At 68.0% G+C, this 55,310-nt stretch carries 52 protein-coding genes and 1 tRNA gene (1 of these 53 only partly in view); 38 read left to right on the forward strand and 15 right to left on the reverse strand.

The window, feature by feature from the left end; all coding sequences use genetic code 11:
• On the reverse strand, positions 1-249 hold the start of the coding sequence (locus ACZ5M6_RS06835; protein WP_464159986.1) for an inositol-3-phosphate synthase. The gene continues 867 nt to the left of window position 1, outside the view; only the first 249 of its 1,116 coding nucleotides appear in the window; its start codon is at positions 247-249; the stop codon falls past the left edge of the window.
• Between the two features lie 265 nt (positions 250-514).
• On the opposite strand from ACZ5M6_RS06835, the gene ACZ5M6_RS06840 reads away from it, so the two are divergent.
• The 10 genes from ACZ5M6_RS06840 to ACZ5M6_RS06885 are packed head-to-tail and all read left to right on the forward strand — an operon-like array spanning position 515 to position 10,864.
• On the forward strand, positions 515-784 hold the full coding sequence (locus ACZ5M6_RS06840; protein WP_464159987.1) for a hypothetical protein: 270 nt from the start codon (positions 515-517) through the stop codon (positions 782-784).
• A 13-nt stretch (positions 785-797) separates the two neighbouring features.
• On the forward strand, positions 798-1,910 hold the full coding sequence (locus tag ACZ5M6_RS06845; RefSeq protein WP_348684503.1) for an NAD-dependent epimerase/dehydratase family protein: 1,113 nt from the start codon (positions 798-800) through the stop codon (positions 1,908-1,910).
• Positions 1,907-2,950: an SDR family NAD(P)-dependent oxidoreductase gene (locus ACZ5M6_RS06850; RefSeq protein WP_464159988.1), complete on the forward strand. Its 1,044-nt coding sequence runs from the start codon at positions 1,907-1,909 to the stop codon at positions 2,948-2,950. The genes ACZ5M6_RS06845 and ACZ5M6_RS06850 overlap by 4 nt, the downstream gene beginning before the upstream one ends.
• Entirely contained in the window at positions 2,947-4,053 is a 1,107-nt protein-coding gene (locus ACZ5M6_RS06855; protein WP_464159989.1) for a glycosyltransferase family 4 protein, read from the forward strand. The genes ACZ5M6_RS06850 and ACZ5M6_RS06855 overlap by 4 nt, the downstream gene beginning before the upstream one ends.
• Positions 4,050-5,186: a CgeB family protein gene (locus ACZ5M6_RS06860; RefSeq protein WP_464159990.1), complete on the forward strand. Its 1,137-nt coding sequence runs from the start codon at positions 4,050-4,052 to the stop codon at positions 5,184-5,186. The genes ACZ5M6_RS06855 and ACZ5M6_RS06860 overlap by 4 nt, the downstream gene beginning before the upstream one ends.
• Positions 5,183-6,274: a CgeB family protein gene (locus ACZ5M6_RS06865; protein WP_054765038.1), complete on the forward strand. Its 1,092-nt coding sequence runs from the start codon at positions 5,183-5,185 to the stop codon at positions 6,272-6,274. Before ACZ5M6_RS06860 ends, ACZ5M6_RS06865 begins: the two co-directional genes overlap by 4 nt.
• The gene (locus ACZ5M6_RS06870; RefSeq protein WP_464159991.1) at positions 6,271-8,346 is read left to right on the forward strand and encodes an NAD-dependent epimerase/dehydratase family protein; all 2,076 of its coding nucleotides are present in this window, start codon (positions 6,271-6,273) and stop codon (positions 8,344-8,346) included. Before ACZ5M6_RS06865 ends, ACZ5M6_RS06870 begins: the two co-directional genes overlap by 4 nt.
• Before the next feature lie 19 nt (positions 8,347-8,365).
• Positions 8,366-8,872: a DUF1003 domain-containing protein gene (locus ACZ5M6_RS06875; protein WP_464159992.1), complete on the forward strand. Its 507-nt coding sequence runs from the start codon at positions 8,366-8,368 to the stop codon at positions 8,870-8,872.
• Positions 8,856-9,842: an MDR/zinc-dependent alcohol dehydrogenase-like family protein gene (locus ACZ5M6_RS06880; RefSeq protein ID WP_464159993.1), complete on the forward strand. Its 987-nt coding sequence runs from the start codon at positions 8,856-8,858 to the stop codon at positions 9,840-9,842. The genes ACZ5M6_RS06875 and ACZ5M6_RS06880 overlap by 17 nt, the downstream gene beginning before the upstream one ends.
• Positions 9,839-10,864 carry a Gfo/Idh/MocA family protein gene (locus ACZ5M6_RS06885; protein ID WP_464159994.1) on the forward strand — a complete coding sequence of 342 codons (1,026 nt, stop codon included), beginning with the start codon at positions 9,839-9,841 and terminating at the stop codon, positions 10,862-10,864. Before ACZ5M6_RS06880 ends, ACZ5M6_RS06885 begins: the two co-directional genes overlap by 4 nt.
• 7 nt (positions 10,865-10,871) lie before the next feature.
• Here the strand turns inward: ACZ5M6_RS06885 and ACZ5M6_RS06890 are convergent, their stop codons facing one another.
• Positions 10,872-12,281, reverse strand: a complete 1,410-nt coding sequence (locus tag ACZ5M6_RS06890) for an SLC13 family permease (RefSeq protein ID WP_464159995.1) — start codon at positions 12,279-12,281, stop codon at positions 10,872-10,874.
• Between the two features lie 88 nt (positions 12,282-12,369).
• Between ACZ5M6_RS06890 and ACZ5M6_RS06895 the strand changes: the two genes are divergently transcribed.
• Entirely contained in the window at positions 12,370-13,224 is an 855-nt protein-coding gene (locus ACZ5M6_RS06895; RefSeq protein ID WP_464159996.1) for a hypothetical protein, read from the forward strand.
• 12 nt (positions 13,225-13,236) lie between these two features.
• Here ACZ5M6_RS06895 and ACZ5M6_RS06900 read toward each other — a convergent pair whose 3' ends face one another.
• Positions 13,237-13,734: a MarR family winged helix-turn-helix transcriptional regulator gene (locus tag ACZ5M6_RS06900; RefSeq protein WP_464159997.1), complete on the reverse strand. Its 498-nt coding sequence runs from the start codon at positions 13,732-13,734 to the stop codon at positions 13,237-13,239.
• A 64-nt stretch (positions 13,735-13,798) separates the two neighbouring features.
• Here ACZ5M6_RS06900 and ACZ5M6_RS06905 point away from each other — a divergent pair, with 64 nt between their 5' ends.
• The 3 genes from ACZ5M6_RS06905 to ACZ5M6_RS06915 are packed head-to-tail and all read left to right on the forward strand — an operon-like array spanning position 13,799 to position 18,459.
• Positions 13,799-15,574: an N-acetylglutaminylglutamine amidotransferase gene (locus ACZ5M6_RS06905; protein WP_464159998.1), complete on the forward strand. Its 1,776-nt coding sequence runs from the start codon at positions 13,799-13,801 to the stop codon at positions 15,572-15,574.
• Entirely contained in the window at positions 15,564-17,333 is a 1,770-nt protein-coding gene (gene ngg, locus ACZ5M6_RS06910; protein WP_054765044.1) for an N-acetylglutaminylglutamine synthetase, read from the forward strand. Before ACZ5M6_RS06905 ends, ngg begins: the two co-directional genes overlap by 11 nt.
• Before the next feature lie 10 nt (positions 17,334-17,343).
• Positions 17,344-18,459, forward strand: coding sequence for an osmoprotectant NAGGN system M42 family peptidase (locus ACZ5M6_RS06915; protein ID WP_054765045.1), 1,116 nt, complete (start codon positions 17,344-17,346; stop codon positions 18,457-18,459).
• A gap of 24 nt (positions 18,460-18,483) precedes the next feature.
• Here ACZ5M6_RS06915 and ACZ5M6_RS06920 read toward each other — a convergent pair whose 3' ends face one another.
• From ACZ5M6_RS06920 to ACZ5M6_RS06940, 5 genes are read right to left on the reverse strand one after another with little or no spacing between them, the layout of a single operon-like run.
• The gene (locus tag ACZ5M6_RS06920; RefSeq protein ID WP_201463825.1) at positions 18,484-18,888 is read right to left on the reverse strand and encodes a DUF1622 domain-containing protein; all 405 of its coding nucleotides are present in this window, start codon (positions 18,886-18,888) and stop codon (positions 18,484-18,486) included.
• A gap of 47 nt (positions 18,889-18,935) precedes the next feature.
• The gene (locus ACZ5M6_RS06925) at positions 18,936-20,882 is read right to left on the reverse strand and encodes a BCCT family transporter (RefSeq protein ID WP_224762209.1); all 1,947 of its coding nucleotides are present in this window, start codon (positions 20,880-20,882) and stop codon (positions 18,936-18,938) included.
• Positions 20,883-20,918: 36 nt separating this feature from the next.
• A complete protein-coding gene (locus ACZ5M6_RS06930; RefSeq protein WP_464159999.1) occupies positions 20,919-21,956 on the reverse strand; it encodes an oxidoreductase in 1,038 nt (345 codons plus the stop codon).
• Between the two features lie 7 nt (positions 21,957-21,963).
• Positions 21,964-23,400, reverse strand: a complete 1,437-nt coding sequence (locus ACZ5M6_RS06935) for a helix-turn-helix domain-containing protein (protein WP_464160000.1) — start codon at positions 23,398-23,400, stop codon at positions 21,964-21,966.
• The gene (locus ACZ5M6_RS06940) at positions 23,393-23,533 is read right to left on the reverse strand and encodes a hypothetical protein (protein ID WP_464160001.1); all 141 of its coding nucleotides are present in this window, start codon (positions 23,531-23,533) and stop codon (positions 23,393-23,395) included. Before ACZ5M6_RS06940 ends, ACZ5M6_RS06935 begins: the two co-directional genes overlap by 8 nt.
• Here ACZ5M6_RS06940 and ACZ5M6_RS06945 point away from each other — a divergent pair.
• From ACZ5M6_RS06945 to tdh, 9 genes are all read left to right on the forward strand, one after another.
• A complete protein-coding gene (locus ACZ5M6_RS06945; protein WP_336970657.1) occupies positions 23,532-25,067 on the forward strand; it encodes an acyl-CoA carboxylase subunit beta in 1,536 nt (511 codons plus the stop codon). The two genes, ACZ5M6_RS06940 and ACZ5M6_RS06945, sit on opposite strands and share 2 nt — an antisense overlap.
• Positions 25,068-25,069: 2 nt before the next feature.
• Positions 25,070-25,957, forward strand: a complete 888-nt coding sequence (locus tag ACZ5M6_RS06950) for an SIR2 family protein (protein ID WP_464160002.1) — start codon at positions 25,070-25,072, stop codon at positions 25,955-25,957.
• 97 nt (positions 25,958-26,054) lie between these two features.
• Positions 26,055-28,034: an acetyl-CoA carboxylase biotin carboxylase subunit gene (locus ACZ5M6_RS06955; RefSeq protein WP_464160003.1), complete on the forward strand. Its 1,980-nt coding sequence runs from the start codon at positions 26,055-26,057 to the stop codon at positions 28,032-28,034.
• 145 nt (positions 28,035-28,179) lie between these two features.
• Entirely contained in the window at positions 28,180-29,559 is a 1,380-nt protein-coding gene (locus ACZ5M6_RS06960) for a methylmalonyl-CoA mutase family protein (RefSeq protein WP_464160004.1), read from the forward strand.
• Positions 29,556-31,712, forward strand: coding sequence for a methylmalonyl-CoA mutase (scpA, locus tag ACZ5M6_RS06965; RefSeq protein ID WP_464160005.1), 2,157 nt, complete (start codon positions 29,556-29,558; stop codon positions 31,710-31,712). Before ACZ5M6_RS06960 ends, scpA begins: the two co-directional genes overlap by 4 nt.
• Entirely contained in the window at positions 31,709-32,131 is a 423-nt protein-coding gene (gene mce / locus ACZ5M6_RS06970; protein ID WP_333895955.1) for a methylmalonyl-CoA epimerase, read from the forward strand. The genes scpA and mce overlap by 4 nt, the downstream gene beginning before the upstream one ends.
• A 69-nt stretch (positions 32,132-32,200) precedes the next feature.
• Positions 32,201-33,109, forward strand: a complete 909-nt coding sequence (locus ACZ5M6_RS06975; RefSeq protein WP_464160006.1) for a DUF4232 domain-containing protein — start codon at positions 32,201-32,203, stop codon at positions 33,107-33,109.
• Between the two features lie 52 nt (positions 33,110-33,161).
• Positions 33,162-34,352, forward strand: a complete 1,191-nt coding sequence (locus ACZ5M6_RS06980) for a glycine C-acetyltransferase (protein ID WP_464160007.1) — start codon at positions 33,162-33,164, stop codon at positions 34,350-34,352.
• 165 nt (positions 34,353-34,517) lie between these two features.
• Positions 34,518-35,570: an L-threonine 3-dehydrogenase gene (gene tdh / locus ACZ5M6_RS06985; protein ID WP_182714706.1), complete on the forward strand. Its 1,053-nt coding sequence runs from the start codon at positions 34,518-34,520 to the stop codon at positions 35,568-35,570.
• A gap of 229 nt (positions 35,571-35,799) precedes the next feature.
• On the opposite strand, the gene ACZ5M6_RS06990 is transcribed toward tdh, so the two are convergent.
• A complete protein-coding gene (locus ACZ5M6_RS06990; protein ID WP_054765056.1) occupies positions 35,800-37,077 on the reverse strand; it encodes a lytic murein transglycosylase in 1,278 nt (425 codons plus the stop codon).
• 182 nt (positions 37,078-37,259) lie between these two features.
• Between ACZ5M6_RS06990 and ACZ5M6_RS06995 the strand changes: the two genes are divergently transcribed.
• From ACZ5M6_RS06995 to ACZ5M6_RS07010, 4 genes are all read left to right on the forward strand, one after another.
• Positions 37,260-37,336: transfer RNA gene (locus ACZ5M6_RS06995), tRNA-OTHER, on the forward strand.
• Between the two features lie 191 nt (positions 37,337-37,527).
• On the forward strand, positions 37,528-37,653 hold the full coding sequence (ykgO, locus tag ACZ5M6_RS07000) for a type B 50S ribosomal protein L36 (RefSeq protein ID WP_031448545.1): 126 nt from the start codon (positions 37,528-37,530) through the stop codon (positions 37,651-37,653).
• Positions 37,654-37,845: 192 nt separating this feature from the next.
• Positions 37,846-38,121 (forward strand): nucleoid-associated protein GapR, encoded by a 276-nt coding sequence (gapR, locus tag ACZ5M6_RS07005; RefSeq protein ID WP_054765057.1) that lies wholly within the window; start codon positions 37,846-37,848, stop codon positions 38,119-38,121.
• A 96-nt stretch (positions 38,122-38,217) separates the two neighbouring features.
• The gene (locus ACZ5M6_RS07010) at positions 38,218-38,520 is read left to right on the forward strand and encodes a hypothetical protein (protein WP_464160107.1); all 303 of its coding nucleotides are present in this window, start codon (positions 38,218-38,220) and stop codon (positions 38,518-38,520) included.
• Between the two features lie 443 nt (positions 38,521-38,963).
• On the opposite strand, the gene ACZ5M6_RS07015 is transcribed toward ACZ5M6_RS07010, so the two are convergent.
• Together ACZ5M6_RS07015 and ACZ5M6_RS07020 are read right to left on the reverse strand one after the other, a co-directional pair.
• Positions 38,964-40,412, reverse strand: coding sequence for a sigma-54-dependent transcriptional regulator (locus ACZ5M6_RS07015; protein WP_464160008.1), 1,449 nt, complete (start codon positions 40,410-40,412; stop codon positions 38,964-38,966).
• 114 nt (positions 40,413-40,526) lie between these two features.
• Positions 40,527-42,296, reverse strand: coding sequence for an FG-GAP repeat domain-containing protein (locus ACZ5M6_RS07020; protein WP_348683492.1), 1,770 nt, complete (start codon positions 42,294-42,296; stop codon positions 40,527-40,529).
• Between the two features lie 100 nt (positions 42,297-42,396).
• On the opposite strand from ACZ5M6_RS07020, the gene ACZ5M6_RS07025 reads away from it, so the two are divergent.
• From ACZ5M6_RS07025 to ACZ5M6_RS07060, 8 genes are all read left to right on the forward strand, one after another.
• Complete coding sequence (locus ACZ5M6_RS07025; RefSeq protein WP_464160009.1) at positions 42,397-44,193, forward strand: M3 family oligoendopeptidase; 1,797 nt, start codon at positions 42,397-42,399, stop codon at positions 44,191-44,193.
• Between the two features lie 134 nt (positions 44,194-44,327).
• A complete protein-coding gene (locus tag ACZ5M6_RS07030) occupies positions 44,328-44,600 on the forward strand; it encodes an aa3-type cytochrome c oxidase subunit IV (RefSeq protein ID WP_054765063.1) in 273 nt (90 codons plus the stop codon).
• Between the two features lie 83 nt (positions 44,601-44,683).
• On the forward strand, positions 44,684-45,817 hold the full coding sequence (locus ACZ5M6_RS07035) for a Re/Si-specific NAD(P)(+) transhydrogenase subunit alpha (protein WP_464160010.1): 1,134 nt from the start codon (positions 44,684-44,686) through the stop codon (positions 45,815-45,817).
• Entirely contained in the window at positions 45,814-46,053 is a 240-nt protein-coding gene (locus tag ACZ5M6_RS07040) for a hypothetical protein (RefSeq protein WP_182714698.1), read from the forward strand. The genes ACZ5M6_RS07035 and ACZ5M6_RS07040 overlap by 4 nt, the downstream gene beginning before the upstream one ends.
• Positions 46,053-46,388, forward strand: coding sequence for an NAD(P) transhydrogenase subunit alpha part 2 (locus ACZ5M6_RS07045; RefSeq protein WP_035307110.1), 336 nt, complete (start codon positions 46,053-46,055; stop codon positions 46,386-46,388). Before ACZ5M6_RS07040 ends, ACZ5M6_RS07045 begins: the two co-directional genes overlap by 1 nt.
• Entirely contained in the window at positions 46,385-46,651 is a 267-nt protein-coding gene (locus ACZ5M6_RS07050; RefSeq protein ID WP_054765066.1) for a hypothetical protein, read from the forward strand. Before ACZ5M6_RS07045 ends, ACZ5M6_RS07050 begins: the two co-directional genes overlap by 4 nt.
• A gap of 13 nt (positions 46,652-46,664) precedes the next feature.
• Positions 46,665-48,086, forward strand: a complete 1,422-nt coding sequence (locus tag ACZ5M6_RS07055) for an NAD(P)(+) transhydrogenase (Re/Si-specific) subunit beta (protein ID WP_228186299.1) — start codon at positions 46,665-46,667, stop codon at positions 48,084-48,086.
• Positions 48,087-48,318: 232 nt separating this feature from the next.
• Positions 48,319-49,428, forward strand: coding sequence for an acyltransferase family protein (locus ACZ5M6_RS07060; protein WP_464160011.1), 1,110 nt, complete (start codon positions 48,319-48,321; stop codon positions 49,426-49,428).
• A gap of 16 nt (positions 49,429-49,444) precedes the next feature.
• Here the strand turns inward: ACZ5M6_RS07060 and ACZ5M6_RS07065 are convergent, their stop codons facing one another.
• Positions 49,445-49,684, reverse strand: a complete 240-nt coding sequence (locus tag ACZ5M6_RS07065; RefSeq protein ID WP_054765069.1) for a hypothetical protein — start codon at positions 49,682-49,684, stop codon at positions 49,445-49,447.
• 92 nt (positions 49,685-49,776) lie between these two features.
• Here ACZ5M6_RS07065 and ACZ5M6_RS07070 point away from each other — a divergent pair, with 92 nt between their 5' ends.
• From ACZ5M6_RS07070 to ACZ5M6_RS07080, 3 genes are all read left to right on the forward strand, one after another.
• A complete protein-coding gene (locus tag ACZ5M6_RS07070; protein WP_464160012.1) occupies positions 49,777-50,766 on the forward strand; it encodes a helix-turn-helix transcriptional regulator in 990 nt (329 codons plus the stop codon).
• 65 nt (positions 50,767-50,831) lie between these two features.
• Entirely contained in the window at positions 50,832-52,280 is a 1,449-nt protein-coding gene (locus ACZ5M6_RS07075) for a hypothetical protein (RefSeq protein ID WP_464160013.1), read from the forward strand.
• A gap of 71 nt (positions 52,281-52,351) precedes the next feature.
• Positions 52,352-53,182, forward strand: coding sequence for a universal stress protein (locus tag ACZ5M6_RS07080; protein ID WP_182714692.1), 831 nt, complete (start codon positions 52,352-52,354; stop codon positions 53,180-53,182).
• Positions 53,183-53,186: 4 nt separating this feature from the next.
• On the opposite strand, the gene ACZ5M6_RS07085 is transcribed toward ACZ5M6_RS07080, so the two are convergent.
• From ACZ5M6_RS07085 to ACZ5M6_RS07095, 3 genes are read right to left on the reverse strand one after another with little or no spacing between them, the layout of a single operon-like run.
• Positions 53,187-53,459 carry a type II toxin-antitoxin system RelE/ParE family toxin gene (locus ACZ5M6_RS07085; RefSeq protein ID WP_182714691.1) on the reverse strand — a complete coding sequence of 91 codons (273 nt, stop codon included), beginning with the start codon at positions 53,457-53,459 and terminating at the stop codon, positions 53,187-53,189.
• Complete coding sequence (locus ACZ5M6_RS07090; protein ID WP_464160014.1) at positions 53,456-53,803, reverse strand: hypothetical protein; 348 nt, start codon at positions 53,801-53,803, stop codon at positions 53,456-53,458. Before ACZ5M6_RS07090 ends, ACZ5M6_RS07085 begins: the two co-directional genes overlap by 4 nt.
• Positions 53,804-53,839: 36 nt before the next feature.
• A complete protein-coding gene (locus ACZ5M6_RS07095) occupies positions 53,840-55,270 on the reverse strand; it encodes a helix-turn-helix domain-containing protein (RefSeq protein WP_464160015.1) in 1,431 nt (476 codons plus the stop codon).
• Positions 55,271-55,310 lie beyond the last annotated feature (40 nt).

Consider the following 55,310-nt stretch of genomic DNA (forward strand, 5'->3'; position numbering starts at 1 on the left):
GAAGCGGAAGGTGTTGTTCGGCGGGGCGAAGATGGCGTCCGACAGGTCGCGGCCGACCTTGGCCGCATGGATGTCGAAGGCGCTGACCATCTCCATGTCTTCGATGCGATAACCGCCGAGTTCGACGTTCATCAGCCCGGGCGGAGGGGCGTTGCTGGGGGCCGCCGCGTAATGGGCCAGGCCCTGCACGAAGGACGAAGCGCAGTTGCCCACGCCCACGACGCCGATCCGAACGGATTTTCGTTGCATTGGCTGGTCCCTTCGCCGTTCCGCGGCCCGATCGGCCGCAGCAGGAGGAAGGATCTACAAAGCTCCCGGTTCCGTGAAATGGCCAAGTATCCGTCAGATCAAGGATCGAAGCGGAAGATAGGTGTTCTTGTGTCGGATTTTAAACATTGAAATAAACGGCGAAAAGGAAAGTGGTCGCGCAGTATGTTCAAAATTGAACGCTCCAAATATCGGAACAGATCGGTAGAAGAAGCTGTTGCTCGGGTGAACCTGCCGGAGCTGCACCATGTCCGAAGCGAACCGCCTGACTGATCATGACGATATCCGCGCCTGGGCCGAGGCCCTCGGCGCCAGGCCTTCTCGCGTAGCCAGCACGGCCGACGCCGACGGCGGCGGTGTGCTGAGGTTCGACTTCGGCGACAAGGAAGAGGCGCTGGAGGAGATCTCCTGGGACGAGTTCTTTCGCATCTTCGAAGACAGCGATCTGGCCTTGCTTGCGCAGGACCAGACGAGCGGCGGCGAGACGAGCCGTTTCTCCAAGTTCGTGCAGCGCTGAGCCGGAGATCCCCATGGCGAACACTGTCCTGATCACCGGCGGCGCGGGCTTCGTCGGCCGTCATCTCGCCCGATCCCTGCTTGAACAAGGCCACAGGGTGAGGGCGCTGGACAGCCTGATCGAGCAGGTTCACCCCACTGGCGCGCGGCCCGACGAACTGGACCCCGAGGTCGAACTGGTGGTCGGCGACATTCGCGACGAGGACCGGGTCCGGGCGGCGCTTCAGGGGGTGGACAAGGTCGTTCACCTCGCCGCGGAGGTCGGCGTCGGCCAGAGCATGTATGCGATCGACCGCTATACCTCGGTCAACGATTACGGCACGGCGGTGCTGTTCCAGCAGTTGATCGACCAGCCGGTGCAGCGGGTGGTCGTCGCCTCCTCAATGAGCATCTACGGCGAGGGCCTGTACCGCACTGAAGACGGCGATCTGCGTCAGGAGGTGGTGCGCGGCGCCCGCAACCCGGACGGCTCATGGGACCCCACGGACGACCAAGGGCGTGCGCTGATCCCCGTGCCGACGCCAGAGACCAAGTCGCCGGCGCTGAAGAGCGTCTATGCGATCAACAAGTTCGTTCAGGAACGGCTCACCCTGACCCTGACGGCCCAATACGGGATGGAAAGCTGCGCCCTGCGGCTCTGGAACATCTACGGGCCGGGGCAGGCCCTTTCCAATCCCTACACCGGCGTCCTGGCCATCTTCGCCTCCCGCATCGCCAACGGTCAGGCGCCGATGGTGTTTGAGGACGGCCGTCAGAGGCGCGACTTCGTGCATGTCTCGGACGTGGCGCGCGCCTTCCTTCTGGCGCTGGAGAAGCCGGAGGCGAATGGGCAGGTCTTCAACATCGGCTCTGGGGAGGACCGCACCGTCGAGGACGTGGCGCGGCTGCAGGCGGCCTCGATGGGGCGGCCGGATATCGAACCCCTGATCACCAACAAGGCCAGGGCAGGCGACATCCGCCACAATATTCCCGATCTGACGAAGGCCCGGGAGGAACTCGGCTATGAGTCGCGTCAGGACTTCGCGGCAGGTCTTGAGGAACTGGCCGAATGGGTGGCGCGCCAGGAAGCCCAGGACCGGGTTGATCAGGCGCGCGGTGAGCTGGAACGTCGGGGGCTGGTCGCATGAGCCGCGTCCTGATCACGGGCGGCGCCGGTTTCATCGGCTCCAACCTGGCCGACCGACTGGCCGGCCAGGGTCATGAGATCGTGGTGCTGGACACCCTGGCGCGGCGGGGGGTGGAGGGAAACCTCAAATGGCTGCTGCTGCGCCACGGGGCACAGGTCCGGCACCTGACCGCTGACGTCCGCCAGGCCGAGGCGGTCGAGACGGCGGTCGCCCAGGCGGACGTGGTCTTCCACCTGGCCGCCCAGGTGGCGGTGACGACCAGCTTGGTCGATCCCCGCACCGACTTCGACGTCAATCTGATCGGGACGCTCAACGTCCTGGAGGCGGCGCGCCGTCGATGCACTCCGGTCGTCTTCGCCAGCACGAACAAGGTCTACGGCGATCTTGGCGACATCGAACTGGCCGTTCAGAACGAGGCCTGGCTGCCGACGGAGCCCGCGCTGCGGACTCGGGGCGTGGACGAACGGCGGCCGCTGGACTTCCACACGCCCTACGGATGCTCCAAAGGCGCGGCCGATCAGTATGTGCTGGACTATGCCCGCAGCTACGACGTGCCGACCTGCGTGCTGCGGATGAGCTGCATCTACGGTTCCCGTCAGATGGGTACGGAGGACCAGGGCTGGGTCGCCCATTTCCTGATCCGGGCGCTGGAAGGCGCCCCGATAACCCTTTACGGCGACGGCCGGCAGGTGCGCGATATTCTGGACGTGTCCGACGCGGTCGACGCCTATGTCGCGGCCTGGGAGCGGATCGAGGCCGTGTCGGGCCGCGCCTTCAACCTGGGCGGCGGGCCTGAGAACGCCGTCAGCCTGAGGGGATTGATCGCTCATATCGACCGGCTGATCGGCCGCGCGACCGAACTGCAGTTTGAGGACTGGCGGGCCGGGGATCAGCGCTACTTCGTCGCCGACGCCTCGGCGGCCCATCGCGCCTTGGGGCTGGGCGCGGTCAAGCCCTGGCGGCCGGGCGTGTCGGACCTGGCGGGCTGGCTGCGGGCGGAACGGCGACTGGACGCCCGCATCGGCTCGGCGGCGGCATGAGTCTGGTCCCCCTTCACGTGCTGATGACCACCGACGCCGTGGGCGGCGTCTGGACCTATGCGCTGGATCTGGCGGAAGGCCTGTCGGCGCGCGGCGTCCGCATCACCCTGGCCGTGTCGGGCCCTGCGCCCCGTCCCGCCCAGCGACGAGCCGCCGAACAGATTGGGGGGCTCACGCTGGTCGAGGCGGGGGGGACGCTCGATTGGCTGGCGGACGGTCCCCGCCCGCTGGACCAGACGGCGCGGGCCCTGCGCGGTTTGGCGGCCCAGAACGGCGTGGATCTGGTGCACCTCAACAGCCCCGCCTTGCGGGGGGACGAGGACTGGGGCGCGCCCGTGGTCGGGGTTTGCCACTCCTGCGTGGCGACCTGGTGGGACGCGGTGCGTGGAACGGCCTTGCCGGAGGATTTCGTCTGGCGGACCGAGCGGCTCGTCCAGGGCTACCGGCGTTGTGACCGTCTGATCGCCCCCAGTTTCGCCTTTATGCAGACGACGGCGGCGCGCTACGGCGTCCTGCCCGCTGCGGTTCGAAACGGCCGCCGTCCCATTGGAACCCGCCCGGTTCCCCGGCGCCGGCAGGTTCTGACCTCGGGCCGGCTGTGGGACGAGGGCAAGAATATCGCGACCCTCGAACGGGCCGCGCGACGGATGCGGGGCCGGGTGGAGGCCGCCGGTCCGCTTGAAGGACCGAACGGTCAATCGGTTCATCTGGACCGGATCCAGGCGCTGGGCGCGCTGGGCCCCACCGACTTGCAGCAAAGGCTTCGACTGGCGTCAATCTTCTGCGCCCCGTCGCTTTACGAGCCCTTCGGCCTGGGCGTACTGGAGGCGGCCCAGGCGGGATGCGCCCTGGTCTTGGCCGATATTCCGACCTTCCGCGAGCTTTGGGAGGGGGCGGCGCTGTTCGTCTCCCCGCAAGACGACGCCGCCCTGGCGGTCGTTCTGGACGAACTGCTGGAAGACGTCGACCGGGCGCGCCGTCTGGGAAGGCTGGCCGCCGATCGCGCCGAACAGTTCAGCCTCGACGCCATGGTCGAGGGAACCCTGGCCGTCTACGCCGAGGCCTTGGCCCAGCGCACCCCCTTCGGGGAGGCGGCGGCGTGAAGATCGTCTATTTCACTCATTCGCTGGAGTCATGCTGGAACCACGGCAATGCGCATTTCCTGCGTGGGGTGCTGCGTGAACTGAGCGCCCGCGGCCATCAGGTCGAGGCGTGGGAGCCGCACGACGCGTGGAGCCGCGCCAATCTGGTCGCGGACCATGGCGAAGACGGACTGGCGCCCTATCGACAAGCCTATCCCGAACTGGTCAGCCGCCGCTTCCATCCGCCCCTTGATGTGGATCGGGCGCTGGACGGGGCGGATGTGGTCATCGTGCATGAATGGAACGATCCGGCGCTGGTGGCGGCCGTCGGTCGCGCGCGGCGGCGGGGCGGCTTTACTCTGCTGTTTCACGACACCCACCACCGGGCCGTCAGCGAGCCGGAGGCCATGCAGGCTTTCGACCTGTCGGAATATGACGGGGTGCTCGCCTTCGGTGAGACCCTGGCGGCGGTGTATCGCCGATGGGGCTGGGGCGATCGCGTCTTCGTCTGGCATGAGGCGGCCGACGTCCGCCTGTTCCATCCTCCGCTTGAGCAGCAGCGCCGGGAAGGACTGGTCTGGGTCGGCAACTGGGGCGACGGGGAGCGGACCGCGGAACTGGAGCGATTTCTGTTCGCCCCGGCGGCGGCGAGCGGCCTTGAACTTGATCTCTACGGCGTCCGCTATCCCGAGGCGGCGCGGCGGCTGCTGGACCGCTACGACGTCCGCTATCACGGCTGGCTGCCCAACGCGGCGGCGCCGAAAGTGTTCGCGCGGCGCCTGGCGACCGTTCACGTCCCGCGCCGTTTCTACGTCGAGACGCTTCCGGGCATTCCGACCATTCGCGTGTTCGAAGCCCTGGCCTGTGGAATCCCCCTGATCAGCGCGCCGTGGACGGACAGCGAGGGCCTGTTCGAGGTCGGTCGTGACTTCCTGATGGTGCGGTCTGGCAGCGAAATGGCCTCGGCGCTCCGGGCGGTCAAGTCGGACGCCGGCCTGCGCGCGGAACTGACCGACCACGGACTGGCGGCAATCCGCGCCCGCCACACCTGCGCACACCGGGTCGATGAACTGATGGCGGTGCTGGGGCGGCTCGGCGCGCCCGCCGCCGATCCCGCTCCAACCTTCCACCCCGTCATGGAGATTGCGGAATGAAGATCGCCTTTTACGGCTCCAGCCTGCTGTCGTCCTACTGGAACGGCGCGGCCACCTACTATCGCGGCCTGCTGGGCGCCTTGGCCGAACGCGGATGGGACATCCTGTTTCTGGAGCCCGACGCCTTCGACCGGCAGCAGCATCGCGACATTGATGCGCCGGACTGGGCTGAGGTGGTGGTGTGGGACAACACCGTCGAAGGCTGCAAGACAGCCATGGCGCGCGCCGTGGAGGCCGACGTAGTGGTCAAGGCTTCCGGCGTCGGCGTGTTCGACGACGTCCTGCTGGGCGTGTTCGACCTGGCGCGCCCCGACGCCCTGACCGTCTACTGGGACGTGGACGCCCCCGCCACCCTGGCGGAGGTGAAGGCCGCGCCCGATCATCCGCTGCGGCGGGTCCTGCCGCAGATTGATCACGTCCTGACCTATGGCGGCGGCGCTCCGGTCGTGCAGGCGTTCCAAGCGCTCGGCGCCCGCGACTGCCGTCCGATCTATAATGCGCTCGATCCCGCCACCCATCATCCCGTCCAGCCGGACCCCGGCTTCTCCGCCGACCTCGCGCTCCTGGCCAATCGACTGCCGGATCGGGAACGCCGGATCGAGACCTTCTTTCTGGAGCCCGCCGCCGCCCTGCCGCAACGCCGGTTTCTGCTGGGCGGCAACGGCTGGGCCGACAAGGCCATGTCGGCGAACGTCCAGACCATCGGTCATGTGGGCACGGCCCAGCACAACGCCTTCAACTGTACGCCCCTGGCGGTGCTGAACGTCGCCCGCGACAGCATGGCCGAGGTCGGCTTCTCGCCCGCCACGCGGGTGTTCGAGGCCACCGGCGCCGGGGCCTGCCTGATCACCGACTATTGGGAAGGCGTCGAACAGTTTCTGAAGCCGGACGTCGAAGTGCTGGTGGCGCGCGACGGCCAGGACGTGGCGGCGCATCTGGCCGCCCTGACGCCGGAACGGGCGCAGGCCATCGGCCGGGCGGCGCGCGACCGCGTCCTGGCGGACCATACCTACGCCCAGCGGGCCGAGGCGGTGGACGCCCTGTTCCGCGAACGGCTCGCGGCGCGCCGCGAAAGGAGCGCGGCATGAAGCTGGTCGTGCTGGGGCTCAGCCTGTCGTCCGCCTGGGGCAATGGCCACGCCGTGACCTTCCGCGCCCTGCTGTCCGCCTTCGCGGACCGGGGACACGAGGTGGTGTTCCTGGAGCGGGAAACCCCTTGGTATGCGGCGCACCGCGATGTGTCGGACCCGCCCTATTGCCGCCTCGACTTCTATTCGGATCTGCAGGATCTGGAGCGTTTCGCCGACGAGGTGCGCAGCGCAGACGCCGTCCTGGTCGGCTCATATGTGCCCCAGGGGATCGAGGTCGGCCGGTGGGCGCGTCGCACGGCGACGGGCGTGGTCGCCTTCTACGACATCGACACCCCTGTGACCCTGGCCCGGCTGGCGCAAGACGACTGCGACTATCTGCGAGCCGACCAGATTGCGAACTACGACATCTATTTCTCCTTCACCGGCGGGGCGATGCTCGAGCGTCTGGAGCGCGACCACGGCGCGCCGGCGGCCCGCGCCCTCTATTGTTCGGCGGACCCCGAGGCCTATCGACCGCAAGCCGCCGCTCCGCGGTGGGATCTGTCCTACCTCGGCACCTACAGCCCGGATCGTCAGCCGACATTGGAGCGTCTGCTGCTGGAGCCGGCCCGGCGTATGCCGGATCGTCGCTTCGTGGTGGCGGGCCCTCAGTATCCCGATGACATCGACTGGCCCGAGAATGTCGAGCGGATCGACCATCTGCCCCCGGCCGACCATCCCGCCTTCTACGCCGCCAGTCGCTTCACCCTGAACGTCACTCGCGCGGACATGCGGGCGGCCGGGCACAGCCCCTCGATCCGGCTGTTCGAGGCCGGCTCTTGCGGCTGCCCGATCATTTCAGACGCCTGGCCTGGCATCGAGACGCTCTTCACCCCGGGCGAGGAGATCCTGCTGGCCGACGCCGCCGAGACGGTGATCGAGGCGCTGTCCGCGCCTGTGGATCAGGCTCGGGCGATGGGCGAGGCCGCGCGCCGTCGCATCCTGTCCGAACACACCCCCTCCCACCGCGCCCACACTCTGGAGCGTGAGTTGATCGCGGCTCCACGGGCCAAGACGAAGGACCGACCTATGAAGTCCATATCCGACACCCGCACCGTCCTGGTCGCCGGCGGCGCCGGTTTCCTCGGTTCGCACCTGTGCGACCGTTTGTTGGCGGAAGGTCGCCACGTCGTCTGCCTCGACAATCTGCAGACGGGCGACCTGGCGAACCTCAAGGACGCGATGAAACAGCCGCGGTTCGAGTTCGTGCGCCACGACATCGTCGACCCCCTGCCGGAGCGGATCGCCGCCCGTGGGTTCGACCGCATCTACGACCTGGCCTGCGCTGCTTCGCCGCCGCAGTATCAGCAGGATCCGGAGCATACGATGCTGACCTGCATCCTCGGGGTTCGTAACCTGCTGCAACTGGCCGAGAAGACCGGCGCGCGTCTGTTGCTGACCTCCACCAGCGAGGTCTACGGCGATCCGGAGGTCCATCCCCAGCCGGAAACCTATCGCGGCAACGTCAATCCGATCGGCCCGCGCGCCTGCTATGACGAGGGCAAGCGGGCGGCCGAGACCCTGGTGTTCGACTATGATCGGGCGGGGCGAGCCGAGGTTCGCGTGGCGCGGATCTTCAACACCTATGGGCCGCGCCTGTCGGCGGCCGACGGTCGGGTCGTCTCCAACCTGATCACCCAGGCCCTGTCGGACGCGCCGATCACCATCTATGGCGACGGCAGCCAGAGCCGGTCCTTCTGCTATGTGGACGACATGATCGGCGGCCTGATCGCCCTGATGGAGCATGAGGGACCGCAGCCGGGACCGATCAACCTCGGCAATCCGGTCGAGCTGACGGTGTCCGAACTGGTCGAGGTCATTCTTGATCTGACCGGCTCCGGCTCCGGAATCGTCCACCGACCGCTGCCCGCCGACGACCCGCGGCGTCGCCGTCCGGATATCGCCAAGGCCGATGCAGTCCTGGATTGGCGCCCGACCACCGCCTTGCTTGACGGTCTGCGCCGCACCATCAACTGGTTCGACGCCGATCGCCCGATTGTGGTCAGCGACCGTCCGGCCCTCAGCGCCTGAGGTGCGGGCCGACGGCGACATGGCGGAGGTTCTGCGGCGCAATATCGAGGCCATGCGTGCGCAGCGAAAAGAGGCGGCCGAGGCGGCGCCATGGCCGGAACGGCTCGCCCAGCGCATCACCGGATTCGCGGGGAGCATGGGGTTCGTGCTGCTGCACCTGCTGATTTTCGGCGGCTGGATCGTCTGGAACCTGTTGGCTCCGGAGCCGTGGCGTTTCGACGCGACCCTGGTCGTCCTGGCCATGGCCGCCTCCGTGGAGGCCATCTTCCTGTCGACCTTCGTCCTGATCAGCCAGAACCGGATGGCGGCGGCGGAGCATGGGCGGGCGGAGTTGGACCTGCAGATCAATCTGCTGGCCGAACACGAAATCACGCGGCTGATTGATCTGGTGGGTCGCCTCGCCGCGCACGCGGGACTTTCGGAGACGGACCCAGACCTGGACGAGCTGCGCCGCGACGTCGCGCCGGACGCCGTTCTCGATCAGATCACGCGATCAAATGAGGAAGACGATGACAGAGGTTCTTGACCAGACGCACACCATGCGCGCGGCGGTCGTCACAGGCCCCGGTCAACTGGAGGTGCATCGCGTGCCCAGGCCTGAACCCGGCCCGGGGCAGGTCCGGATCAGGCTGGAGGGCTGCGGCGTCTGCGCCTCCAATCTGACGCCTTGGGCGGGGCCGGACTGGATGACGTTTCCAACGCCGCCCGGCGGGCTGGGCCACGAAGGTTGGGGCGTCGTGGATGCGGTCGGCGAGGGCGTATCGCGTGTCGCGGTCGGCGACCGGGTCGCGGCCCTGTCCCACAGCAGTTTCGCCGAATATGACGTCGCCGATCAGGCGGCGGTGGTGCCCCTGCCGCCCGAACTGGACGGCCTGCCGTTCGCGGGCGAGCCCCTGGGCTGCGCCATGAACATCTTTCGGCGCAGCGGGATCGCGCCCGGTCAGACCGTCGCCATCGTCGGAATTGGTTTTCTGGGGGCGATCCTGACACGGTTGGCGACAGATGCGGGCGCCCGCGTCATCGCCCTGTCCCGCCGGCCCTATTCCCTGGACGTCGCCCGCCGCATGGGGGCGGTCGAAACCCTGGCGCTGGACGACCACTACGCCTTGATCGCCAGGGTCTCCGAACTGACGGACGGGCGGTTCTGCGATGTGGTGATCGAGGCGGTCGGCAAGGCCTGGCCGCTGGACCTGGCGGCCGAACTGACCCGTGAACGCGGTCGGCTAGTCATCGCCGGCTATCACCAGGACGGCCCGCGGCAGATCAATATGCAGCTGTGGAACTGGCGCGGCCTGGATGTCGTCAACGCCCATGAGCGCGACCCCGCCGTCTATGCTGAAGGGGTGCGCGAGGCCGTGGAGGCCGTGCGCTCAGGGCAGTTGGACCTCAACGACCTGATCACCCACGCCTATCCGCTGGAACAGTTGGACCAGGCGCTGGACGCCACCCGCGACCGACCGGACGGCTTCCTGAAGGCGGTGGTGAGGATGCGATGACCGATCTGCTTCTGCAACGCGGCGCGTCGTCTGACCTGCGTCGCCCGCGCGTGGGATTCCTCGGCGTGGGCTGGATCGGGCGGCATCGGATGGCGGCTATGCTGGACGCGGGCCGGATCGAGGCGGTCGCCGTCGCCGAGCCCGACCCGGACATGGCGCGCGAGGCCCTGGTTCTCGCCCCTGACGCGACGGTCTGCGCCGACCTCGACGATCTGCTGGCCCAGGGTCTGGACGGTCTGGTGATCGCCACACCCAGCGCGCTTCACGCCGATCAGGCGCAACGGGCCCTGGACGCCGGCGTCGCCGTCTTCTGCCAGAAACCGCTGGGCCGGAACGCGCAGGAGACCGAGGCCGCCATAGCCGCCGCCCGCCGCGCGAACCGGCTGCTGGCGGTGGACCTCAGCTACAGGTTCACCGCAGCCGTTCAGGCTCTGAAGACCCATCTCGAATTGGGGGGCATGGGCCGTGTTCATGCGGTCGATCTGACCTTCCATAACGCCTATGGACCGGACAAGCCCTGGTTCTACGACGCGGCTCTCTCTGGCGGCGGATGCGTCATGGATCTAGGCGTCCATCTGGTCGATCTGTGTCTGTGGCTGCTGGATGACGCGGTGGCGGGGGGCGAGGCGCATCTGCGGCGACAGGGTCGTCCCCTGGCTGGTCGCAAGGAGGCGGAAGACTACGCCGTCGCGACCCTGATCCTGAAATCCGGCGCGGTGGTCCGCCTGGCCTGTTCATGGCGACTGCCTGCGGGCCAGGACGCGGTGATCGAAGCGGCCTTTTACGGCGAGCGGGGCGGGGCGGCCCTGGGCAATCTCGGCGGCTCCTTCTATGATTTCGAGGCCACGGCGTTTGAAGGGGTGACGCGGCGCGTTCTGGCGTCGCCGCCGGACGACTGGGGCGGCCGCGCCGCTCAGGCCTGGGCTCAGGCCCTGGCGGAAGGGAAACGATACGACCCTGAGGTCGAGCGGCTGGTGGAGGTGGCCCGGACCCTGGACCGGATCTACGCCGCCGCGGCCTGAGGCTTGATCAGAACGGAAAGACGATCGGGATCGCCACCATGGCCGCGACCCAGGTCGCCAGGTTCAACGGAAGCCCCACGCGAACGAAGTCCATGTAGCTGTAGCCGCCCATGTTGAAGACCAGCACATTGGTCTGATAGCCGAAGGGGGTGGCGAAGGCGGCTGAGGCGGCCATCATGACCCCGACCAGAAAGGGCCGGGGATCGACGCCCAGGCTCTCCGCCAGGGCGACGGCGATGGGGGTGATCAGCACGGCTACGGTCGCGTTGGACAGAAGCTCCGTCGCAAACAGGGTGACGCCATAGAGCACGACCAGGGCCCCGAACGGCCCCATGGGGCGGATGACGTCGATCAGTCGCTCGGCGCCGGCTGCGGCGAGGCCGGTCACCTCAATGGCGGTTCCGACCACCACCATTCCGGCGATCAGCAGCAGGATTTCCGGCCTCAGACCGGCGTAGGCTTCCTCCGGCGTGATGACCCGAAGCAGGATCAGCGCCACGGCCCCGGCGAAGGCCGAGGCGGCAATCGGCGCCCAGCCCAGGGCCGCTGAGGCGATCACCAGGACGAAGACCGCCAGTGACATCATGGCCGGGCGCAGCCGGAAGGGGCGGTCCGCCGCCTCATACAGGGTGACGTCGCCCAGATGGGCGTCCCCCGACCCGTCGGCCTGATTGCGGGATTCGCCCAGGCGCGGCAGGCCGAACGGGATGATGCGCTTGCGCCGCTTCGCCGCCTCGGCCTCGGCGCGTCGTCGCGCCGCCTCCATCTCGGCCAGCCGCGCGGCCTGGGCCTCGTCCTGGGAGACGGAACGGCCCAGCTGTCGCGCCCCGAAGAAATAGAGCCACAGGCCGCCGACGATCGCGATGAACAGACCCACCGGCGTGATCTCGAACAGGCCGAAGACCGGCTGACCGGCGTTGCGCGCCATGTCGTTGACCAAGAGGTTCGTCGAGGTGCCGATCAAGGTCAGAAGCCCGCCCATGACGGTGACGTGGCTCAGCGGCATCAGAAAACGTTTGGGCGACAGCTTCAGCGACTGGGCCACGTCGCGGATCACCGGCGCGGCCAGGACGACCACCGGGGTGTTGTTCAAAAAGCCCCCGACCGCGCCGCACAGGCCGATGACGATCCAGATGCCCTGGGCCCCGACGCGGGCCGCCAGACCGGTCGCCTGCCGGATCAGCAGGCCCAGCAGGCCCGACAGTTCGATGGCGTAGGCGATCACGAACAGGCCGGCCAGGGCGATGACGGCCGGACTGGCGAAGGCGCTCTGCACTTCGACGGGCCGCACGACGCCGAGCAAGAGCAGGACGGCCGCGCCGCTCAGGGCGACGACGTCGGCGCGCAGCTTGCCGTGGATCAGGACGCCGACCACGCCGATCAGCACCGCCAGGGCAACCATCTGGTCGAAAGTCATAGGCCGTGCAGACCGTTCTCCGCGCCCTTCGTCAACCTTTTTCGCAAGATCGCCCCAAAAGCGACCGACCTTATGCTAGGCTTGGTTCATGCTCGAACCGATCGCGTCGCCTCGCCCGTCGGTCGTCGCGCTCGCGGCGTCTGTCCTCCTCCTCGGTCCCGTCCTGGCGGGCTGCCAGCGCGAGGAGCCGGCGCCTGAAGCCGCTCCGTCTCAGCCCCAACCCCAGACCCAGGCCCCGGTCGTTTCGGTCGCGCCTGCGCCGACCCTGGATCGGGCGGGCCTGCTGCAGGCCATGGACGTGGCCGCTTCGGCCTATGCGGCGGGGGGCGAGGTCGGCGGCGCCGATCTAGTCGGTCGGCGCTTTGCGGTGCGTCAGGTCTTCGGCTGTACGGGGCCTGCGACGCCGCCCGCCGCGGACGCTGCGTCCGGCGACGGCCTGGCCCGCTGGTCCTGGGGCGATCGGCGCCGAACTCTGAAGCTGACGCTGGCGCCGGGCGACTGGACCGACTCCGCCCTGATCGCCGGGGGCGCCGACAGCTGGGAGGCCGCCGAGGGCTTTTGGTTGACCCGTCCCTGGTTGAGGACCGAGGGCTGCCCCGGCGTCCAGGGCGATCTCCTGGCCGGCGGCCCCGTTGCCCCGTCTCCCCAGACCGTGGGCCTGGCGGCGGTCTTCGACCAGGACGGTCCGCGCACCGGCCGCCGCAACGGTCGCGCCTACGAATATGTCGTAAGGGGCGAAGGGGACCAGCCGCCCCCGGCGCCGTCCGGCGGCTACCGGCTGGTGCTGGAAGGGCGAATGGCCGCCTTCGCCGACGGCCGCGCCATCCGCTGCCGCGCCGCCGGCCCCGATCAGCGGCCGGTCTGTATCGGCGCGGTTCGGCTGGACCGCGTGGCCTTTGAGGATGCGAGCGGCAAGCTGCTCAGCGAGTGGCGGGGGGGCTGACGGCGGTCGTCCTCAGCCCGTTTCGCCGTCTTCTGAAAACGCAGGCGGGCGCGGTTGCATCATCGTCGCCAACCGATCCACGGCCGTCGCCATCGCCGCCCGGTCGTCCGCCGACAGTCGGCCGAAACCTGAAATGAAGCCGTCGCCGAACAGGCCGGGCGAGGAGGCCAGGGCGTCTCGCCCGGCCTCCGTCAGCCGGACATGGACGATCCGACGGTCAATCGTTGAGCGATAACGCACAGCCATCCCCTTGGCCTCCAGCTTGTCCAGCACGGCGACCACTGTGGGCGGGGACATGGAGACGTCGCGCGAGATGGCGCTGGTGCTGACCTCGCCCAGATCGCGGATGGATTGCAGCACCAGCAGCTGCGGCAAGGTGAGGCCCGTCAGGCGCGCGATTTCCCGCGATCGAACGTCGATCGCCTGGGCGATCCGCCTGAGGGAGCGGACCAGGGTCGCCGTGGAATCCGTCGGCGCCTTGCGAGACAGCCCCGCTGAAAGATCAATCATCAGGTTGAACTCTTTCGTACACGAAACATTTGTACCCGCTGCATCCACAATTCAAGGAGGCCCCATGTGCGGTCTTAGCGGCGAGATCAATTTCGACGGACGGCCGGCCGACGCCGGCGCTGTGCAACGCATGACGGATGCGCTCTCGCCTCGGGGACCGGACGGGTCCGGCATCGTAATGCGCGGCCCGGTGGGTCTGGGGCATCGCCGGCTGAAGATCATCGACCTGTCGGAGGCGGCGCAGCAGCCGATGGTGGACGCCGACCTGGGCGTGACCCTGGCCTTCAACGGCTGCATCTACAACTATCCGGAGCTGCGCGAAGAGCTGCAGGGGCTGGGCTTCCGCTTCTTCTCGCACGGCGACACCGAGGTCATCATCAAGGCCTGGAAGGCCTGGGGCGACGCCTGCGTCGAACGGTTCAAGGGCATGTTCGCCTTCGTCCTGCATGAGCGGGACACGGGCCGCACCGTGATCGCCCGCGACCGGTTCGGCATCAAGCCGCTGTATCTGGCCGAGAGCGGCAAGCGGCTGAGGTTCGCCTCGACCCTGCCGGCCCTGCTGGCGGCGGGGGATGTGGACAAGACCATCGACCCGGTCGGCCTGCACCACTACATGACCTTCCACGCTGTGGTGCCGCCGCCGCACACCATACTGAAGGGGGTGAAGAAGTTTCCCCCGGCGACCGTCCGGGTGATCGAGGCGGACGGGACGGCGAAGGACCGGCTGTACTGGCGGCCCGACATGACGCGCCACGCCGAGGACGCCGGCCTGACCGCCGAAGACTGGCGCGACCGGGTGCTGGACAGTCTGCGCGAAGCGGTGAAGCGCCGCATGGTCGCGGACGTGCCGGTGGGCGTGCTGCTGTCGGGCGGGGTGGATTCCAGCCTGATCGTCGGCCTGCTGGCCGAGCTGGGCCAGAAGGATCTGATGACCTTCTCGGTCGGCTTCGAAGAGGCCAATGGCGAGAAGGGCGACGAGTTCGTCTATTCCGACCTGATCGCCAAACACTATGGGACCAAACACCACCAGATCTTCGTGCCGCACCAGCGGCTGATGGAGGCCCTGCCGGGAACCATCGGGGCCATGTCGGAGCCGATGGTCAGTTACGACAACGTCGGCTTCTATCTGCTGAGCCAGGAAGTCTCGAAACACATCAAGGTGGTGCAGTCGGGCCAGGGGGCGGACGAGGTCTTCGCCGGCTATCACTGGTACCCGCCGATGCTGGAGGCGACCGACCCGGTCGAGACCTACGCCAAGGCCTTTTTCGACCGCAGCCACGCGACGCTGAAGACCCAGTTGAACGTCGCCTATATGGCCGACACCGACGTCAGCCGCGCCCTGGTCGAGGCCCATTTCGCCCAACCGGGCGCCGATACGCCGGTCGACCAGGCCCTGCGCCTGGACAGCCAGGTGATGCTGGTCGACGATCCCGTAAAGCGGGTCGACAACATGACCATGGCCTGGGGTCTGGAGGCGCGGGTGCCCTTCCTCGACCACGAGCTGGTCGAGCTGGCCGGGCGGATTCCGCCTGAGCACAAGCTGGCTCAGGAGGGCAAGGGGGTGCTGAAGGAGGCGGCGCGTCTGGTGATCCCGTCCAAGGTGATCGACCGCAAGAAGGGCTATTTCCCCGTTCCTGCGCTGAAATACATCCAGGGTCCGTATCTGGAGATGGTGCGCGAGGCCCTGACCAATCAGACCGCCCGCGACCGGGGTCTGTTCGACAGGGGGTATCTGGACACCCTGTTCGCCGACCCGACCCAGCACATCACGCCGCTGCGCGGGTCCGAACTGTGGCAGGTCGCCGTACTCGAGATGTGGATGCAACAGCATGGCGTCTGACGTTCGACCCGAACGGTCCAAGGCGCACCGGCTGAAGCGGCTGCGTCACGAAGGGCTGAAGCCACCCGTGCAGTCCGGAGACGGACCGAGGCCGGACGCCGTGCTGGACTGCGGCTGGGGCCGGCTGCTGTTCGCCCAGACCTTCGAGACGGCCGAGCCCCTGGTCGAGGCCCTGCGCGCCGAGGGGCCGGACCGGCGCGACATCGCCTTCTACGTCCGCAATCCGCATGTCCTGCTGGCCCAGGCGCCGCAGGAGCTGTTCCTGGACCCGTCGCACACCTATCGGCTGGAACTGGCCACCTATCGCGCCGGTCGTCGCCAGCCGAGAGGCTTCACCGTGCGCCGTCTGACGTCGGAGGCGGACGCCCAGGCGGTCAACGACATCTACGCCAAGCGCAGGATGGTGCCGGTCCCGCCCGACTTCTTCTGGTCCCGTCGCGACGACCGGACGATCACCTATTTCGTCGCCGAAGATGCGACGACGAGCGCCGTCATCGGCACGGTGACGGGGGTCAATCACGCGCGCGCCTTCGACGATCCCGAATGCGGTTCGTCGCTCTGGTGTCTGGCGGTCGATCCCCAGGCGACCCAGCCGGGCGTCGGCGAGGCCCTGGTCCGGCGGCTGGCCGAGCATTTTAAGACCCAGGGTTTGGCCTACATGGACCTGTCGGTCATGCACGACAACGACCAGGCCATCGCCCTGTACGAAAAGCTGGGTTTTCGCCGCGTCTCCTTCTTCGGGGTCAAGCGCAAGAACCCGATCAACGAGGCCCTGTTCGTCGGTCCGACCGACGACCACGACCTGAACCCCTATGCCCGGATCATCGTCAATGAGGCGCGGCGGCGCGGCATCCATACAGAGATCATCGACGCCGAGGGCGGGCTGTTTCGCCTGAACTGGGGCGGGCGGTCGGTGCGGTGCCGCGAGAGCCTGTCGGAGCTGACCTCGGCCGTGGCGCTCAGCATCTGTGACGACAAGCGGATGACGCGACGCATCGTCGAGGCGGCCGGGGTGCGCGTGCCCGAGCGGATCGATCCCGACGATCCCTCCGCCATCGACGCGGCCCTGGAGCGGTTCGGCGCCCTGGTGGTCAAGCCGGCGCGGGGCGAACAGGGGCAGGGCGTCGCCGTGGGTCTGACGACCATGAAGGCCGTCCAGTCGGCCCTGGTCCGCGCGCGCCGCATCTGTTCCGAGGTGCTGATCGAGGAACAGGTCCAGGGCGAGGATCTGCGTCTGGTGGTGATCGACTACAAGGTCGTGGCCTGCGCCCTCCGTCGCCCGCCCCGCGTCATCGGCGACGGGCGCACCCCGCTTCGGGCTCTGATCGAGCATCAGAGCCGCCGCCGCGCCGCCGCGACCGGCGGAGAATCGACCATACCGATTGACGAAGAGACCGAACGCACCCTGGGCGAGGCCGGCTATGGCCTGGACGACGTCGCGCCCGAGGGCGTCGAGGTTCTGGTGCGCAAGGCGGCCAATCTGCACCTGGGCGGCACCATTCACGATGTTACGGAGGAGGTGCACCCGACTCTGATCCGCGCCGCCGTCGCCGCCGCCCGCGCCATCGACATTCCGGTCACCGGCATAGACCTGATGGTGAAGTCGCCACGCGAGCCCGACTACGCCTTCATCGAGGCCAACGAACGCCCCGGTCTGGCCAATCACGAACCCCAGCCGACGGCCGAGCGTTTCATCGACCTGTTGTTCCCCCTGTCCGCCCCGACCTCGGCGCGCGCCGTGGTTCGCGCCGACGTCTGAAGGAGGCCCCTTGGCCCGTCCTGCGATCGACCTTGACTATCTGAAGTCCCGCCTCGCCGACCTGCTGAACACGCCCAGCCCCACCGGCTATACCGACGAGGCCGTGTGGCAGGTGTGCCGGGAGCTGCAGCGGCTGGGGCTGGACTATGAACTGACCCGACGCGGCGCCATCCGGGCCCGCCTGCCGGGCCGGGCCTCCAAACCCGCCCGCGCGGTCGTGGCCCACGTCGACACCCTGGGCGCCCAGGTCAAACAGGTGAAGGACAACGGCCGGCTGGAGCTGGTGGCCATCGGCCACTGGTCGTCGCGCTTCGCGGAGGGCGCGCGGGCCACAGTCTTTTCGGAGGGCGGCGCCTGGCGCGGCACCATCCTGCCGCTGAAGGCCTCGGGCCACACCTTCAATGAGGAGGTGGACACCCAGCCGGTCAGCTGGCGTCAGGTCGAGCTGCGCATCGACGCCGTGACCCACGGGCGCGACGACACCCTGGCTCTCGGGATCGACGTCGGCGACATCGTCGCCATCGACCCCCAGCCCGAGTTCACCGACACCGGCTTCATCGTCTCGCGCCATCTGGACGACAAGGCGGGGGTCGCGGTCCTTTTGGCCGCTCTGGAGTGCATGATCCGTGAAGAGCGCACCCCCACGGTCGACACCTGGTGGCTGTTCACCATCGCCGAGGAGGTGGGGCTGGGCGCCTCGTCCGTGCTGATCCCGGACGTGGCGGCCATGGTCACGGTCGACAACGGCACGACGGCGCCGGGCCAGAACTCGTCGGAGTTCGGCGTCACCATCGCCATGGCCGACCAGACGGGGCCGTTCGACTGGCACCTGTCGCGCAAACTGGTCCAACTGGCGCGCGACCACGACATCGCGCATCAGAAAGACGTCTTCCGCTACTACCGCTCGGACTCGGCCTCTGCGCTGGAATCCGGGGCGGACATCCGCACCGCCCTGATCACCTTCGGCGTGGACGCCAGCCACGGCTATGAGCGGATCCACGAAACCGCCCTGGCGGACCTGACGCGTCTGCTGATCGCCTATGCCGAGAGCGAGGTCGAAATCGGCCGCGACGCCAAACCCCTGAGCGGGGTCAAGGGCTTCACCCACCAGCCGGTCGACGAATAGGTCGACTGAGGGGGTTTGCCGGCGTCAGCGCCTGTCCATTCTCCCAGCCTCCGCCCTCGCGGCTCGCCCAGGCTCCGCCCTCGCGGCCCGGCGCCAGGGCCAGCAGCCCTCGATCTCCGTTTCCAGAGAAAAGCTGAGGAAGGTCCGTATCAGGACGACCAGACCCAGCAGGCCGACCGTCTGAAGCGTCAGGGGTGCGGTGATGGTGCTGATGATGTCCGCCCCGACCAGGAGTTCCAGGCCGAGGAGGATGCCGCGGCCCAGGTTCGCCCGATAGGTGGTATAGGCTTGGCGCCAGTTTCGATCCCGGACGCCGTGCAGGGCGAACAGCCCGGTCGCCAGCAGGACTCCGCCCACGATGATGCCGGCGCCGGCCAATTCCAGCAGTACCGCAAACGGTTGGATGAAGGCGTGAACCTGGCTCAGCATGGCCGTTCCGATCGCTTATCCGTATCGCCGACCTCGTCCGGGCGACGTCAACCCATGCGCCACAGACGCAGATGTTCAAGCACGTCGGCGACGATCTGTTCCCGGGTGAACCCCGTCAGATCGCGCGCCCGCCCGGCGGCGTCGGAATAGGCGGACAGCCGCCATTCCATCGCGCGGCGTTTCTCGGGCGCATCCAGCGCGGTCATGGCGGGGCGCGGACGTTCACGCGCCGCGAGGCGATAATGGAACGTCGGCCCGCTCTGACCGGCCGCGGTCAGGACCAGGCCTGTCGCCTCGCGCGCCACCTCAGCCTCCAGTCCTTCGGCGGACAGGGCCGCGCGAACCGTCTCAAGGGCCGGGGCTCCGGCCTGATCCAGCTGGCGGTCGATGTCGCGCCGGTTCGCGGGCGACAGAATGCGTTTGAGCTGTTCGGACAGGGGCGGGCCTTCGGTCTCGACCGCGCGTCCGGCCAGGTCGGCGTTCATCTGCCGCACCAGTCCGGCGGCCAGCAGGATCATGATGACGGCGAAGGGCAGGGCGGCCACCAGGGTCGCCGCCTGAAGCGCGCCCAGGCCGCCGGCCAACAGCAGCAGGGCGGCGGCCAGCCCCTCCAGCGAACACCAATAGACCCTTTGCCAACGCGGCGTATCGTCGGCCCCGCCCGACGCGATGGTGTCGATCACCAATGAGCCGGAGTCCGCCGAGGTGACGAAGAAGACCGCCACCAGCAGCACCGCCAGGGTCGAGGTGACGGCGGCGCCCGGCAGTTCCTCGAAGAAACGGAATATGGCGGTGGACAGGTCCGCCGTCACCGCATCGGCGATGGCCCCCGCCGCGACCCCCATATCGAGATTGACCGCCGTATTGCCGAAGATCGTCATCCACAGAAAGGTAAACCCGGTCGGAACCAGCAGCACGCCGATGACGAACTCCCGCACCGTGCGGCCGCGTGAGATGCGGGCGATGAACATGCCCACGAAGGGCGACCAGGCGATCCACCAGGCCCAGTAGAACAGGGTCCAGTTCGCCATCCAGCCGCGGGGCTCATAGGCGTAGAGGTTGAAGGTGCGGATGAAGAAATGGTCCAGATAGAGGCCGAAGTTCTGGACCAGGGCCTTCAAGAGGAAGCCGGTCGGCCCGACGACCAGGACGAACAGCATCAGCAGCACCGCCAGCACCAGGTTCAGCTCCGACAGCCGCCGGACCCCCTTGTCCAGTCCGGTCAGCACCGAGGCGGTCGCGCACGCCATGACCAAGGCGATCAGCCCCACCTGCACCCAGGGCGTATTGGGCAGGCCGGTCAAATCGTTAAGCCCGCTGTTGATCTGCGACACCCCCAGACCCAGGGAGGTGGCGATGCCGAACAGGGTGCCGCAGATGGCGAAGACGTCGACGGCGTCGCCGATCGGTCCGTTGATCCTCCGGCCCAACAGGGGCGACAGGCCCGAGCGAAGGGTCAGCGGCAGGCCCTTGCGATGGGCGAAATAGGCCAGGCTGAGCCCGACCAGCGCATAGACGGCCCAGGCGTGGACGCCCCAATGGGTGAAGGTGATCACCATCGCCTCTCGCGCCGCCTCGAAGGTGCGGGGCTGGGCCTCGGGCGGGCTGGCGTAATGCTGGATCGGCTCGGCGACGGCGAAATACATCAGGCCGATGCCCATGCCGGCGGCGAACAGCATGGCCAGCCAGGAGACATAGGGGAAGTCCGGCTCCGAATCGTCCGGCCCTAGCTTTAAGGCCCCGGTCGGTCCCAGGGCGAGGAACAGGATCAGCAGCAGAAATCCGGCGACGGCGGCGATGTAGAACCAGCCGAAGGTGTCGATCACCCAGCCTTGAGCGGCCTGGAACAGACGGTCAGACTCGCCGGGGGCGGCGACGGCCAGGGCCAGCAGCAGGCCGACGATCAGGCTTGCGCCCCAGAAGACGCGCGGATTCATCTTGGTCTTGAGCATGGACCTATAGCGTGACAGTTCCGCCATGGTTGCGGCGTCCATTGCCGAGTTCGGTTCAAATCGGCCTTCAGACCGTCTTCACAGGGGGATTTCCCGACGTTCTGCGGCGCTGCGCAGGCCGGCGTCCAGGACGCGCATGACGACCAGCGCCTGGTCGGCGGGAACGGGCGCGGGCGCCGCGCCGCGGATGGCGTCGCGGACCGCGGTGTAGAAGGCCGGGTAGTCGCCGCGTTCGGGCGCGGGCGTGGTGCGGACGATCTCACCGTCGATCTGCCTGGTCAGCACGCCGGGCGACGGGTCCAGGCCCCAGTCGGCGTCGCCGGGACGCAGGCCCGCCTTCGACTGGCCCTCCTGGGCGTCCAGCCCGTGTTTGATGAAGCTGCCGCCCGTGCCGTGGACGAGGTAGCGCAGGCCGGACTCGGCGACGAGGTGGCCCATGTTCAGAATGACCCGCAGCCGGTCGTAGCGCAGCAGGACGTGGGCGTAGTCAATGGCCGCAGCGCCGACGCGCTGGGGCTGGAGATCGGCGTAGACGGCCAGGGGCGGGCCGAACAGCTGCACCGCCTGGTCGATCAGGTGCGGACCCAGGTCGGCCCAGACGCCGCCGTCGCGTCTGTCCTTCCAGCGGTCGGTGACGGTCGGGCGGAAGCGGTCGTAGTGGCTTTCGAACACGGCGACATCGCCCAGTTCGCCCTGGTCGATCAGCCGGCGCAGGGTCAGGAAGTCGGCGTCCCAGCGGCGGTTCTGGAAGACGCTGAAGACGCCGGGCGACGAAGCCGCGACGGCGGCGACGGCTTGCGCGTCGGACAGGGTGACGGCGAAGGGCTTGTCCACCACCACGGACTTGCCGGCCTGAAGCGCGGCGATCGACTGTTCGGCGTGCAGGGCGTCGGGGGTGGCGACGACGATCAGCCCGATGTCGTCGCGGGCCAGGGCGTCGTCCAGATCCGGCAGGACCGCGACGCCAGGCAGGTCGGCGTGGACCGCTTCAGGGCGCGACGAGACGACGGCGGTCAGGTGCAGGCCCGGGGTCGCCTCGATCAGGGGGGCGTGGAAGGTCTGGCCCGCCAGGCCGTAGCCGACGACGGCGACGCCGATGGGTGCGTGTGAGGTCATGCCCCGATCAATAGCGTTCCGGGCGGGGGCCATCCAGCACATAGGGCACCACGCCGCGCTCGTTCTCGGGGACGTGAAGGGCGCGGTCGAGGGGCGGGAAGGCGCGCTGGGTGCAGTCAGTGCGCTCGCAGATGCGGCAGCTGACGCCGATCCGGGCGGCGGGGCCGTTCAGGTCCAGGCCGGCGGCGTAGACCAGGGATCCGGCGTGCTCGACCTCGCAGCCCAGGGACAGGGCGTAGCGGCGATCGTTGGCCAGATAGGAGCCGCTGGGTTTGGACACTGAGCGTGCAATGGAGATGTAGCGCGAGCCGTCGGGCATCTCGGCCAGCTGGACCCCGATCCGGTCGGGCGTGGCGAAGGCTTCGTGGACGTTCCACAGGGGGCAGGCGCCGCCGAAGCGGGCGAACTGGAAGCGGGTCGCGCTGTGCCGCTTGGTGATGTTGCCGGCCATGTCGACGCGGGCGAAATAGAAGGGCACGCCGCGCCAGCCGGGGCGCTGCAGGTTCGACAGACGGTGGCAGACCTGTTCGAAACTGACCTGGAAGCGGGTGCGCAGGCGGTCGATGTCGTGTTTCTCGGCCCGCGCCGCCTCGAGGAAGGCGCGGTAGGGCAGCAGGAGCGCGCCGGCGGCGTAGTTGGCCAGGCCGACGCGGGCCACGTCGCGTGCGGCCTGGGTGCGGAAGGCGGCGCGGTCGAGTTCGGTCTCGACCAGGTCCCGGAAGGACATGAGGGCCAGCTGGTGGGCCAGCTGGAAGGAGCGGGTGGCGCCCGGCTGCCAGGCGTCGAGGGTCAGGATTCGGCCGGCGGGATCATAGCGGCGCAGGGCCTCCTGCCCCGCGACATAGACGGTGCGGACCCCGTGCCGGTCGGCCAGCAGGGTCTCCAGCGCCCGTTCGATCGGGCCGTCCTGCGGGATGTCCGCCGCCAGGGCCTCGGCCGCCGTGTCCAGGCTGTCGACGTAGTTGTCGCGGTAATGGAAGAAGTCGCGGACCTCCTCATAGGGCAGGAGGGCGACGCGGGCGCCCAGTTCGTCGCGGCCCAGGGTGTCGTCCAGCGCCTTCACCCGCTCGTCCAGCTGGCGGAAGGCCTGGTGCAGGGCCAGGAACTGATGGGCCAGGCGCGGGGTGTTGGCGACGGCCTGTTTCAGCTCGGCCGCGGTCGGGGGCTCGGCCCCGCCGCTGACCGGACCGGCGATGTCGGTGGTGGCCTCGCGCAGGTCGGCGATCAGGCGGGCGTCGCCCTCGAGATCGAACAGGCTGGCGTCGATGTGGAAGGCGCGGGTCAGGGCGATCAGGACGCGGGCGGTGGCCGGGCGCTGATTGGTCTCGATCTGCGACAGATAGGAGGGCGACAGGCCCAGCCGCTCGGCGCAGGCCTCCAGCGTCCAGCCGCGCGCCTCGCGCAGCTTGCGCAGCTTGGGTCCCAGAAAAAGCTTCTCAGCCATTCGCAAGTTTGCAGTTCACAGTCGCCGCCTTTGCAAGTCCGTGCAGTTCCGCACCTTTTGCAAAGTTGCGTTTGCCATTTTGCGATGAAGGCGCCACGCCTTGCTCTTCGAACGAGAGGCCGAAACCGATCATGACTCAAGCCATCCTTGAAGAACTGGAGCGCCGTCGCGCCGCCGCGAAACTGGGCGGCGGGGAAAAGCGTATCGCCGCCCAGCACGCCAAGGGCAAGCTGACGGCGCGCGAACGCATCGACGTCCTGCTGGACGAGGGCTCCTTCGAGGAGACCGACATGTTCGTGGAGCACCGCAGCCACGACTTCGGCATGCAGGATCAGCGCATCCCCGGCGACGGAGTGGTGACGGGGCGCGGGACCATCGGCGGGCGGCTGGTCTATGTCTTCTCCAAGGATTTCACGGTGTTCGGCGGCAGCCTGTCGGGCGCCCATGCGGCCAAGATCGTCAAGCTGCAGAAGATGGCCCTGACCACCGGCGCGCCGATCATCGGCCTGTTCGACGCGGGCGGGGCGCGGATCCAGGAGGGGGTGGAGAGCCTGGCCGGCTACGCCGACATCTTCCTGCAGAATACCCTGGCCAGCGGCGTCATTCCCCAGATCAGCGTGATCATGGGGCCGTGCGCGGGGGGCGACGTCTATTCGCCGGCCATCACCGACTTCATCTTCATGGTGAAGGACACGAGCTATATGTACGTGACCGGCCCCGATGTGGTGAAGACCGTCACCAACGAGGTCGTCAGCCACGAGGACCTGGGTGGCGCGCGGGTGCATGCCGGCAAGTCGGGCGTGGCGGACGGGGCGTTCGAGAACGACCTGGAGGCCCTGTCGGAGGTGCGCCGCCTGGTCGGCTTCTTGCCGCTGTCGAACCGCGAAAAGCCGCCGGTGCGCGAGAGCTATGACGAGCCCGAGCGGGACGAGCCGAGCCTGGACACATTGATCCCGGCCAATCCCAACCAGCCCTATGACATGAAGGAGCTGATCCTGAAGGTGGTCGACGAGGCCGACTTCTTCGAGATCGGGGCCGACTTCGCCAAGAACATCATCTGCGGCTTCGGCCGGCTGGACGGCCAGACGGTCGGGATCGTCGCCAACCAGCCCCAGGTGCTGGCGGGGGTGCTGGACATCGATTCAAGCCGCAAGGCCGCGCGGTTCGTGCGTTTCTGCGACGCCTTCGGCATTCCTCTGGTGACGCTGGTGGACGTGCCGGGCTTCATGCCGGGGACCAAGCAGGAGTACGGCGCCCTGATCAAACACGGGGCCAAGCTGCTGTTCGCCTATGCCGAGGCGACCGTGCCGAAACTGACCCTGATCACGCGCAAGGCCTATGGCGGCGCCTATGACGTGATGAGTTCGAAACACCTGCGCGGCGACGTCAACTACGCCTGGCCCACCGCCGAGATCGCGGTCATGGGCGCCAAGGGCGCGGTCGAGATCATCTTCCGCAAGGAGGCCGGCGATCCTGCGGCCCTGGCCGCGCGCGAGGCCGAGTACAAGGACCGGTTCGCCAATCCCTTCGTGGCGGCGGGCCTGGGCTATATCGACGATGTCATCATGCCGCACGGGACGCGGCGCCGGCTGGTGAAGGCGCTGCGGACGCTGAAGAACAAGGTCCAGGAGAACCCCTGGAAGAAGCACGATAATATTCCGCTGTAGATATGGAAACTGTCGTTCTCCTAGGTGCAGGGTTCTCTCGCTGGGCGGCAAATTTGCCTCTGGTGAGTGAGCTTTTTGATTTCGCGATTGATCCCGGCAATGATCGGGAGGCGCGGCGCTTGGAAATCGTCCGCGAGGCGTATGGAAGATGGAGGGCAGAGTGCCCCGACGCGAACAACGAAGAATTTATTGCCTGGGCTAGGCTGAACCTAAAGCGCTTTGACTACGCGGGTTGGTATGTAACCCGTCGGCTAACCGACCCCTTCATTAGCGGAAGCTACATTCGGCGCACGTTCTATATCAACAGCTACTACGCACGTGAAAACCACGGGGTCGGCCGTGCCCGAGAATTTTTACAGCAGGTCGAAGCGACCTACGGTACGCCCGCCATCCTGACGGCAAACTACGATTTGTTGGTCGAGTACGCGCTCAGTACAAAAGGATTCCACTACGGAAAGCCCGGCGAGCATATTGGGAGCACGCCGCACCCTCACATCCAACCAGTCTACGTTACTGGCCGTGTGCCGCTTTTGAAGCTTCACGGCAGCCTGTCTTGGAGCGTTGAGGGCAAAAGCACCACGTCCCGACACGGAATGACCGGTAAGTGTTTGATCGTCCCGCCGATGGCAGAAAAATCGCCCAATAAGACGTTTGCGTGGGAGTGGGCCGAAGCCGGAAAATACCTTCGAGATGCGAAGCGGTTGATCGTTTTTGGCTTTGCATTCAATCCCTACGACCTGGCCATTCGCCAATTATTTTCGGGCAATTCGGCCAACCTCGAAGAGATAATATCCATCGATAAATATGATCAGCGGGCGCGGTTAGCTGAGATTTTCTCATGCACTAATGTGCGAGCCGTCAATCCCGACGACGGACTTCTTCTGACATGATCAAATCTGATGTGCTCCACTTGGACAACTATTGTGAAGGTGCCTGTTGGGCGCAACTGAAACCTCCTCGGTTTCAGCGAAGGTAGCAAGGGCTAAAATGTTCTCCAAAATCCTCATCGCCAACCGGGGCGAGATCGCGGTTCGGATCATCAAGACCTGCCGCCGCATGGGCATCAAGACCGTGCAGGTCTATTCGGAGGCCGACGCCGGGTCGTTGGCGGTCGAGATGGCCGACGAGGCGGTGCTGATCGGGCCGGCGCCGGCGGCGCAGTCCTATCTGCTGGCGGACAAGATCGTCGAGGCGGTGCGCCAGACGGGGGCGGAAGCCGTGCATCCGGGCTTTGGCTTCCTGAGCGAGAACGCCGGGTTCGCGCGGCGGCTGAGGGACGAGGGCATCGCCTTCATCGGCCCGAACCCCGAGGCCATCGAGGCCATGGGCGACAAGATCAGCTCCAAGAAGCTGGCGGCCGAGGCGGGGGTCTCGACCGTGCCGGGGCATATGGGGCTGATCGAGACGCCGGAGGAGGCGGTCAGGATCGCCAACCAGATCGGCTATCCGATCATGATCAAGGCGAGCGCCGGCGGCGGCGGCAAGGGCATCCGCGTGGCCCATTCGGACGCCGACATGGCCGAGGGGTTTGCGGCGGTGAAGGCCGAGGCGCTGAACGCCTTCGGCGACGACAGGGTCTTCCTGGAGAAGTTCATCGTCGATCCGCGCCATATCGAGATCCAGGTGCTGGGCGACAAACACGGCCATGTGGTCCATCTGTTCGAGCGCGAATGTTCGATCCAGCGCCGCAACCAGAAGGTCATCGAGGAGGCGCCCAGCCCCTTGCTGGACGAGGCCACCCGCGCAGCCATGGGGGCCCAGGCCGTGGCCCTGGCCCAGGCGGTGAACTATGACTCGGCCGGGACGGTCGAGTTCGTGGCGGGGCAGGACAAGTCGTTTTATTTCCTGGAGATGAACACCCGTCTTCAGGTCGAACATCCGGTGACGGAGCTGATCACCGGGGTCGATCTGGTCGAACAGATGATCCGTTCGGCCTGGGGTGAAAAACTGGCCTTCGAGCAGAAGGACCTCAAGATCGACGGCTGGGCCATCGAGAGCCGGATCTACGCCGAGGATCCCTATCGCGGCTTCCTGCCCTCCATCGGTCGGCTGGTCCGATACGAGCAGCCGGAGGAGGGCGAGCAGGACGGCTATGTGGTCCGAAACGATTCCGGCGTCCGCGAGGGCGACGAGATCAGCATGTTCTACGACCCGATGATCGCCAAACTGTGCGCCTGGGGCGAGACGCGCGAGGCCGCAGTCGCGGGCATGGCCCGGGCGCTGGAGGACACCCACCTGTCGGGCCTGGGGCATAATGTGCCCTTCCTGGCGGCGGTGATGGACCAAGAGCGGTTCAGGTCGGGCCGGCTGTCGACCAGCTATATCAAGGACGAGTTCCCGGACGGTTTCCATGGCCTCAAGCCGACGCAGCACCAGGAGCGAATCCTGATCGCCGCCGCCATGGCCATGCACGAGATCATTGCCGAACAGGACGGCGATCCGTCGGACCGCACCGACTGGATCGTGATGATCGACAAGACGCCGCACGGGGTGGGCCTGTCCTATGATACGGACGAGGCGATGATCCTGACCCTTACGGGCGGGGGCGACATCCGCCTGTCGGAGATCGACTGGCGGCCCGGCCTGGCCCAGTTCAAGGCCGAGCTGGATGGCGAGCCCTTCACCGCCGAGGTCAAACGCGCCGCCGACGGCTTCGACATCCGCCACCGCGCGGCCAAGGCGCGGGTGCGGGTGCTGCGGCCCCAGGTCGCCGAACTGTATGCGCGCCTGCCGGAGAAGGCGGTCGCGGATACGTCCAAACTGGTGCTGTCGCCGATGCCGGGTCTGGTGGTGTCGATCCCGGTCGTGGTGGGCCAGGCGGTCAAGACCGGCGAGACGGTGGCTATCATCGAGGCCATGAAGATGCAGAACATCCTGAAGGCCGAGCGCGACGGGGTGGTGAAGGCGGTCGGGGCCAAGGACGGCGATCCGGTGGCGGCCGATGACGTGTTGGTGGAGTTCGGGTGATGTTTTCTACCTTCGTCATCCTCGGGCTTGACCCGAGGATCGGGTGTGGGGCGCGACCTGCGCTCGACGTCCTTGCATGTGCGACGGAACATCCGATCCTCGGGTCAAGCCCGAGGATGACGGGAGTGGGGGCGGGGGGCGTCGCATGACCTTCCCCATTCCCACACCCCTCGAATGGCGCGAGGCGGCCCAGAAGGCGTTGAAGGATCGACCGATCGAGTCGCTGATGCACCTCGACGCGGACCAGTTGGCGACGCGGCCTCTATACGCCGGGGCCACCGGCGTGCAGCCGATCTTCGCCCCGCGTCCGTCCGATTCCGAAGGCCGGGCCTGGGATCTGCGGACCCTGGTCGAGGGGGATGAGCCCGAGGCGGTCAATGCGGCCGTGCTGACCGATCTGGAGAACGGCGCGGCGTCGGTGGTGCTGAAGGGGCGGGTGCTGGCGGATTCCGCGCCGTTGGGGCGGGCGCTGGAAGGCGTGGCGCTGGAGCTGGCGCCGGTGGCGCTGGACGCCGGGATCGACGGGCCGGACGCGGCCAACGCCCTGGCGGTCGTCGCCAAGGGGTCGCCGCGCGCCAAGTTGAGGTTCCACATGGATCCGGTCTCGGCCTTCGCCGAGGCGGGCGGGGCGCCGCGTTCGGTCGAAGAGCATCTGAGCCTGGCGGCCAATACGGCGGCCCGGCATGCGGGGGCCTATCCCGAGGCGAGCTTCTTCATGGCCGGCGGGCGCGTGGCGCACGAGGCGGGCGGATCGGCGGCGCAGGAGCTGGCCTTTGCGGCCTCAAGCGTCGTGGCCCATGGGAAGGCGGCCGTGGACGCGGGGATGTCGGTCGAGGCGGCCCTGAAGGGGACGGTGGTCGGCCTGTCGGTCGATGCGGAATATTTCGACAGCCTGGCGAAGGTGCGGGCCATGCGGCTGATCTGGGCAGCCTTGACGCGAGCCTTCGGGGTCGAGGCGCCGGCGGTGATCGAGGCGCGGTCGTCGCGGCGGATGCTCAGCAGCCGTGATCCCTGGCCCAATCTGCTGCGGTTGACTGCAGCGGGGTTTGCCGGCGCGGTCGGCGGGGCGGATGTGGTGGTGCTGGACGGCTTTACCCGCGCGGCGGGGCGGCCTGACGCCTTTGCTCGGCGGCAGGCGCGGAACACACAGCTGGTGCTGATGGAGGAGGCGAACCTGGGCCGGGTCGATGATCCGGCGGCGGGGAGCTGGTATCTGGACGCCCGGACGCGGGATCTGGCCGAGGCCGGCTGGGCCGAGTTCCAGATGATCGAGGCCGAGGGCGGTCTGGTCGAGGCCCTGAAGGGGTCGGTGATCCAGCCCCGCATCGCCCGCGCCCGCGCCCAGCGGGAGGCGGCGCTGGCGAACGGCGCGGTCCAGATCATCGGGGTGACCAAATATGTAGACCCGGAGGTGCGGCCGGCGTCGGTCGAGGCGGGCGATGAGGCGGCGGTTGCGGGGGTGCGGGTGTGCGAACCCCTGACCCCGATCCGCTTCGCGGCGGCCTTCGAGGAGGTGATCGGATGAGCTTCCCCGATTTCAGCAAGATCAGCCTGGACCTGGGGCCGACGGGGCAGGGGCCGATGCGTGATCCGTGGCTGACGCCCGAGGGTCTGACGGTCGAGACCGCATACGGCGCCGAGGCGCTGGAGGGGCTGGCGCACCAGGACGGCCTGCCGGGCTTCGCCCCCTTCGTGCGTGGTCCCTATCCGACCATGTATGCGGGCAATCCCTGGACCATCCGCCAGTACGCCGGTTTCTCGACCGCCGAGGAGTCGAACGCCTTCTATCGCCGCAATCTGGCGGCGGGTCAGAAGGGGTTGAGCATCGCCTTCGATCTGGCGACGCACCGGGGCTATGACAGCGACCATCCCAGGGTAAAGGGCGACGTCGGCATGGCCGGCGTGGCCATCGACAGCATCTATGACATGCGGACCCTGTTCGACGGGATTCCGTTGGACCAGATGTCGGTGTCGATGACGATGAACGGGGCGGTGCTGCCGATCCTGGCGCTGTATGTCGTCGCGGCGGAAGAACAGGGGGTGCCGCACGCGGCCCTGACCGGGACCATTCAGAACGATATTCTGAAGGAGTTCATGGTCCGCAACACCTACATCTATCCGCCCGAGCCCTCGATGCGGATCATCGCCGACATCTTCGCCTGGACGGCGCAGGAGACGCCGAAGTTCAACTCCATTTCGATCAGCGGCTATCACATGCAGGAGGCGGGGGCCTCGGCGGATATCGAGCTGGCCTATACGCTGGCGGACGGGATCGAGTATCTGCGGGCGGGCGTCGCGGCGGGCATGCCGATCGACCGGTTCGCGCCGCGCTTAAGCTTCTTCTGGGCCATCGGCATGAACTATTTCATGGAGGTGGCCAAGATGCGGGCGGGCCGCCTGCTGTGGGCCGAGGCGGTGCGGAAAGAGGGCGGGGTCGATCCGAAGTCGCTGAGCCTGCGCGCGCACTGCCAGACATCCGGTTGGAGCCTGGCGGCACAGGACGTGTTCAACAATGTCAGCCGCACCATGGTCGAGGCCATGGCGGCGGCGGGCGGGCAGACGCAGAGCCTGCACACCAATGCGCTGGACGAGGCCCTGGCGCTTCCGACCGACTTCTCGGCCCGGATCGCGCGTAACACCCAGATCCTGCTGCAGCAGGAGACCGGCCTGACCCGCGTCATCGACCCCTGGGGCGGCAGCTATTATGTCGAGCGGCTGACCCACGAACTGGCCGAACGGGCGCGGGCGCACATGGCCGAGGTCGAGGCCCTGGGCGGCATGGCCAAGGCGATCGAAGCCGGGATTCCCAAGCTGAGGATCGAGGAATCCGCCGCCAGGACCCAGGCGCGGATCGACACCGGCCAGCAGACGGTGGTGGGGGTGAACAAATATCTGAACCCCGTCGTCGACGATATTCCGATGCTGAAGGTCGACAATGCGGCGGTGCTGGCGGCCCAGATCGACAAGCTGAAACGGCTGCGGGCCGAGCGAGACCCGGCGGCGACCGATGCGGCGCTGGAGGCGCTGACGAACGGTGCGCGCGGGAAGGCGAACCTGCTGGAGCTGGCGGTGCAGGCCGCGCGGGCCAAGGCGACGGTGGGGGAAATCTCCGACGCGCTGGAGGCCGCCTTCGGCCGCCATGTGGCGACGGTGCAGACCGTGTCGGGCGTCTATGCCAAGGAGGCGGGGACGGACGCCCGCTTCGCCCGCGCCCGCGAGATGGTGGCGACCTTCGTCGAGAACGACGGCGGGCCGCCGCGCATCCTGATCGCCAAGCTTGGTCAGGACGGGCACGATCGGGGCCAGAAGGTGGTCGCCACCGGCTACGGCGACCTGGGCTTCGACGTCACCGCCGGCGCCCTGTTCCAGACCCCGGCCGAGGCGGCGCGCGATGCGGTGGACAAGGGGGTTCACGCAGTGGGCGCCAGTTCGCTGGCCGCCGGGCATCTGACCCTGGTGCCGGAACTGAAGGCCGAGCTGGAACGGCTTGGACGGCCCGACATCATGATCGTGGTCGGCGGCGTCATCCCGCCGTCCGACGTGCAGCCCCTGCTCGATATGGGGGCGGCGGCCGTCTATCCGCCCGGTTCGGCCATCGCCGATACGGCGGCGGACCTGATCGAGAAGCTGAACCAGCGGCTGGGTTACGCCCAGCCTGCCCCAAAGGAGACCGCATGATCGGCGCCCTGAACCATGTCGGGGTGGCGACCCCGTCCATCGCGGACTCGATCAAACTGTATCGCGACGTGCTGGGCGCGACGAAGATCGGGGAGCCCTTCGACCTGCCCGCGCAGGGGGTGAAGGTCTGTTTCATCGACACCCCGACGGCTCAGATCGAGCTGATCGAACCCTATGACGAGACCAGCCCCATCGTCGGCTTCCTCGCCAAGAACCCCAAGGGCGGCCAGCATCACGTCTGTTTCGAGGTCGAGGACATCCAGGCCGCCGTCGCCGAAATGCGGGCCAAGGGGGTGACCCTCCTGGGCACGGGCGAGCCGCGCATCGGGGCGCACGGGACGCCGGTCGTCTTCCTGCACCCGCGCGACATGGGCGGGGTTTTGATCGAGCTGATGGAGACGCCGAAAGGCGAACACTGAGGACCGATCGCGGTTCGCTGGAGCTTTTCGCCAGCTTGACCGTTAAGGGCGTGAACAGGAGACCTGATCATGACGCGCCGCCTGACCGCCTTCCTCGCCGTCGCCGCCCTGACGGGCGTCTCCGCCTGTCAGCAGGCCGAGCCGGAGCAGCCCGCCGCCCCGGTCGAGGCCCAGCCCATGCCCGCCCCGCCGGTTCCGGGCGTCGGCTACGCCTGCGAAAGCGGCGCGACGGTCGAGGCCCGCTATGCCGACAGCGCCACGGCTCAGCTGACCTATAAGGGCCAGACCTATGATCTGCGGTCCGCCCAGGCCGCCAGTGGGGCCCGCTATGTCGGCTCCGGCGTCGAATGGTGGACCGTCACCCGCGACGGCCAGGAGACGGCCACCCTCAGCCGGCTCAGCCCGAACGACCAGGTCGGCGTGGCCGTTTTGGAACGCTGCGCGCGACCGGCGGCGACGCCGTCACCCTTGAGCGCAGCCCAGCCGGATCAGGCCGTCACGCCTGCGCCGGGCGGGGTCCTGCCGGCCGCCGCCCCCTGCAAGGGACCGCAGCTGAAGCTGGCGGCCGAGGACGGCGACGCCGGGGCGGGCAATCGGGTGCGCAACTTCAGCCTTCAGAACATTGGAAGCCAGGCCTGCAGCCTGACCGGCTATCCGGGCATGACTCTGCTGGACGGACAGGGGCGGCCTCTGACCGCAATCCGCGCCGACCAGAGCCCCGGCAGCTATTTCCGCCAGGGCCAGGCCCCGACCCCGGTGACCCTGGCGCCCCAGGCCAAGGCCTGGTTCGAACTGGCCTGGAGCGTGATCCCCAACGAGGCCATGGGCGAGAAGACCTGCCCCTCGGCGGCGACCCTGCGAGCCACCGCGCCGGGCGACACGGCGGTAATTCCCTTAGCCTTCGCCTTCCAGCCGTGCGGCGGCAAGATCCGCGTCAGTCCGATCCGGGCCGAGGAAAACCCCCAGGCCGCGACCTGACACCGCGCCGAGACGTCTGGAAACCCGGGCGAAATGGGCGTAGGTCGCGGCCATGACCCAGAGCTTCTATGACCGCGTCGCCGGCGAACTGTCCGACATTGACGCCCAGGGCCTGACCAAGCCCGAACGGATCATCGCCTCGCGCCAGGGGCCTGTGATTCAGGTCGGCGGGCGGGAGGTGCTGAACTTCTGCGCCAACAACTATCTGGGCCTGGCCGGCGACGAGCGCGTGACCCAGGCCGGGATCGCGGCGCAACAGAAGTGGGGCGCGGGCACGGCCTCGGTCCGCTTCATCTGCGGCACCCTGGAGATTCATAAAGAGCTGGAGGCGGCTGTCGCCGGCTATCTCGGCTTCGAGGACGCCATCCTGTTCGCCGCCGCCTTCGACGCCAACGGCGGGATTTTCGAACCCCTGTTCGGTGAGAACGACGCCATCGTCTCGGACAGCCTGAACCACGCCTCGATCATCGACGGGGTGCGGCTGTGCAAGGCCAAGCGCTATCGCTTCGCCAACTCGGATATGAATGAGCTGGAAAGCCGCCTCAAGGAGGCCCGGGCCGCCGGCGTCCGCGACATCATCATCGCCACCGACGGCGCCTTCTCGATGGACGGCTATATCGCCAAGCTGGACGAGATCCGGGCGCTGGCCGATAGGTACGACGCCCTGATCATGGTCGACGACTGCCACGCCACCGGCTTCCTGGGCCCGCAGGGCAAGGGCTCCTTCGCCTATCACGGGGTCGAGGTGGACTTCGTCACCGGCACCTTCGGCAAGGCCCTGGGCGGCGCCATGGGCGGCTTCATCTGCGCCAAGAAGGCGGTGGTCGAACTGCTGAAGCAACGGGCGCGGCCCTATCTGTTCTCCAACGCCCTGTCGCCGGCGGTGTGCGGGTCTTCGCTGGAGGCGATCCGCATCGCCCAAGGGGCGGAGGGGGATGCGCTACGCACTCGCCTGTCGGCCAACGCCCATCGCTATCGCAACGCCATGGCCGATGCGGGCTTCACCCTGCTGGACGGCGAACATCCGATCATCCCGGTCATGCTGGGCGACGCCAAACTGGCCCAGGACTTCGCGGCGCGGGCGCTGGAGCTGGGCGTCTATGTGATTGGGTTTTCCTTCCCGGTCGTGCCGCGCGGCCAGGCCCGGATCCGCACCCAGATGTCGGCGGCCCATACGTTCGAACAGATCGACCGGACGGTCGAGGCGTTCACGCAGGCGGGGCGGGAGCTGGGGGTTATCTGACCCCTTTCTCCGTCACGCTCGGCCACATTATTCCCGTCATCCTCGGGCTTGTCCCGAGGATCCATAGACTCCGTCGAGGACGGTGCGCACCGGCTAAAACCGGGAGTATGGATCCTCGGGACAAGCCCGAGGATGACGATCTTAGAGTTTTTAGGAGACGCCGTAATGGCCGAAACGATGAAAGCCCTGGCCAAGACCGGACCGGTCGAGGGCCTGGAACTGATCGACGCCCCGATCCCCGAGGCGGGGCCGGAGGATGTGCTGATCCGGGTCCATCGCACCGCCGTCTGCGGCACCGACATCCATATCTGGAACTGGGACGAGTGGTCCCAGAAGAACGTCCCGACCCCGATGATCACCGGCCATGAGTTCGCCGGCGAAATCGTCGCCATCGGCAAGGAGGTGGATCGTCCGCTGAAGATCGGTCAGCGCGTCTCGGCCGAGGGGCATGTGATCGACCTGAACTCCGAAGCGGCCCGCGCCGGGCACTTCCACCTGGACCCGCATACGCGCGGCATCGGCGTGAACCGCCAGGGCGCCTTTGCCGAGTTCGTGGTGGCGCCGGCCTTCAACGTCATCGAACTGCCCGACGACGTGCCCTATGAGATCGGCTCGATCCTGGACCCGTTCGGCAATGCGGTGCACACGGCCCAGCAGTTCGACCTCCTGGGCGAGGACGTCCTGGTCACCGGCGCCGGCCCCATCGGCATGATGGCCGCCGCCGTGGCCCGACACGCCGGGGCGCGCACCGTGGTCCTGACCGACATCAACGACTTCCGGCTGGAGTTGGCGCAGAAGGTGGCGCCGGGCGTGCGCACCGTGAACACGACCAAGGAAGACATCCATGACGTCATGAAGGAGCTGGGCCTGAAGGTCGGCTTCGACGTGGCCCTGGAGATGTCGGGCTCGCCCGTCGCCTTCAAACAGTGCGTCGACACCCTGATCATGGGCGGCGGCATGGCCATGCTGGGCATCCCCGGCAAACCCATGGAGACCGACTGGGGCGCGATCATCCTGAAGGCCCTGACGATCAAGGGCGTCTATGGCCGCGAAATGTTCACCACCTGGCGCAAGATGCTGGGCCTGCTGAAGGCCGGCCTGGACCTGAGCCCGTTGATCACCCACCGGCTGGACTACGCCGACTATCGCCAGGGCTTCGAGGCGATGAAGTCGGGTCAGTCGGGCAAGGTGGTGCTGAACTGGGACAAGGCGGCCTAAGGAGGCCGGCCCCCTCCGTCGGCTTCGCCGACACCTCCCCCAAGGGGGGAGGATTTTGGTCTCCGCCATTCGCATTCCTCCCCCTCTGGGGGAGGGGGACCGCGCGCAGCGTGGTGGAGGGGGTCTGGACGCCCCATTGACGCCTGGGATGCGGTGAAGAGCCCCTCCGTCTCTCCGCTGCGCTCCGAGCCACCTCCCCGCCAAACGGGGAGGAGACAGGCGTTACCGCTCAGTTCGCCTTGCGGATCAGCTCATCCGCCAGGGCGGCGGTCAGATAGCCGTCGGCGATGCGGCCGTTGGCCAGCTGCCAGCGGCGCAGGGCCGCGCGGGTGTTGGCGCCGATCACCCCGTCCACGCCGCGGGTGTCGTAACCCAGCCGCGTCAGAGCCGCCTGGGCGCCGATCCGCTGGTCGCGCGACAGGGAGGCGTCGTTGGGCCATGGTTTGGTCAGGCCCGGCTTGCCCATGATCCCGTCCGCCGTCAGGCCGATCGCCAGGGCGTAGGAGACCGAGTTGTTGTAGCTGCGGATCACATAGTGGTTCGGCAGGGCCAGGAAGGCCGGGCCGTTGGCCCCCTGGGGCAGGAGGATGGTCGCGTCCTCCACCGCCTCGGCGCCGTTCGGCGTGCCGCCCTGGGCCAGGCGCACGCCCTTGGCCGCCCAATAGGCCCAGTCGTGTTTGGGCCCTTCCGCCAGGGCGTAGTCGAAGCCGGCGGGCAGGACGACCTCATAGCCCCAGGTCTGGCCGCGCTTCCAGCCCGCCTGGGCCAGCAGATTGGCGGCCGAGGCCAGGGCGTCGGCGTCGTCGCCCCAGATGTCCACCTTGCCGTCGCCGTCCTGATCCACGCCCAGGCGCAGATAGTTGTCGGGCATGAATTGGGTTTGGCCCATGGCGCCGGCCCAGCTGCCCTTCAGGCCCGCGCGTTCGCGGCGGCCGTCGACGACGATGTCCAGGGCGTCCTTCAACTGGGATTCGGCCCAGTCGCGGCGGCGCCCGTCATAGGCCAGGGTCGCCAGGGAGCGGATGACGTCATAGTCGCCCTGGACCTGACCGAAGGCGCTTTCCTGGGCCCAGACGCCCACCAGGATTTCGGAGGGCACGCCGAAACGCTGGACCACCGCCCAGGGCACCCGGTCGATCCGCTGCTTGGCCTGGGCGATCCGCACCGCAGTCACGGCGTTCTGGATATAGGCGCCGGCGGGCTTGGAGAATTCCGGCTGATTCCGGTCCAGCCGCACCACGCTGGAGTCCGGCGTCAGACCGGCCAGTTCCCGCTCATAGTCGGCGCGACGGGCGCCGCCCTTGCGCGCCAGAAAGCCCTGCTTCCAGCCCTCGAACCCTTCCTGGTCATAGGCGGCGAGCGGCGGCGCCTGCGGCGTCGGCGGCGGGACCACGGCGGCGGGAACCGGATCAGGCTGCGGCGTCGGCAGGGACACCGGCGGCTCCGGCAACATGGGAGCGCAGGCCGCGACGGAGCCGATGAGGAGAAGGCGATAGGAAAAGCGCATGAGATTCAGACTACAGTCCCCGAACGGATAGGGGAAATGACATACGCGCGAAGCGGTTTCGCCGGCCCTGATCCGCCTGGGAGGAGAAAAGTCCGTCCACGGACTCCCCAATCAGCGTCGTTAACCCTCATTTATATCGACGGAGGCGCCCGCTGCGGCGTAATGGCGCAGACTTCTCCGACGGCCTGATGGCGGAGTGGCGACGCAACGGGCGTGCAAACCCGAATACCCTCCGTTCGACTCGGAGGTCAGGCCTCCATATTTTTTGCGCTATCGCGCTTCGCGCTGCTTGAGCGCGTTTTGGGGCGCTACCGTCCCCTTGGGCTGCTTTAGCGGGTTTTCGGTCCCAAGCGGCTTGACCTTCTAAGGACCGCTCTCTATACGACCGCCTCCGCCGCGATCCGCCCGGATCAGCGGCTTTCTTATTGGCTTCTCTCAGGACGTCCGACCATGAAGGTCCGCAGCTCGCTCAAGTCCCTGAAGACCCGTCACCGCGACTGCAAGGTCGTGCGTCGCAAGGGCCGGGTCTATGTCATCAACAAGACCGACCCGCGCTTCAAGGCCAAGCAAGGCTAAGCTGCGTTCGAGGCGCGCTGCTCGGCGGCGCGCGCACGCAGGTCTGCCCAAGCCGCCCAACGGGCGGTAGGGCAGGAAAAGCCCTGACGATCCACAGGCTGCGGATTCTGTCCGCGGCCTTTTTCGTGTTCGCGGTTGAGTCGCGCCGGACGGCGTGGTTAGCGTCCGCGCCTGATTTCTGGAGTATTCCCCATGGCCGATGACGCCTCGTTCGACGGCAATCCCGACGTCCTGACCGCAACGGCCCAGGGCCGTCTGCGCACCATCATCGAGCGGCTGGAGCGCCTCGAAGAGGACAAACAGGCCGTCATGACCGACATGAAGGAGGTCTTCGCCGAGGCCAAGGGCGAGGGTTATGACGTCAAGGTCCTGCGCAAGGTCATCCGCATCAGGAAGCAGGACAAGGCCAAGCGCCAGGAGGAGGAGGCCATCCTGGACCTCTATCTGTCGGCCCTCGGCGAGGTCTGAGGAGATTAGGGGCTGAAGCGCACGCCCATCGATTCGTCGAAAGGCCGGCTGTCGCGCTCAAGCAGCCCGAAGGGCGGTAGCGCCTCAAAAAAGGAGCTGCTGAGCCCTTGGGACCAGCAGCGCAAGGCCGCCCAGCGGTCTGCGCTCAATGCTCTCAAACGCGCCCGCCGCTCAGCCGAGAAGGCGGGCGTTTCCTTGTCCGAATGGGAGGGGGAGTTCCTTGATTCGGTCAGCGAGCGGGTGAAAACCCACGGCCGCGCCTTCGCCGACCTCGAAAAGGGCGCGCCGGGCCAGGCTTTGTCGGCCATGCAGGGCCGCAAGCTGAAGGAGATCGCCGCCAAGGCCAAGGGCGAAGAACCGAAGCGGCGGTGGGGGCGGAAGCCAAAAGATATCGAATAGATCGTCATCCTCGGGCTTGACCCGAGGATCGGGTTATCCGCAACTCAGCGTTGATGAGTGAGCGTCGACCTTTCATCGCGACCTACATCGAGGCCAGCCGCCCACACGGCGTCCTCTACATCGGCATGACCTCGAACCTGTATGAGCGCGGCCATCAACACAGGAACAGAGCGTTCGAAGGTTTCGCACGTCGCTATGGTTGCGGTCTGCTGGTCTGGTAAGAGCAATTCGAGCTGGTCACCGCCGCCATCCGCAAAGAGAAGGCGCTGAAGCGTTGGAATCGCGTGTGGAAGCTCGAGTTGATCGAGCGGACGAACCCTGAGTGGGTGGACCTTTACCCCAGTCTGTGCGGCTGGGCGCCCGATCCTCGGGGCAAGCCCGAGGATGACGGTGAGGGGGGTGTGAAGGCGTTTCTGAAGCGGCTGGAAACAGGCGAGTGACGTTCACCCCGCCTCTTTCAGCTGCCCCTCCAACCCCTGTTCGCGGACCTTGCGGTACAGGGTCGAGCGCCCGATGCCGAGGCGGCGGGCGATTTCGCTCATATGGCCGGCGTAGACCTCGATGGCGTGCTGGATCAGGTCGCGCTCAATGTCTTCCAGGGTCCGCAGATGGCCGCGGTCGTCCAGGATGCGGATCGGTTGTTCCGGCAGGGGCGGCAGGTCGGCGTAGGACGGCGCGGCGGCGGGCGGCGTGGGCGTCGCATCGGGCAGGGGCGCGGCCACGCCCGAGATGGACGGGAAGTCATAGGGCTGGAGGAAGGGCGAGTCGGCCAGGACGATGGCGCGGAACACCGCATTCTCCAGCTGGCGCACATTGCCGGGCCAGTCATAGGCCTGGAGCATGGCCAGGGTCTCGGGGGCGCAGCCGGCGATGCGGCGGCCCTCCTCGGCGTTGAAGCGGGCGATGAAATGATCGATCAGGGCGGGGATGTCCTCGCGCCGGTCGCGCAGGGAAGGCGCCTCGATCGGGAAGACGTTCAGCCGGTAGAACAGATCCTCGCGGAAGGCGCCGTCCTTGACCTGCTGAGTGGGGTCGCGATTGGTGGCCGAGACGATGCGGACGTCGATCTTGACCGGGCGCTTGCCGCCGACGGGGTCGATCTCGCCTTCCTGCAGGGCGCGCAGCAGCTTGACCTGAAGATCCAGCGGCAGTTCGCCGATCTCGTCCAGAAACAGGGTGCCGCCGTCCGCCTCGCGGAACTTGCCCAGAGTCTTGTCGACGGCGCCGGTGAAGGCGCCCTTCTCGTGGCCGAACAGGATGGATTCCGCCAGATTGGCGGGCAGGGCGCCGCAGTTGACGGCTACAAAGGGCTTGCCGGCCCGGTCGCCAGCGCCGTGCAGGGCGCGGGCGATCACCTCCTTGCCGACGCCGCTCTCGCCGGTGATCAGGACGGGGATGGAGGACTTGGCCGCCCGGGCGCCGAGGGCCTTGACCATCCGCATGGGGGCGCTGTCGCCGATGATGTCGTCGAAGCTGGCGCGGCCCTGGACCCGCTTGGTCAGACGACCGACCTCGGTGGTCAGCTGCTCCAGCTTGAGGGCGTTGCGCACCCCGACCAGCAGGCGTTCGGGCCCGACCGGCTTGACGAAGAAGTCCTGGGCGCCGGCCTGCATGGCCTTGACCACGGTGTCGATGCCGCCGTTGGCCGTGAGCACGATGACCGGCGTGGTCAAGCCCCCGCTGCGCAGCTCGGCCAGACACTCCAGACCCGACATCTCGGGCATGATCATGTCCAGCAGGATGACGTCGGCGCCGCCGCCGCGCGTCATCCGGTCGATCGCCTCGCCGCCGCTTGCGGCATGGACCACGGCGTGACCGTCGCGTTCGAGCACAGCCTGCAACAGGCGGCGCTGGGTCGGATCGTCGTCGACCACCAGAACGGTCTTGGCCATGGGCGTCCCTTGTCATCACCGATGGGCCGCCCGTGGATCGGACTGGCCCGTTTCGGGACGACTTCTAAGGGCGACGAGGTGAAAAACGGGTGAGGGGGCGTGGTGACCGGGGGGTTAACGGGTGTTTGGCTCTTCGCATCGGATCTGCGGCTGGGCTTTCAGCGTCCGACCGCCCACGACCAGGTTGGGCAGGCTGGCGGGGGCGACCGTCACAGCCTCGGCGAAGGCGTTCAGCAGATCCTTCGGCGCCGCCGTCCCGCATACGGCGCTGTAGGACCCGGTTTGCGACCATTGTCCCCCGGCGTCCTGGGCGAAGGCCATGATGCTCCCCGGCGCCGCCAGCAGAACCTCGACCCGGCCGTCGCCGTCCAGGTCCAGGGTGCGCAGACGGCAGGGAGCCTCATTGTTGCAGGCGTACATGAGACTGTCTTGCCGGCTCAGTTGTGCGGTGAAGCTGGACGGCGTCGTCTGGCCGGCGACAGGTTGGATGCGGACGGCCGCCGCCCGTTCATTCCGGTCCTGGATGGAATAGGCCTCGCGATTTACGCGCACCCTGGCCTCGCGTGCCAATTCGGCGGTCTTCGCATCCGACGACCGCATAAGCCGGTCCAGAGCCGCCAGACCGGCCTTGCCGCTGTCAAAGCGCAGGAAGTCGAAGTCGAAATCCTGAGGTTTCACCGCCCCGCGCTCCAGCCGCGCCACCTGGTCCGCGACCGACAGGCGCGCGGGGTCCAGCAGGGGGCTGAACAGGGCCAGGACGGCGGCGACGGCCAGAACGCCTGCGGCGACATTGGTCGTCTCCAGCGGGCGCATCCAGCCGCCGGGCCGCACGGCCGCGATCAGATAACCGACCGCATAGACGGCGCCGACGACCGCGCAGGCCAGGGCGATGATCCGATCCGGCGTCAGGCCGTGCTGGCCGATCCGCAGCGCCAGACCCCAGAAGGCCAAGCCAATCAGGGGCGCGACCAGAACCCCGGCGATCCGGGTGGCGATCCGCAGGGCCGCCGGCGGCAGATTGTCGGGCCGTCCGTCCTGATAGGCGGTGTTGATCAGGATGATGAGGGCGGCGGCCGCGGCCAGCACCAGGGCCGTGGCGCTGCCCGTGTCCCACAGGCGCTCCAGGCCGGTGAAGGGCAGGGCGGCCAGAAAGCCCGCCGTCAGCAGGGCGATGACGGGCAGCAGCCAGGACAGCAGCATCAGGGCCACGGTCCGCACGCCCCGGATCAGGCCGTCGCGCACATCGGTCAGCTGGACCGCCAGGGCGAAGGCCAGGCAGGTGACGGGTATGGCGAACCAGGCCTCGCCGATCAGGGAGCTGAGGGCCTTGACGCCGATGACGTGGAACAGGGCAGCGCCCAGTTGCAGCAGGAGCCAGAAGGCCAGGGTGAAGCCCAGGGACAGCGCCAGCTGCACGCCCGCTTTCCAGGCCACGTCGAAATAGGCGTGATAATCGGCCCGCCAGCGCCGTTCGCGGATCGCCGGCAGGATCAGGTGGTGGGCCACGAAGAGGGCGGCGGCGCTGAAGGCCAGGACGGGAACCTCAAGATAGGGGGCCTGGTCGTTTTCGGGGATCACCCGCCGCGCCACGTCGTGCCAGCCCATCAGGAACAGGGCCGTCGCCGCTGCGGCCGTCCACAGAGCCAGCGGCAGGGGCTTCAGCCGTCCAACCGCCGCCAGAAGCACGGCGGGCGCATAGCCGAAGGCCAGGGCCAGCCCGCCGAACACCTCGGGCCGGGTGTCGGGCCACATCCCGACCTCGGCCGCCCGGTACAGCAGATACAGGGCGCCGCCCTGAATCAAACCGGTCGCCAGGCGCGCGGCGAACAGCCGACCTTGCCCGTCCAGCCCCTTGCGTCCGCCGTCCTGCATCCACTCGTTCATGACGCTCGCCCCCGTGTTGCGGCCCAGTATGAGGCAGCTGGATACGGCAAGATAGCGGCGCGCGGTTGCGGCACGGCCGAACCTTCCCCAAAACAGGGGTATGAACGCCCCCTTCAAGACCCCCGACATCGACGCCCCCCTGTGGGACCTGTCCGACCTCTACGCCTCGCGGGACGACGCCCGGCTCGCCGACGACCTGACGCGGGCGCGCGCCCTGGTGGACGAGATGAACGGCCTGCGCGGGCGGCTGGCGGGGGCGTCGGGCGATCCGGCCGCCCTGGGGGCGGTGCTGGATCAGGCCATCAGCCTCTATGAGCAGGCCTCCGACATCCTGGGCGCGCTCGGCGCCTACGCCTTCCTGTCGGCCTCGACGGCGCGGGACGACGCGGGGGCGCAGGGGTTCGAGGCGGATGTACGCGAAAAGATCACCGTCATCGCCACCCCGACCGTCTGGCTGACGCTGGAGATCAACCAGATCGACGACGCCGCCCTGGAGGTCGCGCTTCAGGCCCACGCGGGGGCCGCGCGCTGGCGGCCGTGGCTGCGGCGGGTGCGGGCCATGAAGCCGCATGAACTGTCCAGCGAGCTGGAGACCTTCATCGCCGAACGCGGGCCGATCACGGCCCAGTGGCCGCGCCTGTTCGACGAACAGCTGGCGGCGCTGCGCGCCAAGGCAGGGAATGAGAGCCTGACCCTGGCCGAGGCGCTGAACCGCCTGTCCGATCCCAAGCCCGCGCGGCGCAAGGCCGCCGCCGAGGGCCTGTCGGAGGCTTTAGCCGCCCGCGCCCCGACCCTGGCCCTGGTGCTGAACACCGTCGCCGCCGACAAGGCGATGGAGGATCGCTGGCGCGGCTTCAAACGCCCCGCCGACAGCCGACACCTGGCCAATGAGGTCGACGGCGAGGCGGTGGACGCCATGGCCGAGGCCGTCGCCGAAGCCTATCCGCGCCTGTCCCACCGCTATTACGCCCTGAAGGCCAAGGCCATGGGCAAGGCGCGGCTGGATCACTGGGACCGCAACGCCCCGATCGAGACCACCGCCCCGCGCGCCTTCACCTGGAGCCAGGGCCGGGAGATCGTTCTGGACAGTTTCTCGGACCTGGGGGCCGAGTTCGCCGAACGCGCCGCCGGCTTCTTCGACCGGCCCTGGATCGACGGCCGCGCCCGGCCGGGCAAACAATCGGGCGCCTATGCCCATCCGGTCACCGCCGACCGCCATCCCTATGTCTTCCTGAACTGGATGGGCGAGCGGCGCGACGTCCTGACCCTGGCCCACGAACTGGGCCACGGGGTGCACCAGACCCTGGCGGCGGACCAGGGCACGCTTCTGGCCGACACCCCTCTGACCCTGGCCGAGACCGCCTCCATCTTCGCCGAGGGTCTGACCTTCGACCGTCTGCTGGCCACGGCGCCCAAGCGCGAGCAGCGTGGTCTGCTGGCCGGGAGGATCGAGGACGGGCTGAACACCGTGGTGCGCCAGATCGCCTTCCACCGGTTCGAGACCCGCTTCCACGACGAACGCCAGAAGGGCGAGGTCTCGCAGCAGCGGATCAACGAACTGTGGCTGACCGAAATGGGCGCTTCGCTGGGGCCGGCCGTCACCCTGAACCCCGGCTATGAGCACTGGTGGTCCTATGTCAGCCACTTCGTCCACTCGCCCTTCTACGTCTACGCCTACGCCTTCGGCGACCTGCTGGTGGCGGCCCTGATGGAGGCGCGACGGGCCGATCCCAAGGGCTTCACCCCCCTGTACCGCGACCTGCTGGCCGGGGGCGGGGCCAAGACCTATGTCGAGGCGCTGAAGCCCTTCGGCCTCAATCCGCGCGACCCGGCCTTCTGGAGCGTGGGCTGCAAGCGGCTGGAGCGGCTGGTGGATCAGTTCGAGGCGTTGGGGTGAGGATGTGGGGTGCGGGGTGTGGGCCGCTGCCGCCACACCCCACACCCCGCACCCCTCGCCATTCCTCGGTGTGAGCTTGAGCGGCGTCGAACCCGCGCTATAGTCGCGCCAACGACAAGACCGAGGGAGCTCTCATGGCCAAGGCCAAAAACCCCGCCACCGCCCAGGCCGACGCCGATGCGAGCGCCTATGTCCGGGGGGATATGCAGATCAATGAACAAGTCTCGACCTTCCACCTGTTCATGGGCCTGACCAAATGGGGCGCCCTGGCTGTGGCCTGCGTGCTCGTGTTCCTGACCCTGTGGTTCCATCCGGGCGGAACCTTCGTCGCGGGCTTCATAGGGGCGGCGGTTCTGGCCGCCGTCGGCTTTTGGGCTCTCAAGCCCAAGGGCGGCGCCGGCCACTGATCCGTTCGCCCGACACGGGTCTTTGACGGCGTCGGTGGAACCGGCCTAGGCTCGTCTCCCAGCTTCAATGAGAGGGGATTCGCTTGGCCGTCGCTATCGCCGCCACCCGTGAACGTCGCGAAGGCGAGACGCGCTGCGCCGTCACGCCTGAAACGGTCAAGAAGCTGATCGCGCTCGGCGCCGCCGTCTCGGTCGAGGCCGGGACCGGCCTGGGCTCGTCCATTCCCGACGCCGACTACGCCGCCGCCGGCGCCACGGTGAAGCCTGACACCCGCGCCGTGCTGGACGGCGCCGACGTCGTGCTGAAGGTGCGCGGCCCCACGGCCCAGGAAATCAGCGCGCTCAAGCCCGGTGCGATCGTGATCGCCATGCTGGACGCCTGGCGCGACAAGGCCACGGTCGAGGCCCTGAAGGGGGCGAACGCCACCGCCTTCGCCATGGAGTTCGTGCCCCGCATCACCCGCGCCCAGGTGATGGACGTCCTGTCGTCCCAGGCCAATCTGGCCGGCTACCGGGCGGTGATCGAGGCGGCCTACGCCTATGGCAAGGGCTTCCCGATGATGATGACGGCGGCCGGCACGGTCGCCGCCGCCAAATGTTTCGTCATGGGCGTGGGCGTCGCCGGGCTTCAGGCCATCGCCACGGCGCGGCGTCTGGGCGCCGTCGTCACCGCCACCGACGTCCGCCCCGCCACCAAGGAACAGGTCGAAAGCCTGGGCGCCAAATTCCTGGCCGTCGAGGACGAGGAGTTCAGGAACGCCCAGACCGCCGGCGGCTACGCCAAGGAGATGTCGGCGGAGTACCAGGCCAAACAGGCCGAACTGACCGCATCTCACATCGTCAAACAGGATGTGGTGATCACCACCGCCCTGATCCCCGGCCGCCCGGCGCCGCGGCTGCTGACGGCGGCCCATGTGGCATCGATGAAGCCGGGCTCGGTCATCGTCGATCTGGCGGTCGAGGCGGGCGGAAACGTCGAGGGCTCGAAGCTCAACGAGGTCGTGACCACCGCGAACGGCGTCACCATCGTCGGCTGGTCCAACCTGCCCGGCCGCATCGCCGCCGACGCCAGCGCCCTGTACGCCCGCAATCTGACGGCCTTTGTGGGGCTGATGGTCAAGGACGGGGGGCTGGCGGTCGATCTTGAGGACGAGATTCTGAAGGCGGCCGTTGTGACGCACGGCGGGGCCGTAGTGCATGAGGGGGTGAGGGGATGATTACCGTCAAAGCCAGAAACGTTTTGAGGAAGTTCGCCCTCCTCGTACTGCTGGCAGGACCGGTGTTTCACTCGGGCTTGGTCATGAGCCTCGGCGTATCGCGTGGATTTTCGCAGGGGACCTTGATCCTGGGCGTGCTGAACGAAGTTCCCGCGATCCTCGTCAATATGGCGATAGCAGGCGTTCTTCTCGTTGCGCTCAGCATTGACGAACGCATTGAAAATAGAGGCGCTTGATGGAACACGTCGATCCCACCGTCTTTCGCCTGGCCATCTTCGTCCTGGCCATCTTCGTCGGCTATTATGTCGTCTGGAGCGTGACGCCGGCCCTGCACACGCCGCTGATGGCCGTGACCAATGCGGTGTCCAGCGTCATCATCGTCGGCGGCCTGATTGCGGCGGCGGCCGTGTCGGGCGATGCGACCGGCCCCAGCGCCTGGATCGCCAAGGGCGCGGGCGTGGCGGCCGTGACCCTGGCCAGCGTCAACATCTTCGGCGGCTTCATGGTCACCCGACGGATGCTGGCCATGTACAAGAAGAAGGAGCGGCCGGCTCCCAAGGGCGCGGCATGATCGACCCCGCCCAGATCGCCATAACCGGCTCCTGGATCGCCACCGGCGTCGGTTTCGGCCTGTGGCTGTACGGCTGGTTCGGGACCAAGGTTCCGATCAAGCGCCAGCGGCTGCACGACTGCGGCATCGCCCTGGTGTTTTCGGCCATTCTGGTCCGGGTCGTGACCCAGGACCGGCAGCTGGGCGTTTTCGAATGGGCCCTGTTCTTCATCGGCCCCCTGTTCATCGCCGCCGCCCTGTGGCGGCTGGCGCGCACGTCTTGAGGGGAGGGGCGTGATGAACGCATCCTTGGCCGCGCTGGCCTATCTGGTTTCCGGCGTCCTGTTCATCCTGTCTCTGCGCGGCCTGTCCAGCCCCGAGACCAGCCGCCAGGGCAACACCTTCGGCATGATCGGCATGGCGCTGGCCATCGGCGTGACCCTGCTGACGCTCGCCGCCACGCGGGCCCTGGACCCCCTGACCCTGGGGCTGATCGCGGGCGGGGTCGTGGTCGGCGGCGGGATCGGCGCCCTGATCGCCCGGCGCGTGGCCATGACCGACATGCCCCAGCTGGTCGCGGCCTTCCACAGCCTGGTCGGCATGGCCGCCTGTCTGGTCGCCATCGGCGCCATCTATGCACCCGAGGCCTTCGGCATTCTGGCCGAGGACGGGACGGGCATCAAAACCCTGTCGATCGTCGAGCTCAGCCTGGGCGTCGCCATTGGGGCCATCACCTTCACCGGCTCGGTCATCGCTTTCGCCAAGCTGAACGGCAATATGTCGGGCGCGCCCATCCTCCTGCCGGCGCGGCACCTGATCAACGTCGGCCTGGGCCTGGCCCTGGTCTTTCTGATCGGGATTCTGATCGGCACGGGCGGCTCGGCCGTCTGGGCCTTCTGGGGCGTCTTCATCCTCAGCCTGGTGCTGGGCGCGACCCTGATCATCCCCATCGGCGGCGCCGACATGCCGGTGGTGGTGTCGATGCTGAACTCCTATTCCGGCTGGGCGGCGGCGGCGCTGGGCTTCACGCTTGAGAACATCGCCCTGATCATCACCGGCGCCCTGGTCGGCAGTTCCGGCGCCATCCTGAGCTACATCATGTGCAAGGGCATGAACCGCAGCTTCGTCAGCGTCATCCTGGGCGGCTTCGGCGGGGATGCGGCGGCGGCCGGCGCGGGCGGGGCCAGGGAGACGCGGCCGGTCAAACAGGGCTCGGCCGAGGACGCCGCCTTCATCATGAAGAATGCGTCGAAGGTCATCATCGTCCCCGGCTACGGCATGGCCGTGGCCCAGGCCCAGCATGCCCTGCGTGAAATGGCCGACAAGCTGAAGGAAGAAGGGGTCGAGGTGAAATACGCCATCCACCCCGTCGCCGGCCGCATGCCCGGCCATATGAACGTCCTGCTGGCCGAGGCCAACGTCCCCTATGACGAGGTGTTCGAGCTGGAGGACATCAACGCCGAGTTCGCCACCGCCGACGTCGCCTTCGTCATCGGCGCCAATGACGTCACCAACCCCGCCGCCAAGACCGACCCTCAGTCGCCCATCTTCGGCATGCCGATCCTGGACGTGGAGAAGGCCGGGACGGTGCTGTTCATCAAGCGCGGCATGGGCTCGGGCTATGCGGGCGTCGAGAACGAGCTCTTCTTCCGCGACAACACCATGATGCTGTTCGCGGATGCGAAGAAGATGGTCGAGGGGATCGTGAAGGGGCTGTGACCTTCCACCGTCGTCATCCTGGGCCTTGTGCCCAGGATCCATACTCCCGGTTTTGACGTCGTGCGTCGATGTTCGACACCGGGCGTATGGATCCCAGGGACGAGCCCTGGGATGACGGGAAATGGGGTGGGATCACAGGCGCAGGGGAGGCCGACATCGCTCGCGGCTCCCATCGTCTCGCCAACCGCTGAAACCCCTATCGTCCGAGCTTGACCGGCGCTATCACGCGACCGTGAACGTCCTGTCCAAACCCGCCCCCGCCGCCCATCGCCGGTTCGAAGCCCTGGATTCCCTGCGTGGGGTGTGCGCCGTTCTGGTGGTGATGTTCCACATGCCGGTGGCCAGCCACTGGCGGACCTGGGATTTCATCCAGCACGCCTATCTGTTCGTCGATTATTTCTTCGTCCTCTCGGGCTTCGTCATCGCCCACGCCTATGCCGAGCGGCTGAAGACGGCGCAGGACGCGGGCCGGTTCATGGTGCGGCGGTTCGGGCGGATCTGGCCGATGCATGTGCTGATGCTGGCCGCCTTCATCGGGCTGGAGGTGGCGCGGCTCGTCTTCCATTTCGACGGGGCCGAGCCCTTTACGCGCGACCGGTCGGTGGAGGCGATCTTCACCAATCTGGCCCTGATCCAGGCCTGGCATGTCCATCCCTATCTGACCTGGAACGGGCCGTCGTGGACGCTCAGCGCCGAATGGGCCTGTTATCTGATCTTCGCCGGCCTGGTGCTGGTCGCACCCAAGCGATTCCGCTGGATCGGCCTGGTGCTGGCGGTCATTGGCGGGGTGCTGGTGGTCAGCTACGCCCGGCGTTGGATGAACACCACCTATGACTTCGCCGTGCCGCGCGCGGTCTACGGCTTCTTCCTGGGCTGTCTGCTCCAGGGCCTATGGCTGAACATCCCCCGCTTGAAGGGGCTGGCCGCCACGGGGCTGGAGGTCGCCGCCGTCGCGGCCGTCTGCCTCTTCGTGGCCTGGGCCCAGGGACCGGTGACGGTGGCCGTCACCGTGGTCTTCGTCGTCCTGGTCTGGGTGTTTGCGGGCGAGGAGGGACGGGTGTCGCGCCTGCTGGACCATCCGGCCCTGGTCACCCTGGGGCGCTGGTCCTTCTCCATCTATATGGTCCACATGTTCATCCTGACCGTGATGCTGATCATCGCGCGCAAGCTGGACTGGATGCCCGGCGGCAGGCGCGTCGATTTCGGCTCGGTCTGGCTGAACGACCTGTTCGCGCTCGGCCTGTTCGGCTTCATCGTCGGGGTCGCGGTGGTGGCGCACAATCACGTCGAACGCCCGGCCCAGCGGCTGATTGATCGCTGGACCAAGCCGAAAGCCGCCTGATGAAGACGGCCTGAGTTCAGGCCGCCATCCGCCATTCGGGCGCGTCCCACTCCGACCGGGCCTCGTCCCACAGCATGTCTTCGTCGGAATAGCGGCTGCTGGCGGCGGCGGAGATGACGTCCACCACCTGTTCCTCCAGCCGATCCCAGATGACGGCCAGGTCCGACGATCCGTCGGCTTCGCACGGCACGATGATGTAGCGGTTGGCGTTGACGGCCTTGTGGGCCAGGGGGGCGGTCGGTTGGAACTGAGCCATCTGATGATCTCCTGAAGCGGTCGGCCTCTTGTCGATGATTGTGTTATGGCGCACTGATGCGTCAGAAACGGACGTATCTTTCAGGAGCGACGGTGAGACACGACAAGGCGGCCATGGTGATCGACCTGGCGCGGCGCCTGGCCGCCAGCGCCGAGGGCCTGAGCCTGGACGAGATGGCGCGCGACATGGGCGTCAGCCGCCGCACCGCCGAGCGGATGCGCGACGCCGTCTTCATGCTGTTCCCGACGGTGGAGGAGGTGTCGGACCCGCCGTCGAAACGCTGGCGCATTCGCGGCGGCCTGTCGGCCTTCGAACAGGCGCCGACCGCGACCGAGATGCTGGAGCTGACCAAGGCCGCGGCGGCCCTGCGCGCGGCGGGCGAACCGGCGCGGGCGGCGGCGCTGGAGGCGCTCGAACGGAAACTCAAGGCGGCGATGCGCTCCACCACCTTGAACCGGATGGCGCCGGACCTGGAGGCCCTGGTCCGGGCCGAGACCATCGCCGTCCAGGCCGGGCCGCGTCCCTCGGCTGACGAGGCCATGCTGACCGCCATTCGCGGGGCCATATTGGCCCAACAGCCGCTGGGCTTTACCTATTCCCGGCCGGGCGCCGAGCCTCGCCGCCGCAGCGTCGCCCCTTGCGGGGTCATGTTCGGCCGCGCCAACTATCTGGTCGCCGCCGATCGCGAGACCGGCCGCATCCAGACCTTCCGTCTGGACCGGATGAGCCATGTCGCCGCTCAGGACGGGGTGGCGATCCCGCCGCCCGACTTCGACCTGAACGTCTTCGCCAGCCAGTCCTTCGGCATCTATCAGGACGAGATCGAGGACGTGGTCCTGCGCATCGCCCCGCAAGGCGCGGCCGAGGCCAGGGGCTGGCGCTGGCACCCGACCCAGACCTTCGAGGACCAGCCGGACGGAAGCGTCGTGGTGCGCTTCCGGGCGTCCGGCATGCGCGAACTGGCCTGGCACCTGTTCACCTGGGGCGAACAGGCGGTGATCCTGGCGCCCGAACGGCTGAAGGCGGTCATGGCCGGGGAACTGGCGGCGGCCGGACGCGCTCTGGACGCGGCCCGCGGATGAACAAGGCTTAAGGTGACGCTGTCGCCGGCCGTCGCTATGGCCGCCATGACCTATCGGAGAGCTTCATGCGTCTGAAGACGGCCCTCATCTGTGCAGGCTTGATCGGACTTTCGGCCGTCACAGCCTGCGCCTCGCCCACCGTCGTTGCGGTTCAAGGTCCGGTCACGGCCGAGGACGGCCGCGTGGCCGTCACCGTCCAGCGCGACGGTGACCGGTGGACCGCCGACTATGTGCTGGACCGCGACGCGCCGGTCTGGGCCTTCTTCCGGTCGGCCCTGCTGCGCGAGAGCCGCCGGCCCTGGCGGCCGGACTGGTGGCGGGTGGAGACGCCGGGCGTCGTGCTGGAGCGGGTGGGGGACTATGACGTGCTGCGCTCGACCGACGGCGGTCCTGTGCCGCGCGACGTGCGCATCGTCATGACGCCGCGCCCCGGCGATCTTGAGGCCGAATATGATCCGGCTCTCGTCTTTTCGGACGGCACGGTGGCGCTGTTTTCCGGCCAGTTCGACGTCATTCCGCTGGAGTCCGTCGCCGCCGCCCGCGCCCTGCCGCGCGATCTGAACGGCGTCGAGGTGCCGGGCGGTCCGGCGGCCGTGACCTGGCGCGACCGGTCCGGGCCGATCCTGTTCAAGGGCGAGCGCAAGCCGGAGGCGACCGCCGTGGACGCCCAGACCTATGTCCTGTTCGGCGACGCCACGACGCGCCGGGGCGACGGGATCACCACCGTCATCGACCCTGGTCTGCCGCGCTGGCTGGGCGACCAACTGGCCGGTTTCACGCCCCAGGTCATGGCCTATTACGCCCGCCGTCTGGGCCCAGCCCAGGGCGAGCCCCCGACCCTGATGGTCAGCTGGACCGGCCCGACCAAATCCCTGTCCAGCATGGGCGGCAGCGTCCTGCCGGGTCTGATCTCGATGAATTTTGAAGGCGAGGGGGTGCTGGACCCCGACGCCCAGGCCCTGGCCCGCGCCCGCTGGTTCATCGGCCATGAGGCGGCGCATTTCTGGCTGGGCTCGCAGGGGCTCAGGTATCAGTACGCCCGCGAAGCCTGGATCACCGAGGGCGGCGCCGACCTGATGGCCGTGCGCGCCCTGAAGGCCATCGACCCCGTCTATGACGATCGGGCCGAGCTTCAGCGCGAGGTGGACGACTGCGTTCGGCTGGCGGCGGGCAGGCCCCTGGCCTCGGCGGGCGATCGGGGCGACAACCGCGCCTATTACGCCTGCGGCGCAGTGTTCGGCCTGGTCATCGAAGGGGCCGAGCGGCGCGCGGGCGGGGGAGACTTCTTCGACGTGGTGGCGGACTTCCAGCGGCGGGACAATGACGACGGGATCCTCAGCCGCGACGAATGGCTGGGCGCCCTGACCCGCCTGTCGCGCGACCCCACCCTGGCCAATGACATCTCCACCCTGCTGGACCGGGGCGTGGCTGATCCGTCCGCCGTCATCGCCCGCCTGTTCCAGCGCACCGGCGTCGCCTTCCGCCTCGAGAACGGCCGGGTGGTGCTCAGTTGAAGGTTTGACGCGGATCAAGGCGGGACCGGCCCGGCGGGCGCATCCAGGCTCCGGAAACAAGGAGCATCGCCATGACCTATTCGAGCCTGATGGTCTATGTGGACGACGAGGCCGACAATGTCGCCCGGATTGGTTTTGCGCGCGATCTCGCGGTCGTCTTCGACGCGACCCTGATCGGCATATCCGTCAGCGAGCCGGAGCCGCCCCTGGTGGACGCCTATGTCGCCGGCGGCATGGCCGGCGAGATCCTGACCCTGCGGCGCGATCAGGCGGACGGGGAGCTGGCCGCCGCCAAGACCCGCTTTCTGGACGCCCTGAAGGACACCGGCATCGCCCATGAATGGCGGGCCGAAACCGGCTATCCCGCCGCCTGCGTCGGGCACCAGGCGCGTGCGGCGGACCTGATCCTGATCGGCCGAGACGCCGGCCGTCTGCCCTATCGGGCGCCGGACGCGGGCGACCTGATCATGAATCTCGGTCGCCCTGTCCTGGTCGCTCCGCCGCGCGCCCAGGCCGCGCCGGTGGACGGCGTCGCCCTGGTGGCCTGGAAGGAGGGGCGCGAGGCCCAGCGCGCCGTCGCCGCCGCCCTGCCGCTGCTGAAACAGGCGCGCGAGGTCCAGGTGGTCGAGATCTGCGCTTCGGCCGACGCTGCAGCGGCCGCCGCCCGCGTCGCCGACGTCGCCGCCTGGCTGCGTCGGCACGGCGTCGTCGCCGAGAGCGAGGCCAAGGTCCGCGACGAACGTCCGGCCGGCGACCGCATCCTGGCCCTGGTCGAACAGACGGGCGCCAATCTGATCGTCGCCGGCGCCTGGGGGCATTCGCGAATGCGCGAATGGGTCCTGGGCGGCGTCACCCAGGCCCTGTTGAACCGCAGCCAGTCCTGGCTGCTGTTCAGCCACTGAGGCCTCAGCGGTCCTCGCGGGCGTGGAAGATGCGGGCGACGACGACGGCGTCCGCATCGACGCGGTACTGGACCACATAGCCGCTGTCGCCGAAGGGGATGTAGAGGTGGCGCAGACCGTCCAGGTCGATCCCGATCATCGGGGTGTCCGCCAGCTGGCTTATGGACCTGGTGATGATATGGCCTGCTCTTCGGGCGGCGTTTGGATTGACGCCCCGCAGAAAGCCGATGACCCGTCGGCGATCCTGAATCGCATCGGGCGACAGCCGTATCTTCAAGCCTTGGCCTTCAACATGGCCTCGATCTCAGCTTCGAAATCCGCCGCCCAGTCCTCGAAATCGACGAACTTGCCGGTGCGGTCATACTCAGCCAGCCGACGTCTGGCCTCGGTGGTGTCATAGGGCGTGGTCGGAGGCCAAGGCTCTGGGCTGTCCATGATGAAGGCGGCGTCCGTCTCCCGAACTTCGAAGTCGCCGGAAGCGGCGTCACGCCCGCTTGCGAGCGCTCGATCTAGAACCGCGACGGCATAGGCTTCCGGCTCCATGCCCGCCGCGCGCGCAGCGGCCTTAAGCCGCTCAAGCGCCTCTTCGGTCAGGGTAAGGGTCAGGACGTGATCGGCCATATCCGCATCATCTCACAACTATGAGTGGTTGTGAACTCATGTCGCGGCGAACGGATAGGGGCTGACCGACTTGGCCCAGTCGTCCACGGCCAGGGGCCGGTCGATGGGGGCGGCGGCGCGCTCGGCGCAGGGGTGGCGGTGACACAGGCGGCAGGCGGGGCCGATGGGGGTGACCTCGGGCCGCTCCAGATCCAGGCCGTGGGCATAGGCCAGCCGGTGCGCATGGCGCAGTTCGCAGCCCAGGCCGACGGCCAGGTCTTGGGCCTCGCCATAGCCGTCCCGGCCCTGGCGTTCGACGGTGCGGGCGAAGGTGAACCAGCGGCCGCCGTCTGGCGTCTCGATGATCTGGGTGATGATCCGGCCCGGCGTGCGAAAGGCGCTGTGCAGGCGCCAACGCGGACAGGCGCCGCCGAAGCGCGAGAAGGGAAAGGCGCCCGCCGCATAGCGTTTCGAGATATTGCCCGCCTGATCCACCCGCATCAGGAAGAAGGGCACGCCCCGCGCCGTCGGCCGCGACAGGGTCGTCAGCCGGTGCGCCGCCTGTTCATAGCTGACCCCGAACCGGGCCTGGAGCCGCGCCAGGTCATAGCCGGTCTCCTCGGCCGTCCGCTGGAAGGCGGCGTAGGGCATCAGGATCGCGGCGGCCAGGGTGTTGGTCAGGGCCACCTTCAGCAGGGAGCGCGTCGGTCCGTCCGGGGCGTTTGCGGCCTGGACCATGTCGTGAAGCGCCTGTCCGTGCTCGGCCAGGGCCAGCTGATAGGCGATGGCGAAGGCGCGAGACGACGGGCCCAGGGTCTCGGACAGCAGCAGACGGCGGCGGTGCAGATCATAGCGCCTGGTCCATTCCACCATGACCTCGGCCGGCAGGGTGCGGACCCCCAGGTCGTGTTTGGCCGCCAGCCGCTGGCGCGCGGCCGGTTCGAAACCGTCGGCATGGGCCGGCGCCTCGGCCGCCAGGACCTCGGCCAGGGCCTCGCCCATCTGGTCCAGTTCGGGAAAGTGGTTGCCGCGCGACTGGATATATTCGCGCACCCATTCGGCGGGACTGGCCTCGACCAGGCCTTCGCCGGTCTCGGCGGCGGCGCGGGCCTTGGCGCGGCCGTCGTCAAAGGCCCGATACAGGCGCAGCAGGGCGTCGGCCACGCCCGGCGCCTCTTCCAGCACCTGCACCAGTTCGTGACGGGGCAGGGCCAAGCCCTTGAACAGAGGATCGGCCAAGACTTCGCCCAGCCGCGCCTCATCGACGGCCCCGCCCTGGTTCAGGCTGCGCAGATCGACGTCATAGGTTTCGGCCAGACGCAGCAGCAACTGGGCCGACACCGGTCGCTGATTGCGCTCTATGTGGTTGAGATAGCTGGGGGAAACCCCCAGGTCGGCCGCCATGGCCGTCTGGGTCAGGGAAAGGTCGCGCCTCAGCCGCTTCAGCCGGGCCCCCAGAAACAGCTTGCGATCGGCGGCGGTGTCCATGGCTGAAGAATGTCACACTATGACTGGCTATGCAAAGTCA

Source organism: Brevundimonas sp. Br13 (assembly GCF_055391505.1).

What these genes read in the sequence shown, in the direction of transcription:
- ACZ5M6_RS06950 (WP_464160002.1), top strand. Translation starts at nt 25,070, where the DNA reads ATGGAAACTGTCGTTCTCCTAGGTGCAGGGTTCTCTCGCTGGGCGGCA.
- ACZ5M6_RS06990 (WP_054765056.1), bottom strand. Translation starts at nt 37,077, where the DNA reads ATGCGCTTTTCCTATCGCCTTCTCCTCATCGGCTCCGTCGCGGCCTGC.
- ACZ5M6_RS06975 (WP_464160006.1), top strand. Translation starts at nt 32,201, where the DNA reads ATGACGCGCCGCCTGACCGCCTTCCTCGCCGTCGCCGCCCTGACGGGC.
- ykgO (WP_031448545.1), top strand. Translation starts at nt 37,528, where the DNA reads ATGAAGGTCCGCAGCTCGCTCAAGTCCCTGAAGACCCGTCACCGCGAC.
- ACZ5M6_RS06895 (WP_464159996.1), top strand. Translation starts at nt 12,370, where the DNA reads ATGCTCGAACCGATCGCGTCGCCTCGCCCGTCGGTCGTCGCGCTCGCG.
- ACZ5M6_RS06885 (WP_464159994.1), top strand. Translation starts at nt 9,839, where the DNA reads ATGACCGATCTGCTTCTGCAACGCGGCGCGTCGTCTGACCTGCGTCGC.
- ACZ5M6_RS06845 (WP_348684503.1), top strand. Translation starts at nt 798, where the DNA reads ATGGCGAACACTGTCCTGATCACCGGCGGCGCGGGCTTCGTCGGCCGT.
- ACZ5M6_RS06980 (WP_464160007.1), top strand. Translation starts at nt 33,162, where the DNA reads ATGACCCAGAGCTTCTATGACCGCGTCGCCGGCGAACTGTCCGACATT.
- mce (WP_333895955.1), top strand. Translation starts at nt 31,709, where the DNA reads ATGATCGGCGCCCTGAACCATGTCGGGGTGGCGACCCCGTCCATCGCG.
- ACZ5M6_RS07090 (WP_464160014.1), bottom strand. Translation starts at nt 53,803, where the DNA reads ATGGCCGATCACGTCCTGACCCTTACCCTGACCGAAGAGGCGCTTGAG.
- ACZ5M6_RS06925 (WP_224762209.1), bottom strand. Translation starts at nt 20,882, where the DNA reads ATGGACGCCGCAACCATGGCGGAACTGTCACGCTATAGGTCCATGCTC.
- ACZ5M6_RS06945 (WP_336970657.1), top strand. Translation starts at nt 23,532, where the DNA reads ATGACTCAAGCCATCCTTGAAGAACTGGAGCGCCGTCGCGCCGCCGCG.
- ACZ5M6_RS06870 (WP_464159991.1), top strand. Translation starts at nt 6,271, where the DNA reads ATGAAGCTGGTCGTGCTGGGGCTCAGCCTGTCGTCCGCCTGGGGCAAT.
- ACZ5M6_RS07045 (WP_035307110.1), top strand. Translation starts at nt 46,053, where the DNA reads ATGGAACACGTCGATCCCACCGTCTTTCGCCTGGCCATCTTCGTCCTG.
- ACZ5M6_RS06840 (WP_464159987.1), top strand. Translation starts at nt 515, where the DNA reads ATGTCCGAAGCGAACCGCCTGACTGATCATGACGATATCCGCGCCTGG.
- ACZ5M6_RS06935 (WP_464160000.1), bottom strand. Translation starts at nt 23,400, where the DNA reads ATGGCTGAGAAGCTTTTTCTGGGACCCAAGCTGCGCAAGCTGCGCGAG.
- ACZ5M6_RS06890 (WP_464159995.1), bottom strand. Translation starts at nt 12,281, where the DNA reads ATGACTTTCGACCAGATGGTTGCCCTGGCGGTGCTGATCGGCGTGGTC.
- ACZ5M6_RS07065 (WP_054765069.1), bottom strand. Translation starts at nt 49,684, where the DNA reads ATGGCTCAGTTCCAACCGACCGCCCCCCTGGCCCACAAGGCCGTCAAC.
- ACZ5M6_RS07030 (WP_054765063.1), top strand. Translation starts at nt 44,328, where the DNA reads ATGGCCAAGGCCAAAAACCCCGCCACCGCCCAGGCCGACGCCGATGCG.
- ACZ5M6_RS07080 (WP_182714692.1), top strand. Translation starts at nt 52,352, where the DNA reads ATGACCTATTCGAGCCTGATGGTCTATGTGGACGACGAGGCCGACAAT.
- tdh (WP_182714706.1), top strand. Translation starts at nt 34,518, where the DNA reads ATGGCCGAAACGATGAAAGCCCTGGCCAAGACCGGACCGGTCGAGGGC.
- ACZ5M6_RS07025 (WP_464160009.1), top strand. Translation starts at nt 42,397, where the DNA reads ATGAACGCCCCCTTCAAGACCCCCGACATCGACGCCCCCCTGTGGGAC.
- ACZ5M6_RS06855 (WP_464159989.1), top strand. Translation starts at nt 2,947, where the DNA reads ATGAGTCTGGTCCCCCTTCACGTGCTGATGACCACCGACGCCGTGGGC.
- ACZ5M6_RS06905 (WP_464159998.1), top strand. Translation starts at nt 13,799, where the DNA reads ATGTGCGGTCTTAGCGGCGAGATCAATTTCGACGGACGGCCGGCCGAC.
- scpA (WP_464160005.1), top strand. Translation starts at nt 29,556, where the DNA reads ATGAGCTTCCCCGATTTCAGCAAGATCAGCCTGGACCTGGGGCCGACG.
- ACZ5M6_RS07020 (WP_348683492.1), bottom strand. Translation starts at nt 42,296, where the DNA reads ATGAACGAGTGGATGCAGGACGGCGGACGCAAGGGGCTGGACGGGCAA.
- ACZ5M6_RS07040 (WP_182714698.1), top strand. Translation starts at nt 45,814, where the DNA reads ATGATTACCGTCAAAGCCAGAAACGTTTTGAGGAAGTTCGCCCTCCTC.
- ACZ5M6_RS07055 (WP_228186299.1), top strand. Translation starts at nt 46,665, where the DNA reads ATGAACGCATCCTTGGCCGCGCTGGCCTATCTGGTTTCCGGCGTCCTG.
- ACZ5M6_RS06960 (WP_464160004.1), top strand. Translation starts at nt 28,180, where the DNA reads ATGACCTTCCCCATTCCCACACCCCTCGAATGGCGCGAGGCGGCCCAG.
- ACZ5M6_RS06875 (WP_464159992.1), top strand. Translation starts at nt 8,366, where the DNA reads ATGGCGGAGGTTCTGCGGCGCAATATCGAGGCCATGCGTGCGCAGCGA.
- ACZ5M6_RS07050 (WP_054765066.1), top strand. Translation starts at nt 46,385, where the DNA reads ATGATCGACCCCGCCCAGATCGCCATAACCGGCTCCTGGATCGCCACC.
- ACZ5M6_RS06850 (WP_464159988.1), top strand. Translation starts at nt 1,907, where the DNA reads ATGAGCCGCGTCCTGATCACGGGCGGCGCCGGTTTCATCGGCTCCAAC.
- ACZ5M6_RS06880 (WP_464159993.1), top strand. Translation starts at nt 8,856, where the DNA reads ATGACAGAGGTTCTTGACCAGACGCACACCATGCGCGCGGCGGTCGTC.
- gapR (WP_054765057.1), top strand. Translation starts at nt 37,846, where the DNA reads ATGGCCGATGACGCCTCGTTCGACGGCAATCCCGACGTCCTGACCGCA.
- ngg (WP_054765044.1), top strand. Translation starts at nt 15,564, where the DNA reads ATGGCGTCTGACGTTCGACCCGAACGGTCCAAGGCGCACCGGCTGAAG.
- ACZ5M6_RS06865 (WP_054765038.1), top strand. Translation starts at nt 5,183, where the DNA reads ATGAAGATCGCCTTTTACGGCTCCAGCCTGCTGTCGTCCTACTGGAAC.
- ACZ5M6_RS07015 (WP_464160008.1), bottom strand. Translation starts at nt 40,412, where the DNA reads ATGGCCAAGACCGTTCTGGTGGTCGACGACGATCCGACCCAGCGCCGC.
- ACZ5M6_RS06900 (WP_464159997.1), bottom strand. Translation starts at nt 13,734, where the DNA reads ATGATTGATCTTTCAGCGGGGCTGTCTCGCAAGGCGCCGACGGATTCC.
- ACZ5M6_RS07095 (WP_464160015.1), bottom strand. Translation starts at nt 55,270, where the DNA reads ATGGACACCGCCGCCGATCGCAAGCTGTTTCTGGGGGCCCGGCTGAAG.
- ACZ5M6_RS06930 (WP_464159999.1), bottom strand. Translation starts at nt 21,956, where the DNA reads ATGACCTCACACGCACCCATCGGCGTCGCCGTCGTCGGCTACGGCCTG.
- ACZ5M6_RS06940 (WP_464160001.1), bottom strand. Translation starts at nt 23,533, where the DNA reads ATGATCGGTTTCGGCCTCTCGTTCGAAGAGCAAGGCGTGGCGCCTTCA.
- ACZ5M6_RS06955 (WP_464160003.1), top strand. Translation starts at nt 26,055, where the DNA reads ATGTTCTCCAAAATCCTCATCGCCAACCGGGGCGAGATCGCGGTTCGG.
- ACZ5M6_RS06920 (WP_201463825.1), bottom strand. Translation starts at nt 18,888, where the DNA reads ATGCTGAGCCAGGTTCACGCCTTCATCCAACCGTTTGCGGTACTGCTG.
- ACZ5M6_RS07075 (WP_464160013.1), top strand. Translation starts at nt 50,832, where the DNA reads ATGCGTCTGAAGACGGCCCTCATCTGTGCAGGCTTGATCGGACTTTCG.